Genomic DNA, 57,142 nt, shown 5'->3' with positions numbered 1-57,142 from the left:
TTCATGGACCGGCGTGTCATCAATCCGCTGGCCCGCCCGCAGCTGAAAGGGGACCCGGAGGTCACGCACCAGCCTTCGGTAAGTGAGGCGGTAAAAGTCGTACAGATTCCCCGACCAGGTGCCATCCATGGTGAGGCGGTCACTCCACCGCTGCTCTGGCTGCTCCGGGTCCACTTCCCGGTAGTCCAGCCAGAAATTCGGAATCACGTCCCGAATGACCTCGTACTCGGAGAACATCAGCAGCCCTGCCAGCGTGAGGCCCTCCTCGCCTGACGTGCGGTCACGGCGCCAGCCACCCAGCTGCCCCAGCAACCCCTGGTCATCGAGGTCCAGCCAGCGGTGGCCCGGTTTCGCGGACTTGAAGGCGTTCCGGTAGGCCGTGAGCGTGTCCGTGTTCAGGTCATCCAGGCTGTAGCCCGGCAGAATGCGGCTGTCCGGCCATGAATCCGGCTCGGCGTCCGCGAACATGCGCCTCACTTCGTCGGGGCTGCAGAGGTAATCGCCGGCATGATTGCGGCGGTAGGTGCCTTCCAGCGGATTCACACCCACATACACGGGCCGCTGCCGTCGGTCAGCCCTGGGCACCCGGACCAGCAGCAACTGGCACTCGCCCTCCCTGAGCACCTGCACGTCACGGTCCTGCAGCACGTTGGCGCTGATCTTCTGGCGGTTGTTCAGCAGATTCCACAAGTCTGTCCGGACGCGCTCCACATCGGGAAGACCGAGCAGCTGTAGGGTCTTGTCCGGACGCTCCCGGACGCCCAGCACGATCAGCCCACCGTCCGTGTTCGCCAGGGCCGAGTACGACGGCCAGAAATCATGAGGCAGCTCCCCGCGCCCGTGCTGACCTTGCGCCCGCTTCACCTCGACATCCACCGCTTCGCGGAGCAGCAGCACATCGGCGAAGGACTGAACGTTCGGAGGGGCCGTCACGCGCTCAGCTCCTCCGAATCGTCCTGGTCGGTATTCAGCAGGAAGTGCTCGTCCACTTCGTACAGCACCACTTCACGCCTTCCCACACCCACCCCATGTTCGAACAGCAGATCCAGCAGCGTCTCGCCATCGATCAGGGTGATAGGAGCGACGTTCGGTGCCAGGGCCGCTGTCTTGGCTCCCGCGCTGAAGGTGCCAAGGGTGATGATGGTGCCCTTGATCGCCTGGAAGTAATGCAGCCCGCCCCTCAGCTGATCCACCACTGGCCGGCCGATGCTTCCCGCCACCCGTTTGACCTGCACGATTTCACGCACGCTGGTAATCCCGAACTTCGCGGTGGCGACCACATCGACGCCCTTATCGCCGCTTTGTTGGGTGACCATTACATCGAGGTAGTCCATGGCCGTCAGGAGCTGCCCGACGAGCAGCTCGAAACGGTAGGGATTGATGCTGGCCAACTGCCTGCGGAGCAGCTCTCGTTGCTCCAGGTTGGCCGCCTTGACCACTTCGTCCACCGCCTGCCGCCGCCGTACTTCCTGGGGGACCGTTCTCCCAAGGTACGCCTGGCCTTCTTTCGTCAGGCTGTACTTCCAGCCCTGCCGCTCGACCAGTCCCCGCTCCACGACATTCACCAGCCGGTCATAAAGCTTGCTCGCCACGGTGGCAGGTGAGCGGATGTTGCTCTGCTCCTGCAGGAAAGCCTCCCAAAGCGGCAGAAGGTCCTTGCGCTGAACCGACGTGAAGCCCGCGAGGATTACCAGCAGTTGGGTCACCCCTTCTTCCTGATCGATCTCTCGGAGAACGACAGGGTCCTGCTCGACAAAGGCCGACCCTCGTCCGGTCAGCTGGTACCTGCCGCCAGCCTCCGCGAGAAGGGCGTAATTGCTCGCCAGCCGCATCGGGCCGCTCACGTTTTTTGGGTTCAGTTCCTTCCCACTGTCGTTCCACAGGCGCAGTGCCAGCTCACGCGCAGTTCCTTCCAGACGCGCCGGAATCCACTCGTCCGGCTGGGTCCAGTTCACCTGATTCCCGTTGGTGCCCATCTGCTGACGGATGGCTTCCCGCATCACCCTGAAATCATCCACGGGTTTGCCTTCCAGCCAGCGGTAGAGGACCGACGCCGCCGAGTACGCCGGAAACCCGGTGGTGCGGGCTTTATTGGAACCGGACATAGCACAGGTGTATCACGGCCTCAGGCGAACCCGGCACTCGCCCTGGCCAGCCGCGCTTCTTCCCGCGCCCGCTCCGCAGCCGCACGCCGCTGCGGCTTCTTCGGCCAGCTCATCGTCCTGGTCCATTCCTCCAGCAGCCAGGCAGCCGTGAAGACCGTCGTGATGCTCATTCCTTTGGGGATCTCACCGTTCCGCCCGGCGTAATCTGCCAGGTAATACTCGGACGACGTACGGAGGCCCAGCCTGCTGCAGACAAGGTAAGCCACCGACTCCGCCTCGAACTCCTCGACTTCGTGGCCAAAGTGACTCCGGTGGTTCCAGTCGTCATCCGCCTGGGCACCCAGGTGCCCGCAGGCAATATGGGCCAACTCGTGCAACAGCGTCACGAACTGCGTGGTCCGGTCGTGCAGGCTGTTCAGCTGCAACGCGAAACGAACGGGCGGCAGTTCCCGCTGGCCTCTTTTCACTTTTGGAGCGTTCATGGGCACGGGCAGAAGGGCAACCCACCCGGCGCTGCCCATATCCGAGCGCTCAATCTGCACGGCGATTCCTCGCCGTGAGGCGTTCGTCAACAGATGATCCCACTGGCCAGTTGTTACCAGGCCACCTGACTGAAACGGCTCAAGCACGTACGACGGGAACTCCGGCCCTTCAGTGTCCACCAGGTCGTACACGAACTCCACCGGCCCAAACGGACGCAGGACCACCAGAGGGTTCGGCTCGTAGTCGGTCCGTATATGTCGTCCAAAACGGTAAGCCCATTCTGACGCTGTTGCGGCAAAGCGCAGCCGGGGACGCTGTAAGCGCAAGAGAAAGGCATTGTAGGGGAAAATTCCCGCATGGATGCCACGAAGCGCAGCGTTTCAAGGTACTCCGTGCTCCTGCGGTAGGCGCTGGTGCGGTTGTAAAGCTGGTCGAGCGTCGTCTGGTCTGTGTGAGCTTGGTACCCGACAGTTTCGCGTCAGTGCGGGCCAGTGGGCGAAAAGAGCTGATCGACGAACTCCAGCAACTCCGCCGCGTCTCCCCACACCGCTCGCGTGAAGGCCCGCATCAACCTCGACCAGCCGTCTGCCAGCACCCCCACCGCCGGCCGGCCATGTACCAGCACCCGGCGCTCCTCCCCGGCGCCCAGCACCGCGCACCACACCAACGCCAGTGTCAACAAACCGATCAACCGCGATACGTGCGCCGCCCGCGTCATGTGCGACGACTCCAGCCGGAAGCCCCTGGACTTCATCGAAGCGAACAGGCACTCCACCGCCCACCGTGACGCATAGCAGTCCAGCAGCCGCTCGGCCCGCAACGTCCCGATCACCCTTAGCACTGACGGTGACTGCGACGTTCACTATTACGCCCATCACCTCCACCTCGTGCGCGATCATTCCACGCTCGTGCGGCCTCAAGTCAGGCAGCCATTCGCGCGCCGGCAGACCATCGACGTTGGTGTCCGAGCGCACCCGCAGGCAGAACGGCACACGGTGCTCGGTCAGGAACGCCAGCCAGTCCGCCCCGATGAACTCACGGTCAGCGATCAGCAGGCGAATCTGGTGGGGCTTCAGGAGTTCGAGTGCCCCGCTGAGCAGCTCCGCACGGACAGCCTGGTTGCTGCTCCCACCGTGGTCGAGCGTCTCCCACAAGAGTGGGATCGCAACGCCGCGCCAGCGGACGGCAAGGACCAGCAGGTTCACATTCTGGCTGCCGAGTTTCCAGTTGCGGGCAGGCGTCCTCATGGGCGTCTTGCGCAGAACAGCCCTCAAAGCGGTTTGAGGGCTTGCGCGCGTCCGTTTTGCCCAAGAACGTCCGGTCGAGGATGAAGGTCCGCTTTCCATCTGGGAGAGCGTGCAAGACGAAGCGGGCAACATCGAGTGGGCCCAGCGGATGCTGGTGGAAAAAGCGTTCGATCCGCCGGATCACTGATGGGGTCTTGGCTCGTCCGGGGAAGCGTGCGGCGAGCTTGGTGTGCCGGGTGTCCTGCGCGGTGATCAGCGCGAACAGCATCAGGACGAGCAGGTCAAGCTGATTCTTACGGTATGCGGGGAAGCATTCCCTCAGACGGGATTGAAAGGCGTCGAAGGCAGGCTGGGACGCATTTCTTTATGCCGCACTCGCCCCTGAGAACCCTGCACCCAAAACTGTCGGGTACCAAGGTTGCTTGCTTACAGCGTCGGTTTACTGATAGGAGAGCAAGCCCGTGATGAAGTGTATCCGCTCGACGAAACCTCACCGGCAACCTTGCCTGCTGCTGCCGTTGACGACACCAGAAGAAAAAGGGGGGCAATCACGGCGTGGCAAGTGGTCACTCTACTCTGGCCTCTTCATCCTCCTCAAGAAACGTCTCAACCTGAGTGACGAACTCTGGCAGCACCTCCTGCAACGCGCCCTCGAACGCTGGACCCAACGCCTCTTCCCAGTCCCTGTCCGATCTCATGCCTGAACCTCAGTTTACGCTGGTCCAAGCGCTGTTTAGGCGATCAGAGCCGAATACTACAGTCGCGGTTCTTGTGAGGCCTGCGTATTCAACGCTGATTCCGCTTGCAGGTGGACAGCAAAAAGACCGTGTTGCTGGCGAGGATTGCGTAGGTACGGCTGTCGTATTAGCGCTGGCAGGCGACTTGTGTCGGAGCAACTGCCCGCTGATAAATCGTGGTGTACTGAATGCCAAGTTGCGTCCGGGCCTGACTGGTTCCGCCGGGAACGGTCTGGTCGGGGCAGTTGCGCCTCGCCCAGACGTCTGCCAATGCCGTACTGATCGCCGTGGTCAGCACGTCAAGTTTGGGGCGGACATCTCGAGCTAGGTCAGGCACATTCGTGAACTTAGGCGTTCCCGTCCTGGTCCAGCTCTCCAGCAAGGTACGCTGTGCCACCTTGCTGGCCTCAATCTGTGCTGCCCAGTACGTCCGGATAAAGGCTTCGTCCACGTTTGGCAGGGCCTTGACGCCGTTGTCGATGACCACTGCCTCACGAGCCAGGTCCTCGACGGCAGCGCCACTGACGTACTTCGCCTGGGCGACATCAAAGGCAATGTCCAGGCGGCAGGCCGTCAATTCGGCCAGCAGAGTGCCACCTGTGGCATTCGCACCCACATTGGGACAGACCTGTTGCAGGGTGTTGGAGGCGTTCTGTGGTGTCTTCATGGCCTCAGAGGTGTACGCCCCGATCAACGTGGCTTGGCCGATGGTCCGCGTCATGACCTTTTGCAGCGCCCCGACGGTGGTGCTCTTCCCGGCCAGGAAGATGGTCAACCGCTCCTGAGCGAGCTTGCCGCTCGGCGTACTCGCCACACCCGTAATATTGAACCCCAGACCGCGAAGTTGGGCCAAGAGCTGTGTCAAGCCCAATCCCAGGTCATCCCGGGTGGGCAGGTAACTCACGACAGCCCGGTCGGCTTGGCTGGCAGGATCAAGCTCCTTTCCCTGCACAACCAGGAACCGCGTCGTGTTGGCTTTGTCGTCTTGAATGCGTGCAGCGAGAACATCCAACTTGTAAACGCTGGCTGCAGCAGGTGCGGCAATAGCCGCCATGGTCTTCCCACCGTTCTTGGCGACTTCCTCGGCCGCAGCGGCTGTACTCTTCACCTCGACACGCTGGGCATTTGGAAAGTTCGTTTTCAGGTAGGTGGCGCTCTGCAAAAACGGTTGTGGGTGGCTGATAATCGTGGTGATGTCCTCGGCCTTTGTGCCGGGATTCACCAGCAGCATGTTGTCAATGGGCAAGTCTGCCACGCCAATGACACGCCAAGCTGGTGTCTTGGCAAGGAGCGTCAACGTCTCGGCGACGTACCCCCCGGAGGAGTTCTCAATGGGAAGCAGGCCATAAGGTGCTTTCCCAGCACTGACCTGCTGGCTCACGTCCGTGATACTGCTGGCGAGGGTCGGCTGCCAGCCCCGGGTCTTGGCAACGTCTTGCGCGACCTGGTCGGAATACGTGCCAAGAGGACCGAGATACAAAAAGCTTTGTGCCCCAGCGCTGCCGATGAGTACCAACCATGTGGTGAAGATAAGCCGCCGCATGTTTCAGTATAGGGGATTGTGTCGGGGAAGCTGCTGTGAGACGCAAAGAGGTAGTGGATTGTCAACTTGGGGGATAGACACGGCGCAGTTTGCGCCGCGCGTCCTCGGTCGTGAAGCGCCAATCGACCTTGATGCCACGAGAAGTCCGGCTGGACGACCATGCCGCGACCTCCTCACGCAGACGTTTGGTCTGCCCCCTGAGAAGTGGTCCAGCTGAAAGGAGAGGATCTTGGTACCCGACAGTTTTGTGACTTCACGTACCAGCCGGTGAGAAGAGCTGGTCCACCAGCCCCAACAGTGCTTGCATGTCTCCCCACACAGCTCGCGTGAACGCCCGCATCAACCTCGACCAGCCATCCGCCAGCATCCCCACCGCCCTTTGGCCGTGCGCCAACACCCGCCGCTCCTGCCCTTCGCCCAGCAAGGCACACCACACCAGCGCCAGCGTCAACAACCCGATCAGCCGCGACACATGTGCGGCCCGTGTCATGTGCGACGACTCCAGCCGGAAGCCCCTGGACTTCATCGAAGCGAACAGGCACTCCACCGCCCACCGTGACGCATAGCAGTCCAGCAGCCGCTCGGCCCGCAACGTCCCGATCACCCTTAGCACTGACGGTGACTGCGACGTTCACTATTACGCCCATCACCTCCACCTCGTGCGCAATCACGCCGCGCTCGTGCGGCCTCAAGTCAGGCAGCCACTCGCACGCCGGCAAACCATCGACGTTGGTGTCCGAGCGCACCCGCAGGCAGAATGGCACACGGTGCTCGGTCAGGAACGCCAGCCAGTCCGCCCCGATGAATTCACGATCAGCGATCAACAAGCGAATCTGGTGGGGTTTCAGGAGTTCGAGCGCCTGGGCGAGCAGTTCCGCGCGCGTGGCTTGATTGCTGCTGCCGCCATGATCGAGCGTCTCCCATAGCAGCGGGATCGCGACGCCCCGCCAGCGGACGGCGAGCACGAGGATGTTCACGTTCTGCTTGCCGAGCTTCCAGTTCGTTCGGTCCAGGATGAACGTGCGCTTGCCGTCAGGAAGGGCGTGCAGGACAAAACGGGCGACATCCTGTGGATTCAGCGGATGCTGCTGGAAGAACCGTTCAATACGCCGGATCACCGAGGGGGTTTTGGCTTGGCCGGGGAAGCGCGCGGCGAGTTTGGCGTGCCGGGTGTCCTGTGCGGTGATCAGGGCGAACAGCATCAGAACGAGCAGGTCGAGCTGATTCTTGCGGTACTTGGGGAAGTAATCTCTCAGGCGGGATTGGAAGGCGTTGAAGGCAGACTGGGACGCGCTTCTTTATGCCTCACTCGCTCCTGAGAACCTTGTACCTAAAACTGTCGGGTACCAAGATCGGCGAGTTGACTCAATGTGACGAGCTGCCACTCGTTACGCTCTTGCATAACCCAGCTCCCGCATGAACTCGTTCAGCTTCAGCGCCGCCTCGCTCCGTTCCCGCTCCAGCGCACGCAAACTGACGTGGTACTTATCGTGCCAGTTCTCGACGGCGCGCACGATGTGATTCCGGTGCGCGGTGACGTAGCGGTCCAGCGCGGCTTCCAGGTCCTCGCGCATGAAGCGCAGCACCAGCGCCTGACGGTCCTCGTCGCTCATGGCCTTCGCGGTGGCGCTCAGGCTGCTCAGAGCTTGCGCCTGGGCGGTCTTGTGCTGCTTCTTCAGGTCGCCCAGCTTCTTCTTGAGAACCTTGACCTTCGCGGCGTTCTGTTCAGACTCGAACAGTGCGGCGTTCTCGTCCTCGCTCTCCGGGTCGCCTTCCAGCTCGGCCAGCGCCGCCTCGACTTCCGCCTTCTGTTCCTCCAGGGCTTCCAGCTGCTGCATCGCCTTGGGCGCCAGAGCGTGCAATAGCCGGTCGCGGTCGATGCCACCGGTAGCGCTGGTGTCGGCTTCGTCTCCGGTGGCGTTGGCAATCCAGCCGTCCAGCAGTTCACTCCAGCCGTTCGCCGCCAGGGTCTTGAGGTTGTACTTGTTCGCGTCCCACCAACTGGCAATCACGCCCGCGACCTTGAAACGGTCCAGCAGCAGGGCGGGGGAGAGCGCACTCTGGAAGGATTCCAGCAACTCAGCCCGTAGCGTCATCAGGGCTTTGGTTTGCGGCAGGGCTACGATGGGCATGTGGTGTTCATCCCACCACTGCTGAAAGCGAGTGCGTAGGTCGTTCTCCTTGGCCTGCACACCCGCATCCGCTTCGATGTGCGTACGTAACGTCTCGCGCCGGGCGAAGTCTGGCCGAAAGTGCAGGTACGCGCCGTTGTTATCCATGAACACGCTCAGCGGGTCGAAGCCGTGGCTGGCGAATAGCTCCCGCTTCGCTTCTATCTCCGCTCCGGGCACGCCCCCTAGCAGGTGTGCCCGCACGTCCTGCGGTTCTGGGGCGGGAGTATTGTCGCGTAGCGGCGGATGTTCAGGTTGTAGTCGTTCTCGGCCAGTTCCCTCATGTCCACCACACGGGCGTAGTGCGGCACGTCCGCGAAGCGCTCGAAGGTGCTGGCAATTTTCTCGATGTGCTCCGGGCGCAGGTAGTTCTGGGCACGGCCAGCGTGATACTCGGCGTCGGCATTGATGAACAGCACCTTGCCTTTGCGCGCAGCGGGCTTGCTGTTCTTGGGGCGCAGCACCAGGATAGCGGCGGGAATGCCCGTGCCGTAAAAGAGGTTGGAGGGCAGGCCGATGACGGCTTCCAGCACGTCGTCCTCCAGCATCTTTTTGCGGATGGCACGCTCCTCGCCGCTCCGGAAGAGCACCCCGTGAGGCATGACGGTCGCGACCATACCCCCGTTGCGGGTGACGGAGAGCATGTGCTGCAGGAACATCAGGTCGGCCTTCTTGCCGCCTTCGGGTGTGAAGCCGTAAGGAAAGCGCCCCTTTACTTCCATGTCAGCCTGACTGTAGTTGAGGCTGAAGGGCGGATTGGCGATGACCCGGTCGAAGCGCATCAGGCCACCGTCGGGTTCTTTGTGTTGAGGCCGGGCGAGGGTGTCTTCGTTGCGGATGTCGGCATCGAAGATACCGTGCATGATCAGGTTCATCTTCGCCATCGCCCACGAGCCGCCGTTGGCATCCTGGCCGTACAGCGCCACTGCACCCGGGTTGCCGCCGTGCTCCTCGACGTACTGGCGGCTCTGAATCAACATGCCCGCTGAGCCGACCGTGGGGTCATAGACTCGCATGCCTTCCCCCGGGGCGATGAGCTGGACCATCAGGCGCACAACGTCACGCGGGGTGTAGAACTCGCCGCCCTTCTTGCCGGCACTGTCGGCGAACTCTTTGACCAGGTACTCGTAGGCTGCGCCCAGCAGGTCGGGGAACTCGAAGTCTTCGTTCAGCAGGCGGTATTTGTTGAAGTGCAGGATCAGCTCACGCAACTTGCTGTCGGGCACTTTGGTCTGTCCGACCCTGCGGTTGAAGTCGATGTGCCCGACCACGCCCTCCAGCGCCTCGTAGTTCGCTTCTTCCAGGGCCGCGAGGGCTTTGTTCAGCTCGTCACCTACGTCCTTGTGGGCTTCGTCTCGCAAATAGTTCCAGCGGGCGCGTTCAGGGACGTAGAAGATGCGCTGCTCGGCATAGTAGGCACGTGATTCGGCGCGTTGCTTTGCTTCAGCTTCCGTGCGACCTTTCTTGATCTGGTCGGCGAGGATGCGCTGGTACTGTGCCTCGAAGACATCCGAGGAGCGTTTCAGGAAGAGCATTCCGAAGATGTACTCCTTGAATTCGCTGGCGTCCATCTTGCCGCGCAGGATGTCGGCGGCGGCGAAAAGGTGTCGTTCGAGCTGCGGCAGCGTGAGCTTGGGCATGGTTGTCCCCAGTCTACCGGGGAGGAGCCAGGCCGCAGGAAAAAAGCCTTTTTCGTGCGACCTGACGGTTTCCGGGTTCCTCAGTACCATGGGATCAGTATCTCGCGGTCTTTGGGGTAAGCGATTTCCAGTGCCCGTTTCGCGAGAATCCGGCAGTCCACTCCAAGGCCGAAATTGCCGAGTCCCAGGATGCCGGTGAGGTCGAAGCCGGAATTGCCGATGCTGGTCGGTGAAAGGGTGAGTGTACAGGTGGCGCCGCCGGGAAAGAAGTTGCCGATCTGCAGGCTGTAGTAGCTGGAGTGGCTCCCGATTTCAGACCTTTCCAGGAACTCCTTTCCGTCGATCTGCAGCTCCTGGAAGTCAAGGATATCCCTTTCGGTCATGTTGGCGAGCAAAGGAAAACCGAGTGACCAGCCGATATCCGGCAGGTCGGGTTCGACGAGGTACATAACGTCGCCCATCACACTGTCGCAGGTATCGGGGTACCAGCCAGAGAGTGTGCCGAGAGAAGGAAGGTGCTCGACCAAGCTCATCAGCTGGACCGGCTTTTCGTCTTCCATGTCTCCATCCTCGTCCTCGTCCCTGTCTTCTTCGCGGATGAGCTGGCGGGCCATTTCAGACCAGCGAGGGAAGTAATCATCGAGGAACGCCTCGGCTTCTTGCAGGCGGAGCACTCCGGCTTCCACGCGCTCCGCCAGTCGGCGCGCATGTCCTGGGAAATCGAAAAAGTCATCCCAGCCCGCGTCAACCACTCCGAAAGGGGAGTACACCCACCACTCCTGCGAAGCGGCGTGGAGTGGAACACGGAGAGGAATCGGGAGCTGCGCGGGTTCGATCTGGCGTTCGAGGCGGGTGGTGGCGAGCTGGCCAACGAACGCCAGAGAGTCTTTTTCGAGAGAAGCAAGGATTCTTTCGGGAGTGGCAGGATGGAGTGCGGCCGCGAGACGCAGCGGCCAGGGAGAATTGAGGTCGACACTGGCCAGCAAAGGGCTGGCCTTGGCCACCATGAGCTCCTGGAACTGCAGCCAGACCGGGTCTTTCTCGAGGGTGTCTTCGTCCTGCCCGAGGAGCAGTTCGACTTTCTTCCAGAAGCGGTCTTCTGGTGTCACGGTTTCAGCCTTTCCGTTTGCGGGTATGGGATTGGCTGCTGGCGAGCTTGCGGGCCTTGGCGTACTCGTTGGACTGGAGGGAGGATTCGATGTCGTCGAGTTCCCCACTCTCTCGGCTCGAGGTTTCGAAGCCTGCGAGGTTCAGCGAAAGCTGCCGTGCACGGCGGACGGACTCGTAGGCCGCCGGGTAGTCGCCCCTGTCGATGCTCCGGGTGGATTCATCCTTTTCCCGTGCGATGCGCAGTGAGGTGATTTTGTCCTTCACATCGGCGTCTTCAGGCAGGGACTGCACTTCGCTGGCGGAAAGGACGGGAAGCTTGAGCGAGGTGCGCAGCACACGCCGTTCTCCGCTTCCCGTGTCCGTCCAGGCGAGCCTGATTCTCAGGAGGCTGGCAGTGTCGCCCGGCTGGAGCGCTGACTTTCCCGATACGTGAACCTTGATGATGGTCTCGACGGGAGTACCGGCGATGAGGTTGGGGAGTTTCAGGCGCCCAGTTTCCGTGCGTCTGTAGTCGTTGAGGACATCGGCGATGGTGATGTCGAGTTCGCCGTTGGGTTCGATTCCGAGGCTGGTGAGACGGCCATGGGTTGACTGGAGGCCACTGAGTTCGGCGTCGAAAAGTGGTGTGAGCTGTTGGAGGTGTTCGACGTAAGCGTAGTTGCCGTCTCCGGCGATGCTCATGGTTTCCAGCAGGACCTCGTCGTAGTGGTCGCTGAGTCCATAGGTGCTGGTGCTGACGCCACGCCGCGCCAGCTCCTGAACGTGACCGGCGATCTCATCCGGTTTTCGGAGGCCGACATTCGCGCAGCCGTCGGAAAGCAGGACCACGCGGTTCAGGGCGTCCTGTTTCAGGTGTCGGCTGACTTTCATCGCGGCGAGACCCCAACCGTCGAAGAGGGCTGTCCTCCCCCGGATATCGATGCCGTCGATCGTCTGCTCCAGCAGCGCGGTGTTTCTGGCGAGGGTGCTGGGAACGACGACTTCCGCCTGGGTTTCGAAGGTCACCACCGCGATCCGGTCTTCGGGGGAGAGTTGCCTCACGAGGGCCTTGGCGGCTTCGCGGGCACCATGGATCGGCTGGCCTGACATGCTGCCACTGCGGTCGATGGCAAGGGCGAGGTTGAGTGGGACCGCCTTTTGCTCATGGACAGGTGTGGAGCGGTGACGCGGATCAGGAGGTGGAAGTCCTGTGATTCACCGGCAGCAAGGGCGGCCCTGACAGGGTGGAAGGTGACGCTCGGCTCGTGCATGCTGACTTCCTTTCGTGCGCCTGGAGCGCGGAAACAGACAGGATCAGGTTTTTTTCTTGCGGCTGGGTTCTTCGATGAGTGCTGTGATGCGTTCCAGCAGGGCCTGTTTCTCGCTCCTGCTTTTTGGGGGCCGGTAGTCTTCCCTCACGAAGAACTCCAGACCATCGTCGACTTCCGAGCGGATCCAGCGTCGGCTTCTGCTGCGTGAGGTGCTCGAGTGGTCGGGAGCCTCGAACAGGGAAGGGGAGGCGCTTCTTTTGGGAGCGATTCCCAGAGTGACGGTGCCCATGGTCTGGCTGAGCAGTGAGGAGTCCTTCAGCTGGGTGAGGTAAGCCAGCGCGGGATTGCCGGTCATGACCTCCATGCGTGTGCCGCCTTCCAGCAGGGCCGTGAGTTCTGCGTCGCTCCTGCCTTGGAGCAGGCCCTCGATGGTTCTGGTGTTGTGTCCTTCGGCCTGCAGTTTGCGAAGGGCGAGGAGTTGCACAAGGTGGGTGTAGGTGTAACGGTTTTCTCTTCCGGCTTTTTCAGGGGCGTCGAGGAGGCCGAGCGTGGCGTAATGCCGAACGAGCCGCTCGTTGAGCTGCTCCTTGAAGCGTGATGAGCCCTCGGAGGGAGTTTCCACCTCGGGGAGGTAGTGGGAAAGGAGTTCGTTGGCCGTTCGGACGAACTCGGCCAAGTCGAACGCACCCTCACGGTATGGCTCAAGGGGAGAGGGCATACGGTCAAATTAACTTTGACAATAATTTATGTCAAACGACAAGACTTAATGTCGGGGATCAGGAAAGGAGTCCAGGTCCCGGTGACCGGCATGAACCCGGGCCAGGATGACGAAACGCCAGGGGCAGTCCTCAACCACGGCGGGTCAGAGAGGGACAACATGTCACGCAAGATTCAGGGCCGGCGGAACCGTACCCGTGCCAACGGGGAAGGCGGGATCACTGCCATACGGGACAGTAAAGGCCGCATCACCGGTTACAAGGCCAGCCTCACTATCGGTTACGGCCAGGAGGGCAGACAGCTCCGGAAGTGGTTCCGTGGCAAGAACCGCGAGGAAGTCCAGAAGAAGCTCAGCAACGCGCAGTACGAAAAGAACCAGGGTTTCTTTCTGACCGCAGAGGACCCGACACTGGCAGACTACCTGCACAGCTGGATCGACGTTCGCGCCACACATGACCTGGCCGAACTCACCGTTCGCCATTACCGCTCTCTGCTCAAGAACCACATCTCCCCAAAGCTGGGAGAAAAGCGGCTCACCAGACTCGGCGCGCAAGACCTCGACGGCCTCTACCGGCAGATGCTGCAGAAAGGGCTCAGCCCACGTATGGCGCAGATGGCGCACGTGATGCTGCACTGCGCGCTGAAGCAGGCCCTCAAATGGGGGAAGGTGGTCCGCAACGTCGCGGAAGCTGCCACGCCACCGAAGGTGCCGCCCACCCGCGCCGACGCCTGGACCAGAGAAGAAGCCGTGCGTTTCCTCGACGCGATCCGGCAGGATGATCTGTACCCCTTGTTCTTCCTGGCGATCATGACCGGATTACGCCGTGGTGAACTCCTAGGCCTGCACTGGGAGGACATCGACTTTCCGCGCCGGGAGCTTCACGTGCGCCACAACCTGATCCCCGCGCCGGGAGGACCGAAACTCACCAAACCCAAGACCGAAGCCAGTCAGCGCAGCATCCTTCTCGCTCCCGATTCCATCGAGGTGTTGCGCGAACACGAAGCTCTCCAGCAGGCACGCAGGACCGCCATGGGTGAGCAGTGGCAGGAACAGGGACTCGTGTTCCCCTCCAACGTCGGTACTCCCTACCAGCCACGCAACCTGCAGCGCAGCTTCGACCGCCTGGTCCGAAAGGCAGAAGTACGCCGCATCCGGCTTCACGACCTGCGTCATACTTCGGCTTCGCTGTCGATCCTGAAAGGCAGCAGCCCGAAAGAAGTCGCTGACCGCATGGGTCACCGTGATCCCCACTTCACCAACAGGGTTTACGTTCACCTCTTCCCGGAACAACGCCAGACCGCCGTCCTCTCGCTGGTGGACCTGCTCCCCGAAGACGAATAGCCCGCCAGTGAACAGGGCAACCGGCATTCATCGCCACACTTCCCCTGTGAACACATCGGGATTGCAGTGGCACGACTTCAGCAGGTGGGAACGGGAGTCTCTGCCCACTCCATGAACGGCGTGCCCTTACGACGGGTCGGGTCCCGACGTACGGTGAAGAGAGATCAAATCACCCTGAGGAGTGGAGATGAGCCAAAGCTTCGTGTACGGTCTGGCTGACTACGATGAATGGGAATCCGTGGTGGCCCTGCCTCGTGACCGCCTGCTGGAACTCGCCTGGGCCAGGTACGCGGTGCAGTTCTGCCGAACCTGGGGAGAAGTCAAGTCGACGGTCTCACCAGCCATATACCAGGAGCTGGTGGAAAGCTACCTGGATGAGGACTCCGAAGAAGAGACCGAAGCCGGGCCACTCTCTGACGCTCCTTTCGGGACACCTTCCGGGTATGACGATGGAGACTGGCCAGGCTGGCCGAAACAGGAAATGCTCGAGGTGATTCCCCAGGAAATCCGCGATGAGTACGGCGAAATTCAAGACACGACCTTGAGCGGTGAGTACCTGCATGTTCCACCAGAAGAGATGGATGACTTCGTCAAGGATCTGCGCGACCTTGGAATCTCATGCGAACGTGATGATGCTTTGGTCCAGGCCGCGAGTGGTTCATCGACGGCGAGAAGCTGGCGCAATTTCTTCGGAGTCAAGGACAAGCCAGCGGGTCATCCGAAACCTGATACCGCAGGCGTCACTCAGGTCGACTGCCCTTCCACTGCTTCTTCACGGGCCAGCACCTCGCGGGCGTACTCCGCCAGATCGAAGCAGTGAAACTGGGCGTAGTACGTCGGCCCCTTGCGCATCAGACGCAAGTTCATCAACCTCGCCGCCCGACGGAAGACCGGGTACTCGAGCAGCATAAAAGCCAGCTCGGCGGACGAGGCGAACAGGCTGGCCTGATCGTGGCCTCCGGGCGCGTACAGGTCCCCGATGACTTTCAGGCCCGAGTCTTCCAGCACCAGAGGCCAGTCTTCACCCCACTCCTGTTCGAGGGGCGAGCGAGCGAGGTGGAAGCTGTACCCGTTCTGGCCCTGCGACTGGGAAGCGGTGAAGACCTCCATCATGTTGAGGTTCACCCGGTACAGGACCCGCAGATCCGGGTAGAGCAGTTTCGTGGTGGGCAGGCACGACACTGCCCAGAAACTCAGTTCGGTCTGCCTCTCCCTGGGAAGGCAACGCTGAAGGTACAGTCCGAGCAGCAGCGACGCTTCTTCCGACCCCCCGGTCTGCCGGAAAGACTCGAAGCGTGAACGGTACCTCCGGCGGAGGTCGGGGTCGTCCACCGCTCCTTCGGCGTCAGGCAGGAGGTTTCCCTCGAGCCAGGCGTTCTGTTCCTCCGGAGTGATGAGCGCATCGAGGTCGCGTTCGCCTTCCACGACGCTCATGTGGGCGATGTTGCGCAGGCGGAAAGACGAGCCCTCCAGGGTATGGATGACCTGTCTCTTCACCTCGTCCAGGTCCCGCTTTCCAGCAGGCTGGAAGGTGATGGCCTCGATGTCAGCGTGGGCCTTCCGGTGATTTCCGAAGCGCCGCGAGACATCCACCGCCTGACCGGCGTAGTACTCACCGCCCCTGAAGCGCAGCACGTACACTCCGCAGCGCTTGTCCCGGGCATAAAGATCGGCGATGGAAAGCCGTCCTGAGACGAGCTGCATGGCAGGAAAGCCCAAGGACTTCAGAACCGCCGTTTCTCCGGTACTGCCCGCTTCCCCGATGGCCTGCTGAGCTTGGGGGTCGTTCATGCTTCCCCTTCCGGGGGCTGGTCTTTTGCCTCGTGGGGTTCGGCGAGCAGCTCATCCAGGGTGAAACGGGCGGGACGCTGGGCCTGGAAAGCCAGAACGGCTTCACGGGTCACCTGTTCACTGGCCTGGAGCAGCTTCTGTTGCCAATCGGTATTGCTCATGCCGGTCGGCCTCACCTTCGGCCTCAGGGCTGCCGTGCGCTCTGTCAGGATTCGCCGCCAAAGGGCGCGTTCTTCCTTGTCGAGCTTGTAAATCCAGTAACGGTCACGCATTGCGTTCTTTCATCCGGGCCTTTCACGTCTGACCAGTCGTCCGAAATCACGACTGGGAACCTCGAGTCATCATTCCCGCTGAGCCGGGCCTGAGTACCCGGTTGTGCCTACTTTTTTCGCCTCCGCGCGTCAGGAAGGTACTGGGTACTGATGATGTACAGCGCCCCCTGCATGTCCAGCATGTCCCTCAGCGGCACCCTGGCGTCCGAGAACTCCCGGTGCAGGTACCGGCAACGCCCAACGAAATCCGTCAGAAAACTTCCCAGCGAACGGCGGTCCAGACCGTCCCGTTTGTCATACAGCCACTCCACCGCGCGACCCGCGAAGTTGGGACGGTAGAAGGGGTGCCCCGTCGGGTCGGTCAGGAACAAGAAGTAGCTCACCACACTGGCCCGGGTTCCAAAGCCGTTGAAGTGCTGCCGCTGCTCGGCTGGCAGCACTTCCAGTGCGGAGTCAAGCGCGCTCCAGAAGGCGTCGGCACGCTTCAGGTCGCCTGGGAGGTTCCACAGTTGCGTGAGTGCCTCACGGAACACGTCCGGCCGTTCGTTCGCCATCCGGTTGAGGTCATCGACCGTCTGCCAGTACAGCAGGTTCAGGCCCTGCTGCACATTGACTTTCCCGGCGAGGCTGCCATCAAGAAAGGACTGCAGGTGGGCGCGCGTCATTTCAGCTCCTTGCAGCTTGTAAGCACGCTCGTTCTTCTCGAGGTTTTCCTGTTGCGTCAGCAGGAAGTCGGTCACCTTCGCCAGCCGATCACGGAACATAATTCAGCATAATCGTTGCTGGCGCCCGATGCAGAAGCCGACAGGATGGCACCTGCGGCAATCACTCTCACGTCCCGACTGTCCTTTCCGGATGAGCGTTCTGCGGGGGAGTGGCGAATTTCGGGTCACGGCGATCACTTGAGCAGCAGCAACAAACGCGCGGCGTCCGGGTCGCCAGGCTGCACAGCGCGAACCAGCCAGGCTTTTCTGCCTGTTGGACCTGGAGGAACCCCATGGTGGCTGGTCTGATGCGAGGATTCCCATGGTGAAGTGCTCCAGGGGGTCTGCTTCCTGCTTCAGGTTCTGCGTGTAGGCCAGCGCTCGGCTTCACCCTTCAGCTTGGCTGGCTGCATCCCAGTGCCCAACCCTGTCATGACGGCTGCATGGCTTCAGGTCCCTCAAGGTAAGGTGACGAAAGTAGAATGGCGCATGCGTCCCGACAAACAAGGGCTGTATGAACTCTTCGAAAGACAGGAACGGTACACCGTGCCTCTTTACCAGCGTCGGTACGTGTGGTCGCAGGACCGTCAGTGGGAACCTCTCTGGAGTGATATCCGCTCTCGCGCAGAGGCAGTCATCGAGGGTGGAAGAATCAGGCCCCACTTTCTCGGTGCGATTGTCCTTTCTCCCGTGAGGACCTTCGGGCGTGAACTGCATGCGAAGGAAGTCATCGACGGTCAGCAGCGGCTGACGACTTTCCAGCTTTTCCTGGCAGCCTTCCGCGACATCTCCCGGGATGCCGATCCAGACCTGCACGCTGAACTGGTGAACCTGACCGACAACTCGGTCGGACGGAAACGAGAAGAAGAGCGGTTCAAGGTCTGGCCTACCCGTTTCGATCAGCCCGCGTTTCAGCGTGTTCTGCTGAGTGGAGATCCACAAGATGTATCTTCCTGGGTCAACGGGCTGAGGGACTCCTTCACCCACGTTCCCCGGGTTGCCCTCGCCTACCTGTACTTCCATCACCAGCTTCGCGAGTGGTTCGAAGGGAACGGCAGGGAAGGGATGAACCGGCTCGAGGCGCTATACGAAGCACTGAGGCGTCATCTGCAGGTCGTCACAATCGACCTCGAGGAGGATGACGATCCGCAGGTCATCTTCGAGACCCTCAACGCCCGTGGGGAACGTCTGCTGCCATCAGACCTCGTCAGGAACCACATCTTCTCGCGAGCGGCCCGCGAGGAATCCGACGTTCAGCGTCTGTACGACACGTACTGGGCTGAGTTCGACCGCGAGAACGGCTTCTGGCGGAAAGAAGTGCAGAGGGGCCGCCTCAAGAGGGAAAACCTCAGCTGGTTCCTGCAGCACCTTCTGACCTTCAAGCTGGGAGAGGACATCGGCGAGGCGCACCTCTTCGATGCATTCAAACGCTGGTGGTCCGGCTCTTATGCCAATGGCCGGACAGAAGAGGGACTACAGGAACTCCAGCGCCAGGGTGAAGCGTACCGACGTCTGGCGGAACCGGACGCCTCCTCACGTCTCGGTGTTCTGGCCCGTCGTCTTGACTCCCTGGATATCAGCACCCTGCACCCACTGCTGATGTACCTCCTGACAGACGCCGGTACCGACAACCACCAGCTCGAGATGATCCTCGCCGACCTGGAGTCTTTTGTGGTGCGTCGCTTCGTGGTGGGTCTCAACTCCAAAAACTACAACCGTCTTTTCGTCACGCTGATCCAGTCCCTGAGAGACCAGGGTGGCGCACCGCACCCTCTGGTGAGGTCGTTCCTGAATGCTGGAGAAGGGGACAGTGTGCGCTGGCCGGGCGATGCCGAATTCCGGCAGTCGTTCCTGTACGATCCGGCTTACCTGCGCTTGAGGCCAAGGGGCGTCGCGACAGTTCTGGAGGCGCTGGACGTTCACCTCACCACCGGAAAGCAGGAGAAGCTTCTTCTCGCTGACCGTCCATCGGTGGAGCATGTTCTGCCGCGAAAATGGCATGACAACTGGTCACCTCCGATGGCCAGGGAAGGTGTGGCTGACCCTGAGGCATGGCGGAACCGGATCCTGCACAGCTTCGGTAACCTGACACTTCTGACGAAAAGCCTGAATTCATCGGTCAGCAATGCCTCTTACGAGGTGAAACGCCCGAGGATCGCCCAGCAGAGTGCTTTGCGGCTGAATGTTTTTTTTCAGGACCAGAACAGCTGGGACGAGGACGTCATCGAGAGCCGTGGCCTGTCTCTCTTCGAGGTGGCTCAGCAGGTCTGGCCCCATCCAGGGGAATTCAGAGCCGAGCCAGGGAGGTCATTGGCTGCCTTCGTGAGCCCTGACACGGCGGTCCGCCAGGCGGCAGGGCTTGTTGCCGATATCTTGCCGCCTGGTTTGACTGTTTCCACCTCGAGAGAGGGGTTCAGAATCCACCACTCAGGTTGGCCAAAGCGCCTGCACTACGCGGTCCGTACCGTCGACGAAGACGAGCGGATCAGGGTCGCTCTGTACAACACCTTGCCTGATGCTGATTCCCGAAAGGAAATCGCGGCTTCTGCGATGCAGGATCTGAAGCCGCTGGTGGAACTGGATTTCAGCGAACAGGAACTGCTGTTTGGGAGAGACGAGTGGTGGGTATGGCTGACAGTGATGTTCGAAGCTGAAACTTCTGCAGATCGGCTTGTGACCGCGTTGTTGCATCTGATTGGCGTGACTTCTCCACGGATCAGCCAGCTGCTGGGTACTGCAGTGCCCACCCCGAGGGATGCGGCACGTCCCGCACTTGACCTGGCCACGCAGGCTCTCCTCGAGAGGCTTCCCAAGGGTTACACCCTCAACAGGGACAACATCAGGGAAAACCGACACTACCGGAAGGTGTATTGCTCGAAGTGGCCAAGAAGCATTCACCTCGAGCTCCTCGATGGCAGTGTGGAGGGAATTCTTCTGGTTTCCTTCCATGACGAGACCGGCAGGAAACACCCTGCCAAGGAGCGGATGTGGGGCGCTTACAGGGAAGTCCATCATCTGGCTGTGGAGCACTTCAGGGAATTCGAGGTTCGCAGCGGGAGTTTCAACGGCTCAGGTGACTGGCAGTGGCTGGATGTGCGTGTCCCGATCGAGACCGCCCCCGAGGCCGTGGCGGAAGTGATGTTGCGGCTGCTCCATCTGGTCGAGCCTGTGGTCACCGGCGCTCTGCGTGGTTCTGAACATCAGGAGGGGGAGCCGAGTCACGAAGTGAGCTGACTTTGCTCGTGTCGTCCGGGCAAAATCTGTCTCTGCTGATCTTCATGTTTTTCGTAGTACCCGTACTGCAAGCGTATTGCAACTGAGCGGTTCTCAGATCGTGTGAACGAATGTGGGCGTAGTGAGGAAGGCCGTTCCTGACGGCCTTCGGGTACGAGTGGGTTCGATTTCCACTGCTGCCTGCCTCAAGAGCGAAAACGTCCTTAAGAACGGCACATGGGGTATATCCTGCTGGATGTTGACACACTGAGGTACCAGCCCAAAACGGCGTATTCGCAATTCTGAGCAGTCGCATGACTATTGTTCGGTGCTCTTAGACTGGAGGAGCATGTCACCGCCAGAAGGTCTCAGTTCTATTTACAACGTACTGAACTCGACCTCTACCGCTTTTATGGGTGAAGTGCTGCGAGAGGCGTTGCGCACCTCCAGGGAAGTTCATATCTGCGTTTCCTTCCTTCGCTTCAGCGGGCTCAACCTTTTCCTGGATGATATTCGCCGCTTCCTCGAGCGTGGTGGCACGCTCAGGGTCGTCGTCTCGACGTACCTGAACGTTTCCCAACCAGAGGCCATCGGTAGCCTGGTGAGGCTCGTGGGAGAAGAGAACGTCCGGTTGCAGGACGGACCGGACGGCTTCCACGCGAAGTTCTACCTGTTTCGACAGGATGCCCGGACTGCCAGTTGCTGGGTGGGCTCATCGAATTTCACGAAGAGCGGACTGTTCACCAGCCTGGAGTGGAATACCCGTCACGACGACATGGCTCGTGTTCGAGAGTGCGAAGTGTTGTTCGGTGAGATCTGGGAGCGTCCTGACGTCCTTCCCGCGACGCCCGCCGCGCTGCAAGACTACGCCGCCCGTTACCGGGCTCAGCATAGGAACTCGGTGCCGCCCCAGCCCCAAGAGCAGACCGCACAGGGACCCGTGCCCAATGCTGCGCAGCGGGAGGCACTCCGTGAACTCTCACGGCTGCGCTCCGAAGGTCAGACCAAGGCCGCCGTCGTCGCCGCGACCGGAATCGGAAAGACCTACCTCGCCGCGTTCGATGCGCGAGCCCTCGAACGCGCCAGCGGTGGGCGTAGTATCCGAGTCCTGTTCGTCGCTCACCGCGAGGAGCTCCTCCAGCAAGCTCGAACGACCTACCGGCAGGTACTCCCGGGCAAGACCAGCGGCATCCTCGCTCAGGGGCAGCATCCGGGAAACGTCGACATGGTATTCGGGACAGTTCAGAGCCTCACCCGACCGGAGCACAGCGCGTTGCTGGAGCAGCCGTACGACTACGTGGTCATCGACGAGTTCCACCACGCCTCGGCGGACAGCTACCGGCGTTTGCTGGACACCGTGCGTTACCGTTTCCTGCTGGGCCTGACCGCAACGCCGGAGCGAGTGGACGGCCAAGACGTCCTTCGGTTGTGTGACTACAACGTGGCGTACGAAGTTCGCCTTCCAGAGGCCATCGACCGGGGTTGGTTGATTCCCTTTCACTACTTCGGCATCGCGGATGAGGTGGACTACGAACACGTTCCGTGGCGGCACGGGCAGTTCGACGTAACGGCGCTCGAAAACGCCTTGATGCTGAACGAACGCACCGACCTGATCCTGCGCCACGCGCTCGAGAAAGGGTACGACGGACGTCGACGAGCCACCGTAGGCTTCTGTGCCGGAGTCCGACACGCGGAATTCATGGCTGCCACTTTCTGTGAGCGGGGCCGTACGGCGGTCGCGGTCACGGGTCGTACCGGCTCGGCCGAGCGGCGCGTGGTGTATCAGCAGTTCAGCGACCCGAACCACCCGTTGGAGTGGTTGTTCGTCGCGGACGTTCTGAACGAGGGTATCGATATCCCGGCGATCAACAGTTTGCTGTTCCTCCGGCCCACGGAGTCGCCTGGGCTGTTCCTGCAGCAGCTCGGACGTGGCTTACGCCTCCATCCGGACACCGAGGTGCTGACCATCCTCGACTTCGTCGGGCACCATAAGAACGCTCTGCTTCCTTTGCGTGCCCTGAACTCGGCCGCGTTGAACGTCACGGAAGGCCGGGTGTTGCAACAGAAGCTGGAGCTGAACCCACCAAAGCACTGCGCGATCGTGCTGGAGGACAAGACACAGCAGATGCTGCTGAAGCTCCAGCAGCAGACGGCTGGTGGTTGGTCCAAGAAGGCCCTGGTGAAAGAAGCCTACCAGCGCTTACGAGCCGAGTTGAGCTCACCGGACCGACCGGAGTTGCGTCGTCGTCCTGAAATCATGGACTTCTGGGGTCGTGCGGACCTGCCGGACTTCGGAGAGGTACGCCGCGCTTTCGGGTCATGGTTGGAGTGCCGACTGCAGATGGGCGACGCGGACGAATGGGAACTGGCTGTGCAGGATGACAGCCTAGTGGCCCGCCTGCTGCGCGCCGCCGAGTCCGATCTGCAAGCGCAGCGGGTCTATCCCTACGCCGTCTTGTGGGCCTTGAGTCTGTATCCGGAGGACGTCGAGTGTGGCGTCCGTGCTTTTCTGGAACGCTACCCGCAATGGCGTCTCGAAGGTGACATCGATGTCGATGCAGCCCTCAGGACTTTGGAGAAAAAGCCTCAGTTCAAAGACCTCCTCGAGAACGGCCGGTGGTCGGCGGGACTCGAACGGCGCCTGAAGAAAGACCCGCGATTGTCTCGAGAAATCGAGCGGAGGATCGAGTACACCTTGGCATCCGACTACCGGGTGAGGCATGGTGGGGTACTTCGCACACCTGCGGACCTGGTCCGTTACCAGGGTTACCGGCGCAGCGAGATCGTCAATTACTTCGGGGTGCAGTTCGACCCGGCGAAACACAACGTCGGCGTCCTGAAATTCGACGGTCACTTCGCGCTGCTGACCCAGATCGATACCAGCGACGCACGGGAATCGCATCAGTACCAGAACGGATTCGCGCCCGACTGGAACCTTTTCAACTGGCAGAGCCAGAACCGCCAGTCTCCACTTCATGGCACCGGACGCGAAATCGTAGAGCATGGACAGACGGGAACACTGGTGCATTTGTTCGTCCAGGGCGCGAAACACAGCCTGTACTACTACCTGGGAGCGGTGAGCATCGCGAGTGTCGAAGGATCCGAGCCGTTCAACGCATTGTTCCAACTCCCTGAACGTCTCCCAGAACCTTTGCACTACCACTTCACGAAGTGAGGACCAGCAGCGGGGAAAGGCCACTCCGAACGCGAGGGGATGGACCTCTGCCGATCGGACTTTTCGTTTCGGAGATGTCGGGTGGAGTAGATGGGGCTTTATGCGTAGTGGCACTTGACCGAAAATGGCAGAACACCGACGGGGACGCGATCGAGCAGAATGCGTCCCCGTCGGTGTTTTCTGGTACGGAAGGGCAGACTTGAACTGCCGACCTCGCACCAATCATCTGTAGGGTCGTCACGGGGCCGATGTGCTCGCGCTTCCCCCGTCACGTCGCAAAAAGCGCCCTTCCAGCTTGTACCCGAGTGCGTACCCTCTCCAGCGTGGAAGCCTCGCCGCTTCCGATCCGAACAACCACGCGGCGTGATCGGAGCCCGTGACACCCGGTTTTTTCCGCGTGCTACCAGAGTTCCTCCAGGTTCGCGTTAATGCCTGCGCCCAGCTGAGTTGCACTACGTTCGTCGGCCTCGTACACCACCACGCCACATGGACATGGAGCCTGGTCGCTTTGGCTTTGCTGCAAACGATCCGACTCGAACGGCGAGACGGCGTGTAGGGCGAGACGGTGCCAGCGATTTGCGCGGGATTGGCCACAGCGCTACCTACACTCGTCGTGTGCCCGCATTATCAGGTGCCGTTCGTTCAGCTCCTAGGCCTCTGGAAATTCCCCGAAGCACCATTCATTTTTCACAAATATTTACACGCTGATCATAAACACCGGACCTTAACTATTTTTTCAATATGGGAACATATTAATGACGAATGCTCTGTATAGAGGAATGCGGAATTTTTCTCAATCGAGTCACGGTGGTGATTAGCACCGTGTTAGTCGTCTTCTCTGCGGTCCTCAAATCTTATTTCTATCAGGAGAAAATATGAAGAACACGGATGTCGAGATGAGCAACGCAGAGACTGACACGACGACCACACCCAACCGCCGCCGCCAGTTCCTCGGACAGCTGGGCCTGATGAGTGCCGGTGCGGTCCTGGCGTCCTGCGGTGGAGGCGTCGCCACCCTCGCGCAGAACACTCCTCAGGCCCACAAACCGAACGTCGACACCGCCATCCTGAACTTCGCTCTGAACCTCGAATACCTCGAAGCGGCCTTTTACGCCGCGGCCGTCGGGCGCATTGACGACGTCCGCTCCATCGGTGGGGATGCCCGCATCATCTTCCCGGAAGGTTTCGACCCAAAGAAAGGCATCGACTTCGAAGCCAACCCCGGCGTCCGCATGGACATGTTCGGGAAGACCATCCGCGAGTACGCTGAGGAAATCGCGGAGGACGAGATCAAGCACGTGAAGTTCCTCCGCGCGGCCCTCGGCTCGGCTGCCGTATCGCGTCCGGTGCTTGACCTTGGCCCGGCCTTTGCTGCCGCCGGGCAAGCCGCCAGTGGCGGCCGGATCATGAATTTCAACCCTTATGCCAACGCCTTGTTCTTCCTGCTTGGCGCGTTCATCTTCGAGGACGTCGGTGTGACAGCGTACAAAGGCGCCGCTCCGCTCGTCACGAACTCCGACATCCTGTCTGCCGCTGCGGGCATTCTGGCTGTGGAAGCCTACCACGCGAGTGAAATTCGCACCGTACTGTACGCGCACCGCCACGTGTCCGTCACCGGCATGAGCGGCAACGTCACGCCACAAGACGGCGGTCTGCTGGTAGCGCAGGTCGTGCAGGGCATTTCCAACGCGCGCGACGCGCTGGACGACCCGGCGACCGACAAGGATCAAGGCATCGAAGTCGGCCCGAATTACACCGGGAATCCCGGGTACCTGATGCGCGGCGCGAACATCGTCCTGGCTGATGAGAACGCCATCGCATTCAGCCGCAGCCCCCGTGAAGTGCTCAATATCGTGTACCTGATGCGCGGCGCCACCAAGGGCGGCTTCTTCCCCGACGGTGTGCGGGGAGACTTCAGCTCCCTGCTCGGCTGACCCCTGACGTTGGTCCGCCACACTTCGTCGGGCTGCGGAACATCGAGGGGTGCTTCGATGTTCCGTAGCCCTTCACCGCACAAGCACGAGCATTCCCGCCAACCGCGCCCGTCGCTTGAACGCCGAACGTGGGCGGTTTGTGCTTGCTGGAGGAGCGTATGGGACCCATTGAAATTGTACTGATCATCCTCGCTCTGGTGCTGGTTTTCGGCGCGCGGAAACTCCCCGAACTCGGCAAGGGCCTTGGAGAGGGTATTCGCGAATTCAGGCACGGCGTCAATCATGACGGAAAAACGAATGGTTTGGCCGATCACGACACCGTGAGTCCAGAAGAACGCGCATAAATGCCACGCGCATGGCTCAGACCAGCGTTTTCTGCTGGCCGCTCAGCCAGAACATTACCAGGCTGCACATGACCAACCTTGAAGACCTGTATGTACGGACCCACTGACCGCCAGTCCTTCGCATTTCAGACCAGGAGAACATCCATGCCGACAGCAATGATCGCGCTTGCCGCGGTGGCCGCTTTAGGGCTCGTGGCATGCAGTCAATCGACTGGAAGTGCCAACCTGCCCGGCACAGCACAGTTCACGTTGCCAACCACGCCGACGGCCACGCTGGTGGAGTTCACCGTGGTCAACGCCACCAGCGGCGAGACCGTCAAGGTCGCGGATCAGAATCCCGACAAGACCGGCGTCACCCTGACCGGCCTTCCAGCGGGAACGTACAACGTGGTAGTCAACGCGGAAGGCTTCCAGCCCGTGACGGCGCAGTTCAAATTGGCCCCGGACGGCCGCGTGGTGTGGATCACGCCACTCCCGACGACCTTGACGCCCGTCGATGCTGGGGACGCAGCCGGAAAGCTGGTACTGCTCGGCGCGCCCGCCGGTGCGTACGCCTACTCGGGCGTGGTGGATCGGGACGCAAACACGCCGGGTCTGCAACTGTACGTCGATCAGGATTACATCCAGGTGGTCATGCACGGGATGGCGAGTACGGGAATATCCGGTACGGATTACGTGCAGTTGCTTCTCCCGGCGGGCAAGTCCTTCCGGGATGGGAGTTTCAAGGTGGCCGCTCAGTTCGGCAACGCTCCGGCCGGAAACCCCCTGACGCAGGAAGTGAGCGCCAACGCGAGGTTCGGCGTGTACGTGCACGCTCAACGAGCAGCACGAGTGGATATTGACGTGCCAATCGGCCTGCAGGTGGTGACTGCGCTGGAAGTCATTCCCACTTCAACCGGGCAGTACTGCTACACGCCAAGCAGTGTCGCTGGCGCTTCCCCTGTGTGCTTCGAGGTGATCAACGCGCCATCACCTCGCTGAACACCTCACTCTTGAAGACCCATACGTGCTGAGGGCTTTGGCACGTGGCAGCCCACGCGACTCAATCGCAACGAGGCGTGCGCGCATCGAGCCTTAGTGCATCGTTCCTCAATAGCGGTAAAGAACCGCATGTCGCCGGAAGCGCGGCGTCCTCGCGGGTCGCCCCCACACCCATGGGCACGCCCTCGCATTCAACCGCCGCGTCCCGTCTTGCACGGCCTGCTCAACCTCCGCCGCGTCCACGAACGTCATGCCCGCAAACGCTTCTCGGCGCAGCAAACGCCACCACGGCTCGATCAGATTCAGCCAGCACGCGCCCTTCGGAATGAACACGTGTCTCACCCGTGGGTGCGTCTCCAACCACGCCTGTACTGGAGCGCTCTTGTGGCTTGCGAGGTTATCGCTCACCACCAAGATGTCCCCTTCCGGGTTGTCGCGCTCCACCGCCTCCAGGAGCTTGACGTATCCGACCGTGTTCCTCGATGGCCCGCACTGCGTGAGTACCTGTCCGTCTCGCACGCGCAGCGCCCCGTACACCCACGTGCGATCCAGCCCTCGGCTGTACTCCAGGGGCGCTTTCACCCGATGCCCGTCCTTCGTCCAGCCCCCTGCTGGTGGAAAGGTTCTTGGCGACACCGGGCCGAGTTCATCGACGCAGACGGTCGTCGCGTTCACCGGGCATTCGGTGTAGGCCGCGACGACCGCCGCTCTTTTGGGATGAAGTCCGCATCCGGGCTGGTGGCCCATGACCGGGGCTGCCTCCACCGCACGCCTTCGTGTTGCAGGATGCGGCGCACCTGACTCCGACCCACGATGATGCCCTGCTCACGAGCCACCTCGACCAAGGCATCGAGCGTCCACAGGGCGGGCTTCTTGACGTCCACGGCTACGAGTTCACCGCTCGCGTCACGCACGGCACGGCCAGGGGGAGTGCGGCCGACAAGGGTGATGAGTCGACCGCGCTCTTCTTGGGTGAGGCGCGGCTTGCGTCCCGCGCCGGGCAGTGTGTTCAGGCCTTCGAGGCCATGCGCGTTGAAGCGGGCGAAGCGTTCGCGCACGGTTTGGGGGTGACAGCCGAGGTGCTCGGCGATGGACATGGTGCGATGCCCGTCCCAGCTCAAGACGATCGTTTGGGCGCGCTGCTTGAGGTCATGCGGGGCGTGGCGAGCTCGAGCGAGCTGGCGGACCCGAGCCTCCTCGGTGGGATCGAGCGGAGGACGAGCAGAGAGGAGTTTGGGCATCGGGGCCTCCCATCATTCAAACTCTACTCCCATTGAGGAACGATGCATTAGCAGAGGTCCACCAGCCCAGCAACAAAAAAGCACCGGGCACGCCTCCTTCAGCCAAACCGATCGGCCGTACGAGCCGCAACCCGGGGCGGGCGTGATCTGGAAAGTCACCAAAACCAAGTGAAACAGGCAGACTCGCCTGAATGACGGGCAGGGAAAGTTTCTCGCCTCAGTACCCCACAACTTGGTTTTGGTGCCGTCCTGAAGGGCGATTTGATCGCGGCGTAGACGAAAAAAGAGCGGCATCAAGGGCGTGTGTCGCTCCAAGAAGCTGCCCTGGCTGATCCTGCCAAGTTCGGCGAGGTCATCAAGCACCATCTGCCCTTTCTACGCCGAGACACCCTGCAACGCCTCGCCGAGGTCGTCACCGCACTGATTCAAGCGCGTTCGACCAAGCATGCTCGGCCCTCCCTCCATCTGCCCGGGCAAACGGCGCCACCAACAAGCTGCGCCGAGTCGAGCGCTGTCTGCATGACGCCCAACTCGATCATGACGTCTTCCTCGAGCTGCTCCTGCCCCTGTTGCCCGACCAGAAGCTGGTCATGACCATGGATCGCACACACTGGGAGTACGGCGAAGCCGAATTGAACGTCCTCGTTCTCGGCGTGGTGCTTGAAGGCTTCACCTTGCCGCTGGTGTGGATGGCTTTGCCGCACGGTGGCGTCTTGGACAGAACGGCACCTTCCGGGCCTGTCCGCAGTAGCGACACCGGAGCGCGTGAGCGGCTGGTCGCTCGGCTGCTGAAGGTGCTGCCTGCCATGCGGTGGCGGGTACTGGTGGTCGACCGGGAGTTCGTTGGACGGACGTGGTTCAGCTTCCTCAGGCGGCGAGGCATCAAACGCTGCCTGCGCGTCAGAGGCAATCCATCACGTCAGCGGGTGCGCGCGTCATGCGCACGACGCACTTGTGGTTCTCCATCCACGCCGGGCGCTCGCATTGTCGTGCCGAGAGCCGCCTCGGCCAGGTCGTCGTGAAGTCCTGTGCCATGCGTTCAGGGTACCGCGTGCCCGAAAGGCGCTTGCCATCGTGGCGGGCCTCGCAGCGTTGCTCGTCGTCTGCTCAGCCCAGCATCAAGAAAACTTTTACGTGAGCTCACGGAACGGCCGCACTCGCGTTTTAAAGTGTGATCGTTTTGATTGCTTACTGTTGCGTGACCTCTATTGACACGATGAGGGAGGCGCCCACCTCATGAAAACGGGCGTACGAGCAGGCAAGAGCTAAGACTGGTGCAACTCCAGCAACCTGCCCCCTGTGGAGCTTCGGCTCCGCCTTTTTTTCGCGAGTTGCGCCTGGCACGCCCGCTGCGGGCTCACTCCCCGGTGCGAGCACCCGGTAAGCTCGACGTCAAAGCACCTCACCCGCCCAAACGCTGGCGCTCGCGTCACGCCATCTCTTCACACTCGCGTGTCGACGTTCTGGCTGGCTTGGCCGAAGCATCCCGCCCTGCTGGAGTAGCCGGACACCCGTACGACAAGGCGGGGCCCCTCGCGGGCCTCGCAGCCTGCGGGCACGACCGGCTTGGGATGCGATCGTCGGCAACCCACACTGGTTGGAGCGTCACGATCTCAGCCCTCGAAGGTCACCTGCTGTACCATGTACGTCACCTCCCGACGTCCGGTCGTAACCGTGAACGCCTCACCGGCCCGCCGATCAAGCAACGCCGCTCCAACCGGGCTGAGGCTGCTCAGCCGCGTCACCGCGCCGCCTGGCAGATTCACCTCGGCCGGGCTGACCAGCTGAACGTGGATCTCATGACCGGTGTCCACGTCCCGCAGGACGACCGTGCAGCCGAGCGTGACGCGGTCGTCCTGCTGGTCCGTGAAGATGACGGCCTGGGCGAGGATCTCCTCCAGCTCGGCGATGCGCATCTCGACCGCGATGAGGTGCTGCTGCGCTTCGACGAGCCCGAGACTCTCCTGCTCGTTGGCTTCACGTTGCTCCCGCACGAGGCGGCGGGCGTTCTCGATACGGTCGTACTCGCGGTTCAGCGCCTGCCGCAGTCGAGCGGCACCAGCGGGTGTCAGTGTGGAAGGTCTGGACATGGTGAGTATCTTCAAGATGGCATACGGACGCGACCAGAACGAAGAAGGCGCGTTGTTCTCGACGTCAGGAAGGGTAAGAGCGTACGCGGCAGGCAGCAACCGACGTTCGGGGCGGGATTGATGCAGAGCTCGCGAAGAAGATGCGTGCACGGCGGTTGAAGAAGCCCTCGATACACTACCTGCGCCGCCCCGATCCCCGCACGCTGACACCATCATGGCGCTCTCACCCTATGGACGGGTCGCAGGCACTTCGCACGTTGTTGGTGCGTAGTGGCGGGGAGTGGCACTTGACCGAAAATGGCAAAGCACCGACAGGGACGCATTCTGCTCGATTGCGTCCCTGTCTCTCTTTTCTGGTACGGAAGGGCAGACTTGAACTGCCGACTTCACGCTTATCAGGCACCGCGAATAGGGGTTGCTGGGCAGGTCGTTCTAGGGTAGGAGGGGCAGGACACGGAACCTGAGGGTGTGGGCCAGGATCAGCAGGGCGACCTTGAGCCGCAGACTGGCCAGGGTCTTGACTTGCCCCGAGCGCAGCGCCATACCCACCAGGACTGAGCAGGCTGACTCGATGATCTTGCGGGTAGCAGCGTATTGGTCCTTCCAGCGAGGGTCAGGCTGCCTGGCGTCAGGTACGTCCCGGACTGATAGCCCTTGTCTTCAGTCTGCTTGGGTGCACCGTAAGCGGCCCAGTCTCGGTTCATGGCACAGCCGACCACGAAATCGTGCTCATTGGCCGGACGGATTTCATATCTGGCGATCGTGCCGTTCAAGGTACTCCAGGCGTGCAGCTTGAAACCGTAGGTTGAGCCAGCGGTGCTGAAGCTGTGTTTGGTCCCTCTGAATTTGCATCGGGGTGCTCGCTTGAAAGTGCAGACGGGAAGCGGCTCGGAGTCCACTGCCACGAACGCCAGTGCTTCGACTTCAGTGGAGAGCCCTTCAATGACGGAGGCCAGTCGGTTCAGCGTGAGACGTATTTGCACTTCTGAGCAGCTGTCTTGAAAGTCAAGATTCAAGTCCTCGCGGTGGTCATGATTGGTGGCACCAATCATGACCACCGCGCTGAGAACAGTGGCAGAACAAGCAAGCCGACCTCGAACAAGGATCCGTGACGGACCGGCACGAGCTCTGGTGGCTCACTTCGAAGTCGGCCCCCTCAGCTTACGGCGTTTGCTGTCCCTACTGGCCTGCTTGCTTCCTCGGCCTGGTCCTGCCATGGCTTGTCGGTACGGATCATGGCATTCAGTCGAACAACGAACTTCCTGAGACAAGCGATCAGCGCGACCATCTTCGGTTTACCGCGCGCGAGGAGTTGCTCATAGTGAGCCTTGATGGTCTGGTTGTGTCTCACGGCCACCGTGGTCGCCATAAACAGAGCGGTACGCACCTCGGCTCGCCCACCCCAGGTCGTGCGTCTTCCCCGCATTCGCCCGCTGTCTCGATTGATGGGAGCGACGCCCACCAGGCCAGCGATCTGCCCTCGGGAGAGCACGCCAAGTTCAGGCAAGGCGGAGAGCAAGGTCAATGCGACCACCGGACCGATGCCAGGTGCACTGCACAGCAGCTCGAAGCGGTGCTGCGTTACGGGCTCAGCCTGCACGGCCTCCAGCAATTCGCGGTCGAGGTCTTTGCGCAGCGTTTGCAAATGACTGATGAGTTGCTCGATGTGCGTCCGCACGACCTTGCTCTGTGCGGCTCCCAGTCGGTTACGCTCGGCCGTGAGCATCGCAACGATCTGCCGTCGGCGCACCGCCAGCGCTTCGAGGTGACGCAACTGAGCATCCGGGATGGCCCGGACTTCCGGCCGCACCGCCAGCGCGAAGCGGGCGAGGATGAGGGCGTCGAGGCGGTCGGTCTTGGCAAGCTGGCCGGTCGCTCTCGCGAAGTCCCGCACTTGGCGGGCATTGACGACGGTGATGGGTAGGCCAGCGAGGGTGCAAGCGAGCACCACGGGACGCTCCATCCCGCCTGTGGCCTCACAGACGATCAGGGTGGGCGACGAAGCTGCCAGGCGGGTGCAGAGCAGGGTGAAGCCTTCGTCGTCGTTGCTGACGGAGAAGGTTTCACCGGTTGGGTGCAGAGCCACATCCAGGCGAGCTTGCGAGACGTCGATGCCGACAAAGAGTTCTGGATTCGTCATGCAGAACCTCCTGGGACGTGTTCCAGCCCCACCCGACCTTGCAGAAACGAACTCGGAGGTTCACGCAGCTGTACGGGCTTTGGGCCAGGACTGGGCGACGTGGCGACGCACGCTCAAAACCGGCGTCAGGCGCCCAGGGTAGTTCGGTCTGCCACGTCGTGTCCCAACACCAACTTACAAGGGGAAGCGTGGAAAATGGTTGCGCTTCAGGAAATCCTACCAGTCGAGGGACGGGCTTCGCCCGACCCGTTGGGCGGCTGAAGTACGGCACCTTGTGCAGCCGTTGGAGTAGGGCTACTGCGATCAGCTCGGCATCGCTGATCTTCTCGTGGGTGTGGAGCAGTTTGGACGGCATCTGGGGAGCAAGCCACAGGGTGAGTTGTCGAACAGCCTGCGTCAATGGGAGTAAACTGAGATCGGGACGGCCCATAAGCACCGTCCCTTTCCCATTTTTATTCCCACCCTGTCAACCCCTATTCGCGGTATGTCAGTAGAGTCATTTTCCATTCGAGAGGCTGCGGCTCACCAGAGATAATCAAGCAACCATCTCCGCAGTCACCTGCACCTCACCCGAGCGATACCGATTCCCATCGCAGCCTGGCTCAGCGAAGACGATAGGGTTTCTGATGGGCCGCGAAAGCGTAGTGCGTACGCATCAGCAGGTCCTGCGGGTGATTGCCCCACCGCCGTCCGAACAAGTTGAGCCCTCCGACGTGCCGGGCATCGTCTTTGACACCAAGACGAACAGCAATATGGTTATTCTCCTCAAGCCCCAAGTCGGACAACATCACGTTTGACACGCGCTCACTGCCAACAAAGGAGCCTTGGGATGTCACGCGCCAATACGTGAGCAATCCATGCTGGGTCTGATCGTCGGGCCACCATGCCGGGGTGAGTTTGCCGTGCACGCCGCCAAAATCGCCTGGTGATGTCCAGGTTCCGATTTCGACATGGTTCACCCAGAGGGTGATGTCTGAGGGCCAGTCGAGGTTGTACTGTGGCGCTTCCGAGCATATCTCCATGGAGAGTTCAAACTCGGTGGCGTGAGCGCCGAACGGCAGGTTATTGGGAAAGGCGTACTCCACGAAGCCGCTGCGAAACCACAGAAGCTGGGCAAACATGTGTTCCGGTTCGTAAAAGGAGCGTGCATCGTCCATCCGTCCGATGGTCCTCGTATCCGAGGCCAGGCCGCACATGGGCCGAGCATCCACAAGACGGTATGCGCCGATGGGCATACTGACTTCCACCACGTCCGCGCTCGCTTCAACGTTTACACCGGGAAATTTGAACAGCATTTCGTCGTAGCGCTTGGACACCAGCTTTTGCGAACCGCGCGTGCCAGGCGTGTATTCGACGTTCACCAGCCCGGCGCTCTCTAGTTTTTTGAGATGAAAGAGCACCGTCGTATAGGGCAAGCCTAGGGCACTGGTCAGTTCGGAGACGTTCATGACGTTATGCGAAAGAAAACTGAGAATTAGTAAGCGGGTGTCGTGCGTAAGAGCACTCAGCACTGGCATGGACAATTCACTGTCCACAACCAGGGTGCGGGGACCAGAGATGGGCATACCTCCTCCTTTGTCTCAACTTTATTACAAATATTGAGACAACCATAGGCCGAAATTTCTGAGCGCCCTTCAAGAAGTGTGCTATTTCAGCATGCCATCGGCATTTGAGCAGTAGCTAAACTAGCAACTCCGCTTGACAAATATGGGCGAGGGATGTAAGTTTGGTAAACACCAATTCAGCAGCTCAGAGGACCGCCAAGCCTGGATCGTTCGCCCCTTTCAGCAGCCTGTTCACCGAAAACAGATGCCGAAAATGCCTCTTGCAGCCCCCAGTTACTGGGCCCAAGGCCGGCACCTCGTCTGACACCTCTTCTCTATCTAAGGAGGAACTCTCGTCGCACGCCCCACCATTCGGATAAGACCCGTCAGTGATCCCACATTCGCCCCATAACCTCAAGGAGTTCCCATGACCCGAATCAGCCGTATCCTGATCTTCAGTACCCTGCTCGGCAGCGCCGCCCTGGCCCAGCCCACGCAGAAGATTACCTTCTGGAATTTTCTTGGTGGCGGCGACGGCGCCCGCATGAAGCAACTCGTCGACGGATACAACAGCAGCCAGAACAAGTACCAGATCGAGCAGACCACACTGCAATGGGGAGTACCGTTCTACACCAAGGTCCGCACCTCCACCTCGGTCGGAGAAGCGCCGGACCTGATCAGCTTTCACCTGTCCCGGATGACCGGCTGGGCGCCCGACAACCTGCTGCGGCCCATCACTCAACAGGAACTCGCCAGTGTCGGGCTCAAACAAGCCGACTTCTTCCCACGCCTCTGGAACGCCGCCAAGTACCAAGGCAAACTCTACGCGGTACCACTCGACACGCACCCCCTGGTGCTTTACTACAACAAAGACCTCGCTGGAAAAGCAGGATTGCTGGACTCGCGCGGCAACCTCAAGCCCATCAAGTCGATGGCTGAATTCAATGCCGCACTCAAAGCCGTGACGGACAAAACCGGCAAGGCAGGGCTGGCCTTCCAGAACAACCCAACGTCGTCTGCGCCCTGGAGGATGTGGATTACGCTGATGGCCCAGCAAAAGGCCAAGATCGTCGAGAACAACAAGCTCGTCGCCGGCGAAGCAGGCAAGAAAGCCCTCGCGACCATGGTCGACTGGGCGAAAAACAAGAACATGGCCATGAACGCCGACTACCCGTCGTTCGTTGCGCAGTTCACGACCGGAGAAGCCGCGTTCATGATCAACGGCGTCTGGGAAGTCCCCAGTGTGGTGGATGGACGCAAAGCGAACAAGATCGCGTTCGATTACGGCGTCGCTCCGATGCCAGCCCTCAATGGCAGTCAGAATGTCTGGGCGGACTCACACGGTCTCGCCATTCCCAACAACGCCAGGAAGCCCATCTCCAAGGAGAACCTGGCTGGGGCGCTGGACTTCATCGCCTACGTGCAGAAAAACAGCATGATCTGGGCTCAGGGTGGACACATCCCCGCCTACCGTTCCACTGTCAGCTCCAAAGAATACGCGGCCCTCAAACCGAACAGTGATTACGCCTCCAAGGCAGCAGCAAACGCCGTGTTCGACCCGCCCGGCTGGTTCAGTGGCGCTGCCGGTCCGCTGCAAGCAACCGCGCAGAAGTACTTCGTGGCCGCCATTCAAGGTCAACTCAGCGTCGATCAGGCTTGGAGTATGTTCGAAGCGGACGCCAACAAACTTATGGCCAGCAGCCCCAACCCCTGATCCTCGTGCAGCCCCACCTATAGAGCAGGTGGGGCTGCACACTACTCTTGGCGCCGGGAGGATGCGTGAGAGACACCATTTCGACGACGGCTTCCACTGAGGCAAGCAGTCCACGGGTCGCTCGGCTGCGCAAGTCGAGCGATCTGACTGCCGCCCTGATGCTGGCCCCATTTCTGATTGCCTTCGTGCTCTTCTTCATCTTCCCGATGATGCGCGCAGTCCAGCTGAGCTTCACCAACAGCTCCCTCACCCAGACCGGCCCATACGTCGGCTTCGCGAACTACGCCAGACTCATTGGGGATGCCGACTTCTGGGCGTCACTTCGGAATACCGGGGCTTTCGCGCTCTACACGACCATTCCAACGGCCATCACCGGATTATTGATGGCGCTTGGCGTGAACCGCCTGTTTCGCGCGAAGAACTTTGCGCTGGCTCTCTTCTTTCTCCCGTTTGTCCTGCCGGTCAGTGTCGTGACGCTGCTGTGGCAGTGGATTTTGAACGGTAACTTTGGCATCGTGAACGCCCTCACGGGACTGAACATCCTGTGGTTCAACCAGGCGAACACCGCCATGGTGACCGTCGCCGTCGTGACCGTGTGGTGGACGGTCGGCTTCAAAATGCTGCTGTTCCTGGCAGGTCTGCAGAACATTCCCAAGGAAACCTACGAAGCCGCCGCGCTCGATGGCGCGCAAGGCTTTCAGGTCTTTCGCTACATTACCTGGCCACTGTTGTGGCCCATCACCACACTGGTGCTGATTTTGCAGCTGATCGCGTCACTCAAGATCTTCGCGCAGGTGTACATCCTCACCGGCGGGGGTCCGTTCAACTCCACGCGGGTGGTCTTGCAATACATGTACGAAACAGCCTTTCAGAATCTCAGCGCCGGGTACGCCTCAACGATCGCCGTGGCGTTCTTCCTGATCGTACTCACCGTGTCCTTATTGCAAGCGGCTTTCCTTTCGAGGAAAAGCTGATGCGCCGCAGCAACTTCAACTGGGGTGTCATCGCAACCATCGCAACCTTTCTGCTCGGGGCGCTCTGGGCGTTCCCGCTTCTCTGGGCGGTTCTGACTGCCCTGAAGCCCGAAGAGCAGGCGGTCGCTAAGCCCCTGGTGTGGCTGCCAAATCCCCCCACGTTCACCGCTTTTCAGGAAGTGATCGCCCTGGGAAGCCTGCCGCGCTGGTACCTCAACAGCACCATCACGTCACTGGTGATCACCATCGCCACGGTCGTGCTCGCGGCATTGGCCGCCTACGCCTTTTCGCAGCTGCGCTTTCGCGGCAAGCAAGTGCTGTTCTGGATATTCCTGGCGGGGATCATGATTCCGTTCGAAGCGTTGCTGATTCCACTCTTCCGGCTCATGTACGATCTGGGAACGATCAATACCTACGCAGGTATCATCCTGCCGCAAATCGTTTCGCCTGTCGCGATTTTCGTGTTCAAGAGCTTTTTCGACGCCATCCCACGAGAACTTCGTGAAGCGGCCGTCGTGGACGGCGCAGGCGAATGGCGCATTCTGTACCAGGTGTATGTCCCTCTGAGTGCGAGTGTCCTGTGGGGCATCGCCATCGTCACCTTCATCGCCGCCTGGAACAACTTCCTATGGCCGTTTATCATCACGACTTCAACCGGAATGATGACCCTTCCGCTGGGCCTCACTCAAGTTCAGGACGCCTACGGCCTGCGTTTCGCACGCACGATGGCCGTCGCCGTGCTCGCTGCTTTGCCGGTGGTGTTGGCCTACCTGATCTTCCAGCGGCGCGTTACCGAAGGCTTCCTGTCGGTCACCGGGATTAAAGGCTGATCCTCACCAGCAGGGTCAGCCCAGGTGGTGCACGTACCCATACAGACGAGCAAGATCGCAAACACGTCGGCCATGATGCGCCACCACAAGTTCTGGCCTCCTTTCCCAAACTTCAAGCCACGACCAGCCGCAACAATTCAACTGTTCCTGCCGCCAAGAGCGAGAGGAAATGTTCGGCCATCTCCATTCATGAGCGAGGACACCCATGCACGAACTGAGCCATACCAACACAACCGAGCCCACCAGCGAAAGGGTGCATCCCCGCCCCCAACTCACCCGCAGACGTTGGAAAGACCTCAGTGGCGTATGGCAATTTGCGCATGACGACGACAACCGTGGGATAGACGCACGCTGGTACGAGCATGCAGAAACCTTCGATCAGCACATTGTCGTGCCCTTTCCACCCGAAAGCCGGGCGAGCGGTCTGCACGCAACGGGATACCACCCTGTCGTATGGTATCGCCGCACTATTTCCGTTGCACCTCAGGACCGCGAGGGCCGGATTCTTCTGCACTTCGGGGCGGTTGATTACCGTGCCCAGGTCTGGGTCAACGGACGCCTCGTTGCCGAGCACGAGGGCGGCCATACACCCTTCACGGCTGACATCACGTCTGTCCTCTCACCGGACGAAGCGCAGGAAATTGTCGTGCGCGCCGAGGACGATCCCAGAGATCTCGCGCAGCCACGCGGTAAACAGGACTGGGAACTCGAACCACACGGCATCTGGTACCATCGGACCACCGGTATCTGGCAGCCTGTCTGGCTGGAGTTCGTACCCCGTACCTTCATCAAGACGCTCCGCTGGACTCCAGACACCGAACGTGGGCGTCTGGGCCTGCACGTCCGCCTGAACCAGTCACCTTCGCGCCCATTGCGCGTTCGTGTTCGCCTCAGCATCCGAGGCGAGCAACTTGCTGACGATACCTACCTCCTGCATGGCCAGGAAGTCCGTCGGGACATTGAACTTGACCCCGTGCGCTTCAAGGCTGATCGCAAGGAACTCCTGTGGACGCCGAGAAGACCCAACCTCATTGACGCGGAAATCTCGCTCCTCGACGGCGACATCGTCGTGGACGAGGTGGGCAGTTATACCGCGCTACGCAGCGCCGGTGTGCGCGACGGACGCTTTCTGCTGAACGGCAGCCCGTACTACCTGCGCATGGTCCTGGCGCAGAACTACTGGCCTGAGTCACACCTAGCTGCTCCTGGCGAGGGCGCCCTGCGCCGTGAAGTCGAGCTGGTCAAAGAGCTCGGCTTCAACGGCGTGCGTATCCACCAGAAAGTCGAAGATCCGCGTTTCCTCTACTGGTGTGACCAGCTGGGTCTCCTCGTGTGGGGTGAAATGGCCAACGCCTACGTTTTCACACCAGAGGCACAACGCCAGCTGACCCGCGAATGGCTGGACGTTCTCGAGCGAGATTACAATCATCCGTGCATCGTCACGTGGGTGCCCATCAACGAAAGCTGGGGCGTTCCGAACCTCGAAGGTGACGCTGCACAGCGGGCCTTTGTGCGCAGCCTGTATCACCTCACGGTGTCTCTTGACTCAACGCGGCCCGTTATCGGCAACGACGGTTGGGAGGTCGTTGAGGGTGACATTCTCGGTGTGCATGACTACGCACTCGACGGTAAGACGCTGCGTGAGCGCTATGGTTCGGCAGAAGCGCTCGAGCACACCCTCAAAGCAGTGCAGCCGTCCCGGCGCAACTTCTACCTCGCCGGGCACCACCGTAAAGGCGAGCCGGTCATGCTCACCGAGTTCGGTGGTCTGAGCCACGCGCCTACTCAGGCAGACCGCTGGTGGGGATATGGAACCCTGCCAGACACCGACGCGCTTCTCAGCCGTTACGAAGAGATCGTCACCGCCGTTCTTGACAGTCCGGTCATTTCGGGCTTTTGTTACACCCAGCTGACGGACACCGAGCAGGAAACGAATGGTCTCCTTCGGGAGGACCGGACGTCAAAACTCGATACCGAGCGTGTCCGGGCGATTAACACACGGGTCTCCAGGGCCTTGCAGAACGACGTGATCGCCGAAATTCACGCTCTGGCCGACGAGCGCCGTCGCGAGCAGCTACGAGCGTCACACCAGATGGATACCGTCGCGGAGGACTGACGTTCAGGCATCAAGGGTATAGAAAGAAGCATGGAAGCTTCATGGGTATCAAGGCGCTTGGTCCCCGACACTTTCGTGACTTCACGCGCCAGCCGGTAAAAACAGCTGGTCCACCGGCTCCAAGAGCATGTAGCTGTACTTCGGGGAATATTTAGGGTCTGGCGGACTGTACGGCTCCAAGACGGCAACGCGGACAGATGACTGGCCGGAGTGCTGCTCCGGCCAACTCCATTCGCACTGCTGGCACGGTCTGCCCCACAATCTCATCGGGCTGTTCGAGCCGCGCCCACTGCAAGAACGCCAGCGCGACCGAGCACAGCGTGGCGTGATGATGTAGTCCCCTCCATGACTGCCCCTCAAAGTGCGACAGACCTCCTGCTTCAATTCCCGGTCCCATGTTCAACTGACATTTTTCAGTTTTTCAGGGTGAAGCGCGTTTGCGGTCGAGCACAGCATTGAGCTCCTCGAATGCGATTTGAAGTTCAAGCCGCCTGACCCAACCCAGTAGTGACGGCGGTAAAAATCTCATAGCAAGGCTGGTAGGGTTTCGGGATGCCATCGGCCTGGTTCCCTCAACAGCTCACCCGACAGCAACTCGAAGAACGCCGACTCGAAGCCGCCAAGCTCATCGGGCAAGGTGACCACACCCGCAGCGCCCTCGCCAAGCACTTCAGCGTCTCGATGACCACGATCGACACCTGGATCAAGCGCTACCGAGCTGAAGGGGAAGCTGCTTTGAAAGCCACCCTCGCCACCGGTCGTCCAGCCGCCCTGACCGCCGAGCAGAAAAGCCAACTGGTTGAACGGCTCCGACAAGGCCCCAAAGCCCACGGTCAACAGCAGGACCTGTGGACGACCAAGCGCATCGCGGATCTCATCGGCGTGGCTTTTGGGGTGTGGTACCACCACGATCATGTCCGCAAGCTGCTTCACCAGCTCGGCTGGACGTACCAGAAGCCCGAGAAGCGCGCTGTGGAACGCGATGAGCAAGCCATCGCTCACTGGGTGGAAGTGACGTATCCGGAGCTCGTAAAAAAGCCGTAGAGCAGGGCGCCAGCATCGTCTTTGCTGACGAGTCAGGTTCCAGCCTGAAGACGACCGTGGTGAAGACCTGGGCGCCCTGCGGACAAACCCCAACGGTGGAGACCAAGCTGAACTGGAAGAGCCTCTCGATCATCGCGGGACTCACCAATACCGGGAAGGTTTACCAACACACCTACGAACACTCCGTGAAGGCCATGCAGGTGCAGGAATTCTTGCAGCACCTGCTGGATCATATTCCTGGGAATGTGATCGTCTTCTTCGACCGGCCCGCAATTCACCGGGCGAAGAGCGTGCAGGCGTTCGTAGAAGCAGAACCAAGACTGACCGTCGAGTATCTGCCAGCGTACGCGCCAGAGTGCAATCCGATTGAGTGGTTATGGGCCTATATCAAGCGGAACGTGCTCGGCAACGCCTGCATTCGAACGCTGGGTGAGCTCAAGCAGCGATGGCGGGTAGGCTTCGGAAGGATACGGCGAAAGAACCTTGTTCCTCCGTTCTATGCGGCCTCAGCGTTACCCGAGTGGTGAAGGGTGTCTTGGCCCGTCGATACATGGCCAAGGTTCAGTACCCGCTGTCCCTCAACATGGATGCGATGCAGATTGATGACAGCTGGTATATCCGTGTGGCCGAGGTGCCGCTTCGCCAGGCCGCAGGTGGAATCGTGGTGCGGTGGCAGGAGGGCATCCTGCTGGTTGCGCTCACCGCTCAGGGTGAGGGCCGTGATCTGGTCCTGGCCCTTCCTAAAGGTGGCATCGAAGCTGGGGAGAGTGCCGGGCAGGCTGCCCGCCGCGAAATTCTGGAGGAGACGGGCCTTCATGACCTCTCGCAAGTGCTGCCGGAGTCGCTGGCCACGGAGGAGCGCTATGGGCTCCGGAAAGGCATCTGGATTCGTTACCAGTACTTCCTGTTTTTGACCGCACAGGTCACGGGCGTGCCCTCCGACCCACGACACCGGCTATGCTGGTGCCCGCTGGAACAGCTCCCGCCGCTATTCTGGCCGGGCGAGGAGCGCCTGCTCCAGGAGCATTGCGGGCGGATCACGGAGCTTGTGCCGGCCAGGGAAGGTAGCCAGGCATGAGGGCTGTGGCTCCCTGCCTCGGTCGTGGGGTGCCAATCCGTTTCCTCAACGTCGTATGAGTCGAGCTCGGTCGGTCATTCCGCGGACACAGCCAATACCACTACTGCCAATCAACTTCTACCGTTCGCAGTAAGACCAAGCGAACCTGCTTCGCCAGTTGCCCTCAATCCGGCAGTTCGGCTCAGTCCTCCGCAAGTTGCTCCACATGCGATAGCAGGTACGCCAGCAGGGACAACCACAGGTAGCGAAACACGTCCCGCTTTGTTCCTGGGACAAAGCGATCCAGTCCGAAGCGTCCCTTGGCCACCCTGAAGACGCCCTCGATACACCACCTGCGCCGCCCCAATCCCCGCACGCCGACACCATCACGGCGCTCTCACCCTATGGACGGGTCGCAGGCAATTCGCACGTTGTTGGTACGTAGTGGCGGGTAGTGGCGCTTGACCGAAAATAGCAAAACACCGACGGGGACGCTTTCTGTTCGATCGCGTCCCCGTCGGTGTTTTCTGGTACGGAAGGGCAGACTTGAACTGCCGACCTCACGCTTATCAGGCGTGCGCTCTAACCAGCTGAGCTACTCCCGTAGAGGGCTTTGACGGTATGCTGGCCCCGCAGGGAAGCTGCACCAAAGCGGTAGTAAGGTTAGCAAATGCCGCGCGGCAGGTCAAGGCGCGCCGCCCGCTCACGTGCGGACGTACGGATCGTACAGCTTACGGTACTCTTCCATGGCGTAGCGGTCGGTCATGCCTGCCAGATAGTCACAGACCGCGCGCTCCAGACCGTGCTTCTTCTCGACTTCGCGTACGCTGGGCGGCAGCATGGCCGGACGCTTGCAGTAGGCTTCGAAGAGCGTCCGGAGAAAATGCTCGGCTTTGTGTACCTGACGCACCACGCGGTGGTGGTTGTAGAGATGCGCGAACAAGAAGCGCTTGAGGTCGCTCAGCAGCGCGCGCGCCTCGTCTGTCTGACCAATCAGGGGAGCCTCGACACGCCGCACGTCACCCAGCGTCGTGACCCCGTAGTACTCGATGCGCCGGTGGCTTTCCTGAATCAGGTCGTTGATCATCCAGCCCAGCAATTCCCGAATCACGATGCGGCGTTGTTTTTCGTCGAAGTGGTCAGGGTCGAGGTTTAGCTCTTCTATGAACTTGTCCCACAGCGCCAGCCCCCGCAGATCGCGCGGCGTGATCAGGCCGCTGCGCAGACCGTCGTCGAGGTCGTGTGCGTTGTAGGCCGTCTCATCGGCGACGTTGGCGATTTGTGCTTCCAGGCTGGGACGCCAGCTCGGCTCGTAGTCGGGAATGTCGCTTGTTTCCTCCTGATCGAAGAGGGTTTCGTGTTTGACAATGCCTTCGAGCGTTTCCCAGGTCAGATTCAGGCCAGGAAAACCCTCGTACCGGTTTTCGATCTGGGTCACGATGCGCAGGCTTTGCCGGTTGTGCTCAAAGCCGCCGTGTTCGCGCATCAGGCCGTTCAGGATGCGTTCGCCCGCGTGCCCGAACGGTGGGTGGCCCAGATCGTGTGCCAGCGCGATGGTTTCGGCCAGCGTCTCGTTGAGCCCGAGGGCCAGCGCGACCGAGCGGGCCACCTGGGTAACTTCGAGCGTGTGGGTCAGACGGGTGCGGTAGTAGTCGCCCTGATAGTTCACGAAAACCTGGGTTTTGTACTCCAGGCGCCGAAACGCTGTGGTGTGCAGCACGCGGTCGCGGTCTTTCTGGTAGGGACTGCGGTGCGCACTCTCGCCTTCCGGGTAGCGCCGACCACGCGATTCGTCCGAGAAGGTCGCGTATGGCGCAAGGGTGGCGCGTTCGCGCTGCAGCAGCATGTCACGGGAAACCAGCATGAATTCAGCCTAGCAACCGTTGGTGCCGGGCGTGCCATTCGGTTGTCGTCAGCGTTGCCCGGCGTTGTGGTCCGCCAGCAGGCGCAGGATCTCCTGTCGACCCGGCATGCTGGGCTGGGCACCCGCGCGTGTGCATGTCAGCGCCGCGCCCGCGCTGGCAGCCTGAAGCGCTTCGGGCAGCGCCGCGCCCTGGGCGAGCCAGGTGCTCATGACCCCGACAAAAGTATCACCCGCACCGGTCGTGTCGATCACCTTGACGGGATAGGCCGGAATGCGGTGTGTTTTCTGTCCGGAGCGGGCAAAGCAGCCCCGTGCACCCAGCGTGACGACCACGGTGCCGGGTCCCCGCGCGAGCACGGCGGCCGTCAGCTCTTCGAGGTCGCCGTCGGTGCAAACAGCGCCTTGTAGCGCCCGCAATTCGCCTTCATTGACGATCAGAATATCCACGCATGCCAGCAGCGCGGTGTCCAGTGCACAGGCGGGGGCGGCGTTCAGAACGACCTGAACGCCTGCCGCGCGGGCGGCGCTCGCGTAGGCGCTGACCGTTTCCAGTGGAATTTCGAGTTGCAGCAGCAGATGGGTGGCCTCGTGTAGCTCTGGCAGGTCGCCGGGGCGCAGGTAATTGTTGGCGCCCGGCGCGACGGTGATGGCGTTCTCGCCGTTTTCCGCGACGCTGATATACGCCGCGCCCGTGGGAGCAGCGACACGCCGGACGTGACGGGTGTCCACGGCACTGTCGGAAAGCGAGCCCAGCAGCATGTCGGCAAAAGCGTCATTGCCCAGCGCGCCCAGAAAAGCCACCTTGCCACCCGCGCGCGCGGCGGCGACGGCCTGGTTGGCGCCCTTGCCGCCCGGCATGAGGACCGTGTCGCTTCCCAATACCGTTTCGCCGGGCGCCGCGATGTGCGGAACACGCACCACGAAGTCGAGATTGGCCGAACCGGCAGTCAGAATCATGACGACAGTGAAAGGCGTTCGTGCGGCGCTGTCAAGCCGTTTCCCAAAAGGCGCTGCGGCCGGACAGTATTTGATGCTCCAGCGAAGAGCCCGCCGGGTGGGGCGGGCTTTTCAGTTCAGGGCGGGCAGATAAAAGCCGCACTGCTACACGCTGAGGTTTTTGGCGCAGCGGTACAGATCGCGGTTGAGGTCCTTGCGTTTTTCCCAGGTTTCGCTGAGCGGTGTGAAGACGATCTCGCCGTTCATGCGCCCTGCCATGACGTCCGTGCGGCCCTCGATCAGGCCGTGCACGGCCGCTTCGCCCAGCCGTGAGGCCAGAATCCGATCGCTCGAGACTGGCGTACCACCGCGCTGGATGTGCCCGAGAATGCTCACACGGGTGTCAAAACCGGTGCCTTCCTCGATGGCGGCCGCGACACCCAGCGCGCCGCCCGGATAGCCTTCGGCCACGATGATGATGGAAGAGGCCTTACCCTTGGAGACACTCTGCTGCACGATCTCCACCACGCTCGAAACGTGCTTTTCCTCTTCGGGCAAAAAGACCTCTTCGGCGCCGCCCGCGACCGCGACGTCCAGGGCGATGTGTCCGGCGTGGCGGCCCATCACCTCCACCACGAAGATCCGCTCGTGGCTGGCGGCGGTGTCGCGCAGTTTGTCGACGGCGTCCAGGGCCGTTTCGACGGCGGTGAAGTAACCGATGGTGTGGTCGGTGCCGTAGAGGTCGTTGTCGATGGTGCCGGGCACGCCGATCACGTTGATGCCGTGCTCCTGATACAGATAGTGGGCACCGTGGAAACTGCCGTCACCGCCGATGACGACCAGACCATCGACGCCCCACTCGCGCAGGAACGCCGCGCCCTGTGCCCGTCCCTCGGGGCTGCGCCAGGTGTGCGAGCGGGCGGTGAGCAGAATCGTACCGCCGCGCTGAATGGTATTGGCGACATCTCGCGCTCCGAGCAGACGCATGTCTCCCTGATGAAGACCCTGAAAGCCACGCCGGACGCCCACGACTTCCTGGCCGTAGCCGGCGGCGGTGCGAACGACGGCGCGTACGGCAGCGTTCATGCCGGGCGCGTCGCCACCGCTGGTCAGAACTGCAATTCGCTTCATGACAGTTTTCTCCTGAGATCACGTGGGTACACCGCGCGGGCCGTCACGGCCTGAAAGACTTTGCCTGGGTTACGCTCCGGACGGCGCTGCGCCCGTTGGTTCGTCCGGGTTGGTGACGGCCAGCGACAACGCATAAGCGTCATTCTTACGCAAACCGGCGGCGACCAGCAATTGCCGTATATCCCGGCTCGATTTTCCTTCGCGCGCCCACTGCCGGGCCAGCGCATGAAAATCGGCGCTGGGAGTGTTGGACTGCTGCGACGGTTCTGGAGCGCCTTCGATCACCACAACGATTTCCCCACGGGCGCCGGACGAGAAGACCTGCGCGAGTTCACCCAAAGTGCCGCGCCGGGTTTCTTCGTGCAGCTTGCTGAGTTCGCGCGTGACGCTGCCCCGCCGGGCCTCGCCGCACACGCCCGTCAGGTCACCCAGGGTCGCTGCAAGCCGGTGGGGACTTTCGTACAGGATGCTGGTTTCCTGCCGTCGCGCCAGCGCACTGAGCCGCTCGCGGCGTTCCCGCCCGCTGCGCGGCAGGAAGCCTTCGAAAGTGAAGCGCGCAGTCGAGAGACCGGAGAGGACCAGGGCCGGCACAAACGCAGTGGCGCCTGGCAACACCTCGGCCGTCCCGCCGAGTGAAAGGGCCAGCGTCAGGAGCTCTGCCCCCGGATCACTGATGCCGGGTGTTCCCGCATCCGAGACGTAGGCAAGCCTCGGGTACTTCTCGAGGGTGCCGGGTGCCCGGTCGCGCAGGGTATGGGCATCGAGCCGCACGAGTGGCTTGTGAATACCGAGGTACCGCAGCAGCGCGCCTGAGCGGCGGGTATCCTCACAGGCCACGGCATCGGCCGTCTTCAGCACCTCGATGGCGCGCAAGGTCAGGTCGCCCAGATTGCCGACCGGAGTGGGCACCAGGGTCACGTGCGGCAGGGCAGGGCCTGTCATTCCCGCGCGAAAATTTCCGGAGTGACGTCCGCGCCCTCGGGCGCCTCGAAACCCAATCCGGGTGCGGCGGGCTTGAGGCGAATCTTGACGCGTTTGGGGCGCCGCAAGGCGCTGGCAATCTTGGCGCGCAGCAACTCGGCTTCACCGACCGTCACGGTCACGACCGTTCCTTCGGGCAGACGGACGCCCTGCAACTCCACCACACCGTTGACGACCACACCCCGATAGGCCCTCATGCGAGGCTCCCCACGAAACAGGTGCCATTGCGCTGGGCACCGGAACGTTGGCGGGCGCGCTTGTGTAAACTGCTGGGCCTGACGCCCTGTAGGTAAGTGCCGATCATGCTTCCCTCCGCTGCCGCCGTTCTGTTCGCGTGAGCGCTTCTTTCAAGGACAGGATCTCGCTTTCGCGTGCGCCGCCCAACTGGGCGTAACGGTCAATCATTTCGCTTGCTTCACGCCGCCGCCCCAACTGCAGCAGCACGGCGCCGACATGCTCACCCTCCACAAAAAACGCACGAGGGTTGAACGGGTCCTGCTCGATCTGCTTTTTGACGGTGGCCAGCCGCTCGAGCTGCGAGCGGTGTGTGGTGACACGTGCGCGAATGCTCGCCACCGCAAAGCCGAACGCAGCCAGGACGAACAGCGTGGTTGTAGTGGTCGAGCGCGCGACCCCGTAATCGGCTGCCAGGCGAACGAGCAGCGGAAAGACGAAGGCGAGAACCATCAGCACGGCGAGGGTCGCCGCGTAATTCATCGCTTCCTCCTGGCTGCGCTGTATCTCGCGCGCATTGCGGAACGCACACCATGTCCTGCGAGTGTCCGTGCCGTCCACATGACTTTCAGTGTACCTGCTCCGCCGCCGCTGGAAAGGGAACCGCTCCCGCAGCCTAAGCCGGGTTCAAGGGCGTGTGAATGCCGTTTCTTGTGCTGGCAGGTCCCACCGCCGTCAAAGGATGGGCAGATTTCCCGGGCCTGCCGGCGCGGACGGCGCTTCGCTGACACCGGGATTTCTGTCGGAGCAACCGTCTGTGTGGGTGAAGTGGAAAGGCTTTATGCTGCATGACAGATGCCGCCGTTCGTGCCCTCGACCTGTTCCTGGCCACAATGTTCCTGGCCACAAGGTTGGTCAACGGCATGAAGCTGCACCTGATCACCGTGGGTGAGCCGAAGCTGGCATACGCCCGTCTGGGCTGGGACGAGTACGCAACGCGGCTGAAGCGTTACCGCAAATTACGCTTCACGCACCTGCCGAACAGTACTCCCGAGCGCGAGGGCCAGGCCATCATGCGATTTGCTGGCAATGCGCCACTGATGGCCCTCGATCCACGAGGCCAGCAGTTCACCTCACCCGAACTCGCCGCTTACCTGGAGCGGCTGGCCCTGGGTGGCGTCGGAGAACTGGCTTTGTGTGTCGGGGGCCCTGACGGTCTTTCCGATGAAGTGCGCGCCGGGGCAAAGGTGCTGTGGAGTTTGTCCACACTGACCTTTCCGCACGATCTGGCAATGGTGGTGGTGCTGGAAGCGCTGTACCGGGCTTCTTCGATCAGCAAAGGGGAGCCCTACCACCGCTAGGGTGATAAAAGAAGCTCCCGCGCAGGCGCGGGAGCTTCTTTGGTGAGTGTATTACTGGCCCATGCGGACAGAGGGATCGCGGCTGACCGAGACGATGGTCAGGCCGTACTTCTGTTCGACGCGGAGCATGACGCGCTCGCCGTTGCGTTCGAGCATCAGCACGCGGGCCCCGTTGGGATCGGTGGTGACGAAGCTGGCGATGTCAGCTTCGGTGGCGCTGGCCGTGGCCGCGCCGGATGCGGTGGTATCCGTGCCGGTCGTGCCGGTCGCAGCGGTATCAGTGGTCGTACCCGTCGTGCCCGTCGTGCCAGTGGTGCCCGTGGTGCCCATCGTACCAGTAGTGCCAGTGGTGCCCGTCGTGCCAGTGGTACCGGTCGTGCCGGTAGTACCGGTGGTACCAGTGGTGCCCGTCGTACCCGTGGTGCCCGTCGTACCAGTGGTACCGGTGGTACCCGTCGTACCGGTGGTGCCCGTCGTGCCAGTGGTGCCCGTGGTACCAGTACCCGTGGTGCCCGTGGTTCCAGTGGTACCGGTCGTGCCCGTACCGGTGGTGCCCGTGGTTCCAGTGGTACCGGTAGTACCCGTCGTACCAGTGGTACCGGTCGCAGCGGTATCAGTGGTCGTACCCGTCGTACCCGTCGTACCCGTCGTGCCCGTCGTACCCGTGGTGCCCGTCGTACCAGTAGTACCAGTGGTGCCCGTCGTACCGGTAGTGCCAGTGGTACCGGTCGCAGCGGTATCAGTGGTCGTGCCCGTTGCGGCTGTATCGGTCGTCGTGTCGGTCGCAGCGGTGTCCGTCGTTGCGGTGTCAGCGGCGGTTGCGGCGGTGGTCGGCGTCCAGCCCTGGGCTTGCAGTGCGGAGAAGTACTGCACGATGGCGTCACTCACGTTGCCTTGGTAGACAACGCCGGCGCCGAGCACTGTCTGGAATTCACGGATGGGCGTTGCACCCGGCAGGTGGGGCAGCAGCAACTGTCCCGAGGGCAGCGTCACGGCGGTTTGCCCGCTCAGTTGTGCACCCGCAGTGGAGGTGGCGGGGGTGCTCTGTGTACCGGTCTGTGCAAGAGCGACCGAGCCCAGGCTCAGGGCCAGGGCAGCAGTCAGGATGGTCCAGCGTGTTTGCTTTGTCATAATAATCCTCCTGTGCGTTGGGGCAGACACGGGCGTCGCCACGACATGACGGGCGTTCCCGGAGCGCCTCTAAGGGGCAGCGTAGGCGACAGGCATGTGGACTTCGGGATAAGGATGGCAATTTGGCTTTTGATAGTGCTCATTTGATTCGCATGTTGAGCGTCGATTTTTTGAGTTAGTGTTAATAAAAGTTAAGTAGCGTAGTGTTTTGCCATATTATCTCAGGTTTGTTCCCTGGAACTTGAAGTTGTAATGCATTCTTGTCACCCTGTTAAACCCAATCGTGGAACCATATCGATAAACAATGGATCTAAAAAGAGATCTAGCCAGAACATTTTTACTTCTGTGCATGGTATGAGCCACAACATCGATGTTGTGCTGCAGGCACCAAACTCCTGGAAGCATCTGATTGGCTTGTCTCGCTGCAATGCACTGCAGACTGACAGCCCTTGAACCTGAAATGGTGCCTGCGCAGCAAAAACGCTCGATTCGGTCTGAACTGAATGCCCGCCTGGGGTTCGCAGAACAGGCCCCAAAGCATTTCGGGGCCTGAGGCGTGGTTGACAGAGCCAACGGCAGTACCTGTCGTGTCACGCCAACGATGTCTTGGTGCCAGATCAGGAATCCGGTCGGGGGTCGCGGACGGTCAGGATCGGAATGAGCGATTCACGCACTACTCTTTCGGCCACCGAGCCCAGAAAGAAGTGCTCCAGTCCCCGCCGCCCGTGTGTACCCATGACAATCAGATCGGCCTGCCAGGCCTGTGCGCCCTGCAGGATTCCCCGCACCGGATCGCCGCTCAGCATTTCGTGTTCTTCGCCGCTGAGCGTCTCCTGCTGCAGACGTGTCTCGTCGGCGCGCCCCAGATCCTGCTGAATGTCACTGGGAGGCGGAACGGGCACCATGCCGCCGGTGGTGAAGTCGGGAACGGCCATGGCCCGGGAATCGAGGACGTGCAGCAATTTCAGGCGTGCTCCGGGAAAGTTGCGGCGCGCGACGTCCAGGGCGCGCTGTGCGCTGGGCGAAAAATCGGTGGCGACCAGAATCCGTTCAAACATCATCGACCTCCGAAGGCAACGTAAGCCGCCCGGATGAGCGGCATGAGGGAATACCCTAAATTATGAGTTGAGCATCAAGTGCGTTCGGCGGCCAGTTTGAGCATTCGGGCGTACACCAATGCTGTGGCTCGGGCGTCTTCCAGAGCGTCATGCGCTTCGTAACGAACATCGAAGTGTGCGGCCAGGTCTTCGAGGCGGCTGGATTGGAGACGGGGTAAGGCGCCCGTGTGCATCAAAAAATGCGCGATTACCTTGGTATCGATCACGCCGCCCAGCACCACTTCGTTCCACGAGGGAAGCAAAGCGCGCAGAAAACGCAGATCGAAGCTCACGTTGTGCCCACCGACCATCACTCGCTTTTTGCGCCGGTATTGCAGGTAGGCGTGCAGCTCATGGGCGGCGTGCTCACGCTCGGCTGCCTGCCCGTGGTGACTTTGCAGGTCGATACGGTTGATTTCCAGTGCCTCGGCTTCGACACGGTAGGGGGTGTCACGTACTTTCAGCAACGTCGGACGGCTCAGTTCTCCAGTGCGGGTATCGAGCGTCACCAGTCCGACCGTCAGCAGCGAGTGCCGCTCGGGGTCGAGGCCGCCTGTCTCCACGTCCACGAACACGATCGAAGCCATACCGTATGCTGCTGCAGGTCACATGAAACCAGCCTTCAGGTCAAGAAACGCTGAGGACGCCCCCGGCCGCAGCGCTGCTCAGGCGTGATGCGGTGGTGCTGGCACCTGAGTGGGTCTGCGGAAGGGAAACGACGCGCTTTTGTGCCTTCCCGACGAAGGCCGAGTCTGACGTGAAGCTGATCTGAGCGTGAAATTTGTCGGAATGGCCTACTCACGCCCTCAAGTTGAGAAACGTGTTTACTGTCTTTAGGCGCAGAGCCGAATTGATCACCAATTAGAAGTGCACTTGAAAAAGGCCCCAATTATTGAGGGGCCATTTTTTTATTGGGATGGAGTTCGCCTGCCCAATACGTTCAAGACGCGTGGTTTGTCTCGATCAGGGCGCAAAAGCCCGCGAGAACCCTTCGCTATACTCCAAGACATGTATCAGGCGGTCATCGGACTTGAAGTGCACCTGCAGCTCAACACGCGCACGAAGATGTTTTCGGCTTGCGCGGCGGATTACTTCGGTCACGAACCGAATTCTTTCACCGACCCCCTCACGATGGGTCTGCCGGGAACACTGCCGGTCATCAACCGCCGCGCCGTCGAATTGGCGTTGATGTTCGGTCTGGCCCTCAACTGCGAAGTCGAGGGTTTCACGCAGTTTCACCGCAAGAATTACTTCTACCCTGACGCGCCCAAGAACTACCAGATTTCGCAGTACGACCGGCCCATCGCGCGTCACGGCTTCCTGATGGTGGGTGGCGAACGCGTGGGGATCCGCCGGGCGCATTTGGAAGACGACGCCGGAAAGCTGATTCACCCGATGTACGCGCCGTACTCGCTGCTGGACCTCAACCGCGCCGGGATGCCCCTCATCGAAATGGTGACCGAGCCCGACATTCGCTCCCCCGAGCAGGCCCGCGAGTTTCTGAATCTCGTGCGTGCCATCGCGCAGGCGCTGGGTGTCTCGGACGCCAACCCTGAAGAAGGCAAGATGCGCTGCGACGTGAATGTCAGCTTGCACCGACCGGGTGAGCCCTGGGGCACCAAGGTCGAAGTCAAGAACCTCAACTCCTTTAAAAGCGTCGGGCGTTCGCTGGAGTACGAAATCGCCCGCCAGACGCGCGTATTGCAGGACGGTGGACGCGTCACCCAGGACACCATGGGCTGGGACGAAGGTGGTGGACGCACGTTCGTGATGCGCACGAAGGAAGGAGAAGCCGACTACCGCTACTTCCCTGAGCCTGATCTGCCGCCGCTCAACATCACCCGCGAGTGGGTCGAGCGCGTTCGGGCGCGCATGGGAGAGCTGCCTGCACAGAAACGCGCGCGTTTCGTGGCGGCAGGCATCAAGGACGCCGACGCCGAGACGCTCAGCCTGAGCGTCTCGCACAGCCGTTTTCTGGACGACGCCATGACGACAGGGGCCGACGCGCAGAAGCTCGCCAACTGGCTGCTCGGTGACGTGTCCGGCTGGCTGGCGGCGCGTGATCTGGAGTTGAGCGCAAGTGCGCTGACGCCCGCGAACCTTGCTGCGCTCGTGAAGCTGATCGACGCCGGAACCATCAGTGGCCGCATTGCCAAGGACCTCCTGCCCGAGGTGATGGCCGGCGTGGCGCCCGAAAGACTCGTGAATGAGCGTGGCCTGGCCGTCGTGACCGACACGGACGCCATCGAGGCGGCAGTCGAGAAGATCATGGCGGCCAGTCCCGAGGTGGTGGAGCGGGTGCGGGGTGGAAACGCCAAGGCCGTCAACGCTTTGTTTGGACCGATCATGAAAGAGCTGGGCGGCAAGGCCCAGCCGGAACTCGTGCGCGACGTGCTTTTGCGCAAGCTGAGCGAGAACCAGGCGCCCGCGTGAGCCTGAAGGCGCCGCCGGGCCAGGCCGCGCGTCTGGCCCTTCAGGTGGCCCTCGGGTTGCAGTCTGCGCTGATATTGTACGCGCTGGCCTCGCTGGCGCTCGATCCCCTCAACGCCTTTTCACTCTGGACGGCGGTGGCGAGCGGGCTGTCGGCGCTGTTGCTGGGGTCTCAGCGTGCCTTGCTGCGTGAACTGTTTCTGGGGAGGGGAATTGAGGAATTCGATGAGCGGCTGCGCCGTTTTCGCGCACTTTTTCCCTGGGTGCTCGGCATGGGGGCGGCGCAACTGCTGCTGCTGACCCTGTTGTTTCTCGCCGACCCCGTGCGTGACGGTGCGCAGCATCCTGTTGCGACACTGCTCTTCATCGTGGCCGGAGGGGCCTCACTGTACGCCTCGCTGGGAACGTTTCGGGCGCTCGCGCGCGGTTTCACTTCTCCCCAAGACCTCGGGGTGCGCGCGGGGCTGCAGGAGTGGCTGGTGCGCAACATCATTGCCGGTGGGGTGTTTTTTCTGATGAACCTTGCCACCTCCTTGCAGCTGGAAGGATCGTGGAGCTGGCCGCGCCTGCTGCCCAGTGCACTGTACGTGGTCCTGGGAGTGCTCGATGTGGCGCTGCCGTTTCTGACACGTCAGGCGCTGGGGCTGAAGCGACCGTGAACGGCTGTGTACACGTCGGGCTCGAACTTCGCGCCCGGTGCAAGATAAAGTGAGGCCGAACGTCCGGTCCGCCTCTGTCGGATTCGGGACGGCAATTCAAGGAGGGTATTGTGCTCGTTACTGGCTCTGACATTCTGGTTCCCGCCCGCGCAGGCAAGTACGGTGTTGGTTCGTTCAACACCAACAACATGGAGATCACGCAGGCCATCATCGGCACCGCCGAGAAGCTGCGCAGTCCGGTGATGGTGCAGATCAGCGAGGGCGCGCTGAAGTACGGCGGCAAGGATCTGGTGAACATCACCATCGACCTCGCGACGCGCGCAAGTGTCCCGGTGGCGATTCACCTCGACCACGGCTCCAGCTACGAAAGCGCCCTGAACGCCATTCGTCTGGGCTTCACCAGCGTGATGATCGACGCCTCGCATCACGGCTTCGAGGAAAACGCCCACGAAACCCGCCGGGTGGTCGAGGCCGCGCACGCCATGGGCGTCACGGTCGAGGCCGAAATCGGCCGTCTGGGCGGCATCGAGGAGCACATCGTGGTCTCCGAGGAAGACGCCTTCCTGACCAACCCCGAGGAAGCGCAGCGCTTTGTGGACGCGACGGGCGTCGACTACCTCGCGATTGCCATCGGTACCTCGCACGGCGCCTACAAGGGCAAGGGGCGTCCTTTCATCGATCACGCGCGCATCGAGAAGTGCTCACAGCTGATGCCCATTCCGCTCGTCGCGCACGGTTCGAGCGGCGTGCCCACCAGCATCGTCGAGCGCCTTCGCGCCGCGGGCGGTGAGATCGGTGAGGCACACGGCATCGCCGACGAGGATCTGCAGCAGGCCACCCAGCACGGCATCGCCAAGGTCAATGTCGATACCGATTTGCGCCTTGCCATGACGGTCGGCATTCGTGAAGCGCTGCAGAAAAACCCCAAGGAATTCGATCCCCGCAAGATTCTCGGTCCGGCCCGCGACCTGATGGCCGAGATGGTCGAGCTGAAGATGCGGGTGCTCGGCAGCGTTGGTAAAGCCTGACCAGCGCATTTCGGGTGGGAACTGACAGTTCAGTCAGTTCCCACTTTGTTCTGCCGGGCGGTCCGTGTGGAGTGGTAAGAAAGTGGAGTGGTAAGAAAACTGTCAGTTGTCAGACGCTAGGGTGCAGAGAAGAAACTGACGCTTCCCTGATGTCTCGCTTGAAGGCGTGATAGACGCGCCTACAGGATTTCTCACGCGCTCCGGGTATGCTCAACCTCGCCACGATGATCTCGTTCCCACGTCTTTCCCGCCTTCTTCCGACGCTGTTGTGCGGCGGTCTGCTCAGCCTGGCATTGGCCCAGGGTGACCTGCGAGCGCGATTGCTGGCCTTCATGCCCGACAATGGACAGGTGGCCGAAGTGATGGTCTGGACGCCTGATCCGCAGATCATGGCCATCAAGGAACGCATCCGACAGGCTTCGCAGCAAGATCCCCGCTGGTTTCGTGAGTATGCAGCCGAGCACGGAGCGGACTCACCACCCTGGCATCCCAAATTCGGTGTCAGCGAAGGCGAATACCAGCGGAGCCTGTCGCCTGACTGGGTGCGGCTGGAACGAACCGGCAAGACCGTGCGGCTGCTGGTGGTCAAGACCGGGAACCGCGTGACCTTTCAGGGCGGGGTGGGTGCCGAGGCGCTGCGCGGTCTGAGCCTCGACGTGGCCAGCGGTGAACTGAGAACAGCCGAAGGATTCACTGCCAGACCACGTACGGTGAACGTCGCGGCAAAGGACGACCACCTGGGTCTGGGCGCCCGTAGGGGCTGGAGCTGGCAGATCGAGGATGTCAATCTGCGCACCCGGACGGCTGTCATTGCCAATCTGGGCCTGCAGCAGCTGTCGAATGGCGGGGTGCTGCTGGCGTACAACCGCGGAAGCACCGTGGACGGCAAGCGCCAGCCAGAAGTCAGCCTCGCGCTGATCTACGACAAAAAAGTCGACGTCTCCAAACGGTAGTAGTCCTCAGCCGCGAAGCGTCCGGTGCAGCATGGCGAAACAGGTGCCACTCACACGGCGTTTTCGCGGTGTCTGCAGGTTCCTTCGAGCAGACAGACCCGGATGGAAAAGGGGACAGCAGGCTCCTGCGTATCATCAGCGCAGGCTTCGCGTCCACCAAGGCCACAATCCACGCCTGGTGGCGCAATCTCAGGTGAGTTCGACGCGCTGACCTGAGCAGCGCTCGAAACGAAGAGCAGAAGTGAAAGCAGGATAGCTCGTGACATAAGGGCCTCATCGACAGTGTGAGGGTGGGCTGAGTTTTTTGCTGTGAAGCCTTCAACATCCGCACCAGAAATGAGCTGAGCCTGAAGGCAAGGCTGGTTGGCCGTGAGCCGCTCAGGCACCACACGACGTAGGATCAGGCGTGTGGATTTCATGGCGTGTCCTGGAAGGCCAGATCGAGCTGAACGAACTTCCTTCTTTCCATCGTGCGTTTCTTCGCTGGCGTGGTGTCGAGGGAAGTGACGACATGCCGCTGCGTCGGGTGCAGCAGCGGGTCGAGGCCGAGCTGAACCGCCTGGTGCAAATCGGGCAGGCCCGCCGGGAAAGTGGAGACTGGGAGATTCACGCCGAAGCGCTTGCCGGTTTTGACGCGGCCGCACCTTACCTTTGATCAACCAGGCGCGGGCGGGCCAGCAGCAAGGTGCCTGCGCCCCAGCAGCTTCCCAGCAGCCACAGGGTGAAAGCCACAGGGGGCAGGCTCATGGACGCCGCGAACAGGCTCAGGCCCAGCACGGCGCCCAGCACATCCGGTTCGGGCACCTTGAAACGGCGCACGATCAGCCGTCCGGCGTCGTACAAAGTGACGCTCAGTCCGACGCTGAAGGCCAGCAACAGCAGCGCCCCACCCATGAAGGCGGGAACCAGAAAACCGCTGAGCGCGCCGTAGACCAATGGAGGCACGGCCAGCGAAAAGGCCAGCGTTCCCATCGCCAGCGTGCGCAGCGGCGCATGACGCTGTGCGCGCGCCAGCTGCGGAGCAACGCCGCTCAGGAACATCAGCAGCGTGATGGCGCCGAGGGCCGCGAGGTAGATGCGCGGCCATGCCGCGCCGCTGACCCACTCGAGCAGCGGTAAGAACGCACTCGCCGTGCCCAGGGCGGGCAGCGGCTTGCTGCTCACGGTCGGACGCTCGCCGGCGCCCTCGACTTCTCCCAGCAGGGCGCTGGTATGACCTTTGACTCTCGCTTGCGGAGACCGGTGCACGTCACCCAGGAAAGCCACCGCCTCGCCCGCCACCCGCGCTCCCGCTTTCAGAATGATATTTCCCCCGATGGCAATCACGTTGCCGTTCACCGTGCCGCTCACCACCACGTCTCCACCGACGCGCACAAGGTCCTGCCCCGCCCGGCCCGCGAACAGGCCGACTGCCGACGGCAGGGCCAGCATCAATGACAGCACGAAGGCCAGTGAACCACCCCGCTGCACGGCCGGCGTCGGTCGCCACGTCACCAGTGCACTCGTGACGAGCAACAGCGCAAATCCCAGAAATACCAGCGGAGAGAGCTGACCCAGCAATTCACGCAGCACCGTCGCGCCTGCCGTGAGGTTCGGCCACGCAAACGAGACCGTGAGGGCCACGAACGCTGCCACGAGGGCGCCCACCAGCACGAGGGGCGCCGGGTTATGACGCGCCGCGCGGTGAATGCGCGCCGCCACCAGGGGAGCCAGGCTGGCGGGCAGCTGCTCGCGCGGCAAGGTCTGCAGGGTCACCGCGATTTCCGCATACGTATCCTCGGCGATGCGGTCCGTTACGCGGGCAGCGACGCTTTCGGGCACGGGGGCGTGTGCGCCAAGCGCGGCGCGCAGTGAGATTTCCTGCGCAATTTCACGGGCCAGAAAGGGT

Annotated in this window: 52 protein-coding genes, 1 tRNA gene and 3 pseudogenes (2 of these 56 only partly in view); 21 read left to right on the top strand and 35 right to left on the bottom strand. The window is 61.5% G+C overall.

The window, feature by feature from the left end; all coding sequences use genetic code 11:
- From DEIPE_RS09365 to DEIPE_RS24960, 4 genes are all read right to left on the bottom strand, one after another.
- A protein-coding gene (locus tag DEIPE_RS09365) for an ATP-binding protein (protein ID WP_015235725.1) crosses the window boundary here: on the bottom strand, positions 1-933 show its 5' end (the start). Its footprint begins 993 nt before the window's first position; only the first 933 of its 1,926 coding nucleotides appear in the window; the start codon lies at positions 931-933; its stop codon lies off the left edge, out of view.
- Positions 930-2,105, bottom strand: coding sequence for a restriction endonuclease (locus DEIPE_RS09360; RefSeq protein ID WP_015235724.1), 1,176 nt, complete (start codon positions 2,103-2,105; stop codon positions 930-932). Before DEIPE_RS09360 ends, DEIPE_RS09365 begins: the two co-directional genes overlap by 4 nt.
- Positions 2,106-2,125: 20 nt before the next feature.
- Positions 2,126-2,914, bottom strand: a complete 789-nt coding sequence (locus tag DEIPE_RS09355) for a M78 family metallopeptidase domain-containing protein (protein ID WP_015235723.1) — start codon at positions 2,912-2,914, stop codon at positions 2,126-2,128.
- 152 nt (positions 2,915-3,066) lie between these two features.
- Positions 3,067-3,420: a transposase gene (locus tag DEIPE_RS24960; protein ID WP_245557621.1), complete on the bottom strand. Its 354-nt coding sequence runs from the start codon at positions 3,418-3,420 to the stop codon at positions 3,067-3,069.
- 55 nt (positions 3,421-3,475) lie between these two features.
- Between DEIPE_RS24960 and DEIPE_RS24955 the strand changes: the two genes are divergently transcribed.
- Entirely contained in the window at positions 3,476-3,919 is a 444-nt protein-coding gene (locus DEIPE_RS24955) for a hypothetical protein (protein ID WP_245557620.1), read from the top strand.
- A 780-nt stretch (positions 3,920-4,699) separates the two neighbouring features.
- Here the strand turns inward: DEIPE_RS24955 and DEIPE_RS22170 are convergent.
- The 7 genes from DEIPE_RS22170 to DEIPE_RS09320 form a co-directional block, all read right to left on the bottom strand.
- On the bottom strand, positions 4,700-6,115 hold the full coding sequence (locus tag DEIPE_RS22170; RefSeq protein ID WP_015235721.1) for a prephenate dehydratase domain-containing protein: 1,416 nt from the start codon (positions 6,113-6,115) through the stop codon (positions 4,700-4,702).
- 173 nt (positions 6,116-6,288) lie between these two features.
- The gene (locus tag DEIPE_RS25510) at positions 6,289-7,317 is read right to left on the bottom strand and encodes a transposase (protein ID WP_425387723.1); all 1,029 of its coding nucleotides are present in this window, start codon (positions 7,315-7,317) and stop codon (positions 6,289-6,291) included.
- Between the two features lie 186 nt (positions 7,318-7,503).
- Positions 7,504-8,394, bottom strand: coding sequence for a hypothetical protein (locus DEIPE_RS24685; protein WP_217218472.1), 891 nt, complete (start codon positions 8,392-8,394; stop codon positions 7,504-7,506).
- 77 nt (positions 8,395-8,471) lie between these two features.
- Positions 8,472-9,926 (bottom strand): type I restriction-modification system subunit M, encoded by a 1,455-nt coding sequence (locus DEIPE_RS24680; protein ID WP_217218471.1) that lies wholly within the window; start codon positions 9,924-9,926, stop codon positions 8,472-8,474.
- 80 nt (positions 9,927-10,006) lie between these two features.
- A complete protein-coding gene (locus tag DEIPE_RS09330; RefSeq protein ID WP_015235720.1) occupies positions 10,007-11,035 on the bottom strand; it encodes a hypothetical protein in 1,029 nt (342 codons plus the stop codon).
- A gap of 4 nt (positions 11,036-11,039) precedes the next feature.
- The gene (locus DEIPE_RS09325) at positions 11,040-12,125 is read right to left on the bottom strand and encodes a vWA domain-containing protein (protein WP_041230813.1); all 1,086 of its coding nucleotides are present in this window, start codon (positions 12,123-12,125) and stop codon (positions 11,040-11,042) included.
- 204 nt (positions 12,126-12,329) lie between these two features.
- Entirely contained in the window at positions 12,330-13,004 is a 675-nt protein-coding gene (locus DEIPE_RS09320) for a MerR family transcriptional regulator (RefSeq protein ID WP_015235719.1), read from the bottom strand.
- A gap of 159 nt (positions 13,005-13,163) precedes the next feature.
- Between DEIPE_RS09320 and DEIPE_RS09315 the strand changes: the two genes are divergently transcribed.
- Both DEIPE_RS09315 and DEIPE_RS09310 read left to right on the top strand, forming a co-directional pair.
- Positions 13,164-14,345 (top strand): site-specific integrase, encoded by a 1,182-nt coding sequence (locus tag DEIPE_RS09315; RefSeq protein ID WP_169316597.1) that lies wholly within the window; start codon positions 13,164-13,166, stop codon positions 14,343-14,345.
- 187 nt (positions 14,346-14,532) lie between these two features.
- Positions 14,533-15,165 (top strand): hypothetical protein, encoded by a 633-nt coding sequence (locus DEIPE_RS09310; protein ID WP_015235717.1) that lies wholly within the window; start codon positions 14,533-14,535, stop codon positions 15,163-15,165.
- Here DEIPE_RS09310 and DEIPE_RS09305 read toward each other — a convergent pair.
- From DEIPE_RS09305 to DEIPE_RS09295, 3 genes are all read right to left on the bottom strand, one after another.
- Entirely contained in the window at positions 15,090-16,136 is a 1,047-nt protein-coding gene (locus tag DEIPE_RS09305) for a GIY-YIG nuclease family protein (protein WP_015235716.1), read from the bottom strand. The genes DEIPE_RS09310 and DEIPE_RS09305 overlap by 76 nt on opposite strands.
- The gene (locus DEIPE_RS09300; RefSeq protein ID WP_015235715.1) at positions 16,133-16,408 is read right to left on the bottom strand and encodes a hypothetical protein; all 276 of its coding nucleotides are present in this window, start codon (positions 16,406-16,408) and stop codon (positions 16,133-16,135) included. Before DEIPE_RS09300 ends, DEIPE_RS09305 begins: the two co-directional genes overlap by 4 nt.
- A gap of 107 nt (positions 16,409-16,515) precedes the next feature.
- Complete coding sequence (locus tag DEIPE_RS09295; RefSeq protein ID WP_015235714.1) at positions 16,516-17,172, bottom strand: hypothetical protein; 657 nt, start codon at positions 17,170-17,172, stop codon at positions 16,516-16,518.
- A 429-nt stretch (positions 17,173-17,601) separates the two neighbouring features.
- Between DEIPE_RS09295 and DEIPE_RS09290 the strand changes: the two genes are divergently transcribed.
- Both DEIPE_RS09290 and DEIPE_RS09285 read left to right on the top strand, forming a co-directional pair.
- Positions 17,602-20,346, top strand: a complete 2,745-nt coding sequence (locus DEIPE_RS09290) for a DUF262 domain-containing protein (protein WP_015235713.1) — start codon at positions 17,602-17,604, stop codon at positions 20,344-20,346.
- A 328-nt stretch (positions 20,347-20,674) separates the two neighbouring features.
- Positions 20,675-23,500, top strand: a complete 2,826-nt coding sequence (locus DEIPE_RS09285; protein ID WP_015235712.1) for a DUF3427 domain-containing protein — start codon at positions 20,675-20,677, stop codon at positions 23,498-23,500.
- Between the two features lie 237 nt (positions 23,501-23,737).
- Here the strand turns inward: DEIPE_RS09285 and DEIPE_RS24940 are convergent, their stop codons facing one another.
- Positions 23,738-23,953: a DUF2268 domain-containing putative Zn-dependent protease gene (locus tag DEIPE_RS24940; protein WP_245557619.1), complete on the bottom strand. Its 216-nt coding sequence runs from the start codon at positions 23,951-23,953 to the stop codon at positions 23,738-23,740.
- A 422-nt stretch (positions 23,954-24,375) separates the two neighbouring features.
- Here DEIPE_RS24940 and DEIPE_RS09280 point away from each other — a divergent pair, with 422 nt between their 5' ends.
- The 3 genes from DEIPE_RS09280 to DEIPE_RS09270 all read left to right on the top strand — a co-directional run bounded on the left by DEIPE_RS09280 (position 24,376) and on the right by DEIPE_RS09270 (position 26,759).
- Positions 24,376-25,434 (top strand): ferritin-like domain-containing protein, encoded by a 1,059-nt coding sequence (locus DEIPE_RS09280; protein WP_015235711.1) that lies wholly within the window; start codon positions 24,376-24,378, stop codon positions 25,432-25,434.
- Positions 25,435-25,592: 158 nt separating this feature from the next.
- Entirely contained in the window at positions 25,593-25,778 is a 186-nt protein-coding gene (locus DEIPE_RS09275) for a Sec-independent protein translocase subunit TatA/TatB (protein WP_015235710.1), read from the top strand.
- A gap of 144 nt (positions 25,779-25,922) precedes the next feature.
- Complete coding sequence (locus DEIPE_RS09270; RefSeq protein WP_015235709.1) at positions 25,923-26,759, top strand: PEGA domain-containing protein; 837 nt, start codon at positions 25,923-25,925, stop codon at positions 26,757-26,759.
- Between the two features lie 108 nt (positions 26,760-26,867).
- Here the strand turns inward: DEIPE_RS09270 and DEIPE_RS09265 are convergent, their stop codons facing one another.
- Both DEIPE_RS09265 and DEIPE_RS23090 read right to left on the bottom strand, forming a co-directional pair.
- Complete coding sequence (locus tag DEIPE_RS09265; protein ID WP_217218470.1) at positions 26,868-27,506, bottom strand: IS630 family transposase; 639 nt, start codon at positions 27,504-27,506, stop codon at positions 26,868-26,870.
- Positions 27,431-28,000 (bottom strand): helix-turn-helix domain-containing protein, encoded by a 570-nt coding sequence (locus tag DEIPE_RS23090; protein ID WP_015231308.1) that lies wholly within the window; start codon positions 27,998-28,000, stop codon positions 27,431-27,433. Before DEIPE_RS23090 ends, DEIPE_RS09265 begins: the two co-directional genes overlap by 76 nt.
- Positions 28,001-28,590: 590 nt before the next feature.
- On the opposite strand from DEIPE_RS23090, the gene DEIPE_RS24935 reads away from it, so the two are divergent.
- On the top strand, positions 28,591-29,022 hold the full coding sequence (locus DEIPE_RS24935) for a hypothetical protein (RefSeq protein ID WP_245557618.1): 432 nt from the start codon (positions 28,591-28,593) through the stop codon (positions 29,020-29,022).
- 591 nt (positions 29,023-29,613) lie between these two features.
- On the opposite strand, the gene DEIPE_RS09250 is transcribed toward DEIPE_RS24935, so the two are convergent.
- The 5 genes and pseudogenes from DEIPE_RS09250 to DEIPE_RS09235 all read right to left on the bottom strand — a co-directional run bounded on the left by DEIPE_RS09250 (position 29,614) and on the right by DEIPE_RS09235 (position 33,795).
- Entirely contained in the window at positions 29,614-30,090 is a 477-nt protein-coding gene (locus DEIPE_RS09250) for a GreA/GreB family elongation factor (protein ID WP_015235708.1), read from the bottom strand.
- Positions 30,091-30,522: 432 nt separating this feature from the next.
- Positions 30,523-31,079 (bottom strand): annotated as a pseudogene (locus DEIPE_RS23075) (transposase); the annotation flags it as partial.
- Between the two features lie 167 nt (positions 31,080-31,246).
- The gene (locus DEIPE_RS09240; protein WP_015235706.1) at positions 31,247-32,230 is read right to left on the bottom strand and encodes an IS110 family RNA-guided transposase; all 984 of its coding nucleotides are present in this window, start codon (positions 32,228-32,230) and stop codon (positions 31,247-31,249) included.
- A gap of 259 nt (positions 32,231-32,489) precedes the next feature.
- A pseudogene (locus tag DEIPE_RS23925) lies at positions 32,490-32,660 on the bottom strand (IS982 family transposase); the annotation flags it as partial.
- A gap of 172 nt (positions 32,661-32,832) precedes the next feature.
- Positions 32,833-33,795 (bottom strand): ArsR/SmtB family transcription factor, encoded by a 963-nt coding sequence (locus DEIPE_RS09235; RefSeq protein WP_015235705.1) that lies wholly within the window; start codon positions 33,793-33,795, stop codon positions 32,833-32,835.
- A 406-nt stretch (positions 33,796-34,201) separates the two neighbouring features.
- Here DEIPE_RS09235 and DEIPE_RS09230 point away from each other — a divergent pair, with 406 nt between their 5' ends.
- The 4 genes from DEIPE_RS09230 (at position 34,202) to DEIPE_RS09215 (ending at position 39,408) form a co-directional block, all read left to right on the top strand.
- Complete coding sequence (locus tag DEIPE_RS09230; RefSeq protein WP_015235704.1) at positions 34,202-35,488, top strand: ABC transporter substrate-binding protein; 1,287 nt, start codon at positions 34,202-34,204, stop codon at positions 35,486-35,488.
- 65 nt (positions 35,489-35,553) lie between these two features.
- Positions 35,554-36,462 carry a carbohydrate ABC transporter permease gene (locus DEIPE_RS09225; protein ID WP_015235703.1) on the top strand — a complete coding sequence of 303 codons (909 nt, stop codon included), beginning with the start codon at positions 35,554-35,556 and terminating at the stop codon, positions 36,460-36,462.
- The gene (locus tag DEIPE_RS09220) at positions 36,462-37,292 is read left to right on the top strand and encodes a carbohydrate ABC transporter permease (RefSeq protein ID WP_015235702.1); all 831 of its coding nucleotides are present in this window, start codon (positions 36,462-36,464) and stop codon (positions 37,290-37,292) included. The genes DEIPE_RS09225 and DEIPE_RS09220 overlap by 1 nt, the downstream gene beginning before the upstream one ends.
- A 205-nt stretch (positions 37,293-37,497) precedes the next feature.
- Positions 37,498-39,408, top strand: a complete 1,911-nt coding sequence (locus DEIPE_RS09215) for a glycoside hydrolase family 2 protein (protein ID WP_015235701.1) — start codon at positions 37,498-37,500, stop codon at positions 39,406-39,408.
- A gap of 151 nt (positions 39,409-39,559) precedes the next feature.
- Here the strand turns inward: DEIPE_RS09215 and DEIPE_RS25505 are convergent.
- Positions 39,560-39,781: pseudogene (locus DEIPE_RS25505) on the bottom strand (IS701 family transposase); the annotation flags it as partial.
- 179 nt (positions 39,782-39,960) lie between these two features.
- Between DEIPE_RS25505 and DEIPE_RS24675 the strand changes: the two are divergent.
- Positions 39,961-40,979 (top strand): IS630 family transposase gene (locus DEIPE_RS24675; protein WP_425387721.1). Its coding sequence is split into 2 segments (ribosomal slippage): positions 39,961-40,437 and positions 40,440-40,979, totalling 1,017 coding nucleotides; the frame shifts between segments, so codons are not numbered across the junction.
- Positions 40,980-41,002: 23 nt separating this feature from the next.
- Entirely contained in the window at positions 41,003-41,530 is a 528-nt protein-coding gene (locus DEIPE_RS09200; protein WP_015235700.1) for an NUDIX hydrolase, read from the top strand.
- A 181-nt stretch (positions 41,531-41,711) separates the two neighbouring features.
- Here DEIPE_RS09200 and DEIPE_RS25380 read toward each other — a convergent pair whose 3' ends face one another.
- The 8 genes from DEIPE_RS25380 to DEIPE_RS09160 form a co-directional block, all read right to left on the bottom strand.
- Positions 41,712-41,837, bottom strand: a complete 126-nt coding sequence (locus DEIPE_RS25380) for a hypothetical protein (RefSeq protein WP_157448823.1) — start codon at positions 41,835-41,837, stop codon at positions 41,712-41,714.
- A 200-nt stretch (positions 41,838-42,037) separates the two neighbouring features.
- Positions 42,038-42,114 (bottom strand) — tRNA-Ile (locus DEIPE_RS09190).
- A 98-nt stretch (positions 42,115-42,212) separates the two neighbouring features.
- A complete protein-coding gene (locus DEIPE_RS09185; protein WP_425387731.1) occupies positions 42,213-43,370 on the bottom strand; it encodes a deoxyguanosinetriphosphate triphosphohydrolase in 1,158 nt (385 codons plus the stop codon).
- Positions 43,371-43,421: 51 nt separating this feature from the next.
- Positions 43,422-44,330: a ribokinase gene (locus DEIPE_RS09180; protein ID WP_015235698.1), complete on the bottom strand. Its 909-nt coding sequence runs from the start codon at positions 44,328-44,330 to the stop codon at positions 43,422-43,424.
- Between the two features lie 144 nt (positions 44,331-44,474).
- Positions 44,475-45,440, bottom strand: a complete 966-nt coding sequence (gene pfkA, locus DEIPE_RS09175; RefSeq protein ID WP_015235697.1) for a 6-phosphofructokinase — start codon at positions 45,438-45,440, stop codon at positions 44,475-44,477.
- Positions 45,441-45,509: 69 nt separating this feature from the next.
- A complete protein-coding gene (gene rsmI, locus DEIPE_RS09170) occupies positions 45,510-46,382 on the bottom strand; it encodes a 16S rRNA (cytidine(1402)-2'-O)-methyltransferase (protein ID WP_015235696.1) in 873 nt (290 codons plus the stop codon).
- Positions 46,379-46,618 (bottom strand): hypothetical protein, encoded by a 240-nt coding sequence (locus tag DEIPE_RS09165; protein ID WP_015235695.1) that lies wholly within the window; start codon positions 46,616-46,618, stop codon positions 46,379-46,381. Before DEIPE_RS09165 ends, rsmI begins: the two co-directional genes overlap by 4 nt.
- Positions 46,619-46,721: 103 nt before the next feature.
- Complete coding sequence (locus DEIPE_RS09160; protein ID WP_015235693.1) at positions 46,722-47,138, bottom strand: hypothetical protein; 417 nt, start codon at positions 47,136-47,138, stop codon at positions 46,722-46,724.
- 380 nt (positions 47,139-47,518) lie between these two features.
- Here DEIPE_RS09160 and DEIPE_RS09155 point away from each other — a divergent pair, with 380 nt between their 5' ends.
- Positions 47,519-47,956, top strand: coding sequence for a 23S rRNA (pseudouridine(1915)-N(3))-methyltransferase RlmH (locus DEIPE_RS09155; protein ID WP_041231355.1), 438 nt, complete (start codon positions 47,519-47,521; stop codon positions 47,954-47,956).
- A gap of 51 nt (positions 47,957-48,007) precedes the next feature.
- Here DEIPE_RS09155 and DEIPE_RS23915 read toward each other — a convergent pair whose 3' ends face one another.
- The 3 genes from DEIPE_RS23915 to DEIPE_RS09140 all read right to left on the bottom strand — a co-directional run bounded on the left by DEIPE_RS23915 (position 48,008) and on the right by DEIPE_RS09140 (position 50,771).
- A complete protein-coding gene (locus DEIPE_RS23915; RefSeq protein WP_015235691.1) occupies positions 48,008-49,087 on the bottom strand; it encodes a hypothetical protein in 1,080 nt (359 codons plus the stop codon).
- Positions 49,088-49,704: 617 nt separating this feature from the next.
- A complete protein-coding gene (locus DEIPE_RS09145) occupies positions 49,705-50,148 on the bottom strand; it encodes a universal stress protein (protein WP_157448822.1) in 444 nt (147 codons plus the stop codon).
- 71 nt (positions 50,149-50,219) lie between these two features.
- On the bottom strand, positions 50,220-50,771 hold the full coding sequence (locus tag DEIPE_RS09140) for a 3'-5' exonuclease (protein ID WP_015235689.1): 552 nt from the start codon (positions 50,769-50,771) through the stop codon (positions 50,220-50,222).
- A 421-nt stretch (positions 50,772-51,192) separates the two neighbouring features.
- Here DEIPE_RS09140 and gatB point away from each other — a divergent pair, with 421 nt between their 5' ends.
- From gatB to DEIPE_RS09115, 5 genes are all read left to right on the top strand, one after another.
- The gene (gene gatB / locus DEIPE_RS09135; protein WP_015235688.1) at positions 51,193-52,617 is read left to right on the top strand and encodes an Asp-tRNA(Asn)/Glu-tRNA(Gln) amidotransferase subunit GatB; all 1,425 of its coding nucleotides are present in this window, start codon (positions 51,193-51,195) and stop codon (positions 52,615-52,617) included.
- Positions 52,614-53,273, top strand: coding sequence for a hypothetical protein (locus DEIPE_RS09130; protein WP_015235687.1), 660 nt, complete (start codon positions 52,614-52,616; stop codon positions 53,271-53,273). The genes gatB and DEIPE_RS09130 overlap by 4 nt, the downstream gene beginning before the upstream one ends.
- Before the next feature lie 110 nt (positions 53,274-53,383).
- A complete protein-coding gene (gene fba, locus DEIPE_RS09125; protein ID WP_015235686.1) occupies positions 53,384-54,301 on the top strand; it encodes a class II fructose-1,6-bisphosphate aldolase in 918 nt (305 codons plus the stop codon).
- Between the two features lie 224 nt (positions 54,302-54,525).
- Complete coding sequence (locus DEIPE_RS09120; protein ID WP_157448821.1) at positions 54,526-55,254, top strand: hypothetical protein; 729 nt, start codon at positions 54,526-54,528, stop codon at positions 55,252-55,254.
- Positions 55,255-55,660: 406 nt separating this feature from the next.
- Positions 55,661-55,909 (top strand): hypothetical protein, encoded by a 249-nt coding sequence (locus tag DEIPE_RS09115; protein ID WP_015235684.1) that lies wholly within the window; start codon positions 55,661-55,663, stop codon positions 55,907-55,909.
- On the opposite strand, the gene DEIPE_RS24470 is transcribed toward DEIPE_RS09115, so the two are convergent.
- Positions 55,900-57,142, bottom strand: the 3' portion of a protein-coding gene (locus DEIPE_RS24470) for a polymer-forming cytoskeletal protein (RefSeq protein ID WP_015235683.1). 170 nt of this gene lie beyond the right edge of the window; the window shows 1,243 of its 1,413 coding nt (coding positions 171-1,413); the start codon falls outside the window, past its right edge; its stop codon occupies positions 55,900-55,902. The two genes, DEIPE_RS09115 and DEIPE_RS24470, sit on opposite strands and share 10 nt — an antisense overlap.

The organism is Deinococcus peraridilitoris DSM 19664 (genome assembly GCF_000317835.1).
GTDB classification, from domain to species: Bacteria; Deinococcota; Deinococci; order Deinococcales; family Deinococcaceae; genus Deinococcus_A; species Deinococcus_A peraridilitoris.
This window is presented reverse-complemented; position numbering and strand designations above follow the sequence as displayed.

Coding starts and splice junctions, on each gene's coding strand:
- DEIPE_RS09360 (WP_015235724.1), bottom strand. CDS start 2,105: ATGTCCGGTTCCAATAAAGCCCGCACCACCGGGTTTCCGGCGTACTCG.
- DEIPE_RS22170 (WP_015235721.1), bottom strand. CDS start 6,115: ATGCGGCGGCTTATCTTCACCACATGGTTGGTACTCATCGGCAGCGCT.
- DEIPE_RS25510 (WP_425387723.1), bottom strand. CDS start 7,317: ATGCTGTTCGCCCTGATCACCGCACAGGACACCCGGCACGCCAAACTC.
- DEIPE_RS24685 (WP_217218472.1), bottom strand. CDS start 8,394: ATGGATAACAACGGCGCGTACCTGCACTTTCGGCCAGACTTCGCCCGG.
- DEIPE_RS24680 (WP_217218471.1), bottom strand. CDS start 9,926: ATGCCCAAGCTCACGCTGCCGCAGCTCGAACGACACCTTTTCGCCGCC.
- DEIPE_RS09325 (WP_041230813.1), bottom strand. CDS start 12,125: ATGTCAGGCCAGCCGATCCATGGTGCCCGCGAAGCCGCCAAGGCCCTC.
- DEIPE_RS09320 (WP_015235719.1), bottom strand. CDS start 13,004: ATGCCCTCTCCCCTTGAGCCATACCGTGAGGGTGCGTTCGACTTGGCC.
- DEIPE_RS09315 (WP_169316597.1), top strand. CDS start 13,164: ATGTCACGCAAGATTCAGGGCCGGCGGAACCGTACCCGTGCCAACGGG.
- DEIPE_RS09310 (WP_015235717.1), top strand. CDS start 14,533: ATGAGCCAAAGCTTCGTGTACGGTCTGGCTGACTACGATGAATGGGAA.
- DEIPE_RS09305 (WP_015235716.1), bottom strand. CDS start 16,136: ATGAACGACCCCCAAGCTCAGCAGGCCATCGGGGAAGCGGGCAGTACC.
- DEIPE_RS09300 (WP_015235715.1), bottom strand. CDS start 16,408: ATGCGTGACCGTTACTGGATTTACAAGCTCGACAAGGAAGAACGCGCC.
- DEIPE_RS09295 (WP_015235714.1), bottom strand. CDS start 17,172: ATGTTCCGTGATCGGCTGGCGAAGGTGACCGACTTCCTGCTGACGCAA.
- DEIPE_RS09290 (WP_015235713.1), top strand. CDS start 17,602: ATGCGTCCCGACAAACAAGGGCTGTATGAACTCTTCGAAAGACAGGAA.
- DEIPE_RS09285 (WP_015235712.1), top strand. CDS start 20,675: ATGTCACCGCCAGAAGGTCTCAGTTCTATTTACAACGTACTGAACTCG.
- DEIPE_RS09280 (WP_015235711.1), top strand. CDS start 24,376: ATGAAGAACACGGATGTCGAGATGAGCAACGCAGAGACTGACACGACG.
- DEIPE_RS09275 (WP_015235710.1), top strand. CDS start 25,593: ATGGGACCCATTGAAATTGTACTGATCATCCTCGCTCTGGTGCTGGTT.
- DEIPE_RS09270 (WP_015235709.1), top strand. CDS start 25,923: ATGCCGACAGCAATGATCGCGCTTGCCGCGGTGGCCGCTTTAGGGCTC.
- DEIPE_RS09265 (WP_217218470.1), bottom strand. CDS start 27,506: ATGGGCCACCAGCCCGGATGCGGACTTCATCCCAAAAGAGCGGCGGTC.
- DEIPE_RS23090 (WP_015231308.1), bottom strand. CDS start 28,000: ATGCCCAAACTCCTCTCTGCTCGTCCTCCGCTCGATCCCACCGAGGAG.
- DEIPE_RS24935 (WP_245557618.1), top strand. CDS start 28,591: ATGACCATGGATCGCACACACTGGGAGTACGGCGAAGCCGAATTGAAC.
- DEIPE_RS09250 (WP_015235708.1), bottom strand. CDS start 30,090: ATGTCCAGACCTTCCACACTGACACCCGCTGGTGCCGCTCGACTGCGG.
- DEIPE_RS09240 (WP_015235706.1), bottom strand. CDS start 32,230: ATGACGAATCCAGAACTCTTTGTCGGCATCGACGTCTCGCAAGCTCGC.
- DEIPE_RS09235 (WP_015235705.1), bottom strand. CDS start 33,795: ATGCCCATCTCTGGTCCCCGCACCCTGGTTGTGGACAGTGAATTGTCC.
- DEIPE_RS09230 (WP_015235704.1), top strand. CDS start 34,202: ATGACCCGAATCAGCCGTATCCTGATCTTCAGTACCCTGCTCGGCAGC.
- DEIPE_RS09220 (WP_015235702.1), top strand. CDS start 36,462: ATGCGCCGCAGCAACTTCAACTGGGGTGTCATCGCAACCATCGCAACC.
- DEIPE_RS09215 (WP_015235701.1), top strand. CDS start 37,498: ATGCACGAACTGAGCCATACCAACACAACCGAGCCCACCAGCGAAAGG.
- DEIPE_RS09200 (WP_015235700.1), top strand. CDS start 41,003: ATGGCCAAGGTTCAGTACCCGCTGTCCCTCAACATGGATGCGATGCAG.
- DEIPE_RS09180 (WP_015235698.1), bottom strand. CDS start 44,330: ATGATTCTGACTGCCGGTTCGGCCAATCTCGACTTCGTGGTGCGTGTT.
- pfkA (WP_015235697.1), bottom strand. CDS start 45,440: ATGAAGCGAATTGCAGTTCTGACCAGCGGTGGCGACGCGCCCGGCATG.
- rsmI (WP_015235696.1), bottom strand. CDS start 46,382: ATGACAGGCCCTGCCCTGCCGCACGTGACCCTGGTGCCCACTCCGGTC.
- DEIPE_RS09165 (WP_015235695.1), bottom strand. CDS start 46,618: ATGAGGGCCTATCGGGGTGTGGTCGTCAACGGTGTGGTGGAGTTGCAG.
- DEIPE_RS09160 (WP_015235693.1), bottom strand. CDS start 47,138: ATGAATTACGCGGCGACCCTCGCCGTGCTGATGGTTCTCGCCTTCGTC.
- DEIPE_RS09155 (WP_041231355.1), top strand. CDS start 47,519: ATGAAGCTGCACCTGATCACCGTGGGTGAGCCGAAGCTGGCATACGCC.
- DEIPE_RS23915 (WP_015235691.1), bottom strand. CDS start 49,087: ATGACAAAGCAAACACGCTGGACCATCCTGACTGCTGCCCTGGCCCTG.
- DEIPE_RS09145 (WP_157448822.1), bottom strand. CDS start 50,148: ATGATGTTTGAACGGATTCTGGTCGCCACCGATTTTTCGCCCAGCGCA.
- DEIPE_RS09140 (WP_015235689.1), bottom strand. CDS start 50,771: ATGGCTTCGATCGTGTTCGTGGACGTGGAGACAGGCGGCCTCGACCCC.
- gatB (WP_015235688.1), top strand. CDS start 51,193: ATGTATCAGGCGGTCATCGGACTTGAAGTGCACCTGCAGCTCAACACG.
- DEIPE_RS09120 (WP_157448821.1), top strand. CDS start 54,526: ATGATCTCGTTCCCACGTCTTTCCCGCCTTCTTCCGACGCTGTTGTGC.